Genomic DNA, 54,915 nt, shown 5'->3' with positions numbered 1-54,915 from the left:
GGAGACCGTCTACCGCAAGCAGCTCCGCCCGATGCTCCTAGAAGGGGCCGAAGCGATGGACAAGCTCTTTCCCGATCTCTAGCTCAGCACTCCGACGTAGACCCATGCCCGGCGAGAGCGTCCGCCTCGCCGGGTTGTCGCTTTCTGACGCTGCATCAGGCAACCTTCGTCTTGTTGCGAGATGCCATCCGGCCGCGTAGAGGGCAACGTCGTGGCGGATCGGCGGTCGACGAGCAAGCCCTCTAGGGCGCGTATCGAGTTGTGATCGATCTGCGGGATTCGCCCTTGTTGCGGGGCCCGATCCGGTAGGTCGTCTTGTGCGACGAGGGTCCAACTGACGGACGAGGAGTGGGAGTTCATTCGTGGAGTCCTCCTCGGCCGACGGCTCCCTTCGGGTAGTGGCGGCGCAGGTTGGCGGCGAGGACGCGGTCGAGCGTGCGGTCGGACAGCATCCGGGCCAGGCGGGTGATCAGGGCGGCATCCCGGCCGGCGGTGTAGCGGGTGCGCGGTCTGTGGGTCGTCACCGCCTTCGCGATGACCCGGGCGGCGGCGTCAGCGGTCAGGCCCGATGCAGTGCCCGAGGCCATCAACTTGTTATTCGCCTGGACCAGGCTGCCGTAGCGCTCGTCCTGGTCCGGCGTCATCTGGGCGGCCAGGTGGTTCGCCGTCGCGATCCCGCGGGCGGCCATCTCCGTGCGGACGCCGCCAGGCTCAACCACGACCACCTGTACGCCCAGCGGCGCGACCTCCCTGCGGAGCGAGTCACTGACCGCCTCCAGGGCGAACTTCGCGCCGGCGTACGCACCGTATGTGGCCATGGCGATCTTGCCGCCGACCGAGCTGATGTTGATCACGCGACCCTTGCTGCGCAGCAGCGCGGGTAGGAGCGCCTGAGTGACGGCGATGTGGCCGAACAGGTTGACTTCGAACACCCGCCGCCACTCCGCCATCGGCAGGGCTTCGACCGGGGCGTTCACCTGGACGCCGGCGTTGTTGACGAGCGCGTGCAGCGCGCGCGGGTCGCCGGCGACCCGCACGGCGAGTGCCTCCACCTGCTCGGACTTGGTGATGTCGAGGATGACCGGCTCGATGCCGGTCGATCGGATGGCGTCGGCGTCACGGTCGCGTCGCACGCCGGCCAGGACGTGGAATCCCTGGCGAGCCAGTTCGCGGGCGGCTGACGCGCCCATGCCTGTGGAGGCTCCGGTTACGACGATCAGCTTCTGAGTCTCAGATGACGTTGTCACCTTGGCTACGCTACCCGCACAGATGACACTGTCAACTGTAAGATCGAGGCCATGGTCACTCGTGCGGAATCCGCCGCCCTCACCCGCCGCGCTCTGCTCGACGCGGCCGCCGACCTCCTCGACCTCGGCGGCCCCGAAGCGGTCACCTTGCGCGAGGTGGGCGCGCGGGCAGGCGTGACGCGGGGAGCGCCGTACCGGCACTTCACGGGCAAGGACAGCCTGCTGACCGCCGTCGCGACCGAGAGCTGGGAACGGATCGCCGACCAGGTCCACGCCCTGCGGACCGATCCGGCCCTGTCGGTCTCCGACAAGCTGCGCGGCGCTCTCCGCACCCTCATCGGCGTCGGCCGGGACCAGCCGCACCTGTACCAGATGTTGTTCAGGCGTCGCGGACACCGTCCTGAAGAACTTGGTGAAGGACTCGATCGCGTCCGGCGTCAGCTGTGCACACCGGCGGGCGACCCGGCCGCAGACCGCGTCCGCACGGCCGGACGCTTCCAGGACGAGTTCCTGGCCATCGTCGCCGACCTCGTCGGGGAGCGGAACGCACGGCACTACGGCGCCCTGCTGCTCAGCAGCGCCCACGGCATCGCGGACATGGAGCTCAGCGGCCACCTCAGCACAGACAAATTGCGCACCACCTCCGACGAGCTCGTCGACACCCTCGTCCGCATGGTCACGGACGCCGGCACAAACTTCGACTGAAAGCTGCCCCTGCTCGGACGATCGAGGGGCGGGCAGACCAGCTAGGTCCACCTCGCCGCCGACCGCAAGTGCCGCCCACTGGCGTTCGTCCTGACCGCTGGGCAGGCCGCGGACAGTCCGCAGTTCATCTCCGTGCTCAAGAAGATACGGGTGCGGGGCCCCGTCGGCCGTCCCCGCGTCCGGCCCCGCGCGGTCGCCGGGACAAGGCCTACTCGTCCCGCAGCAACCGCGCCTACCTGCGGAAACGCCACATTCAGGCTGTCATCCCGGAGAAGAGGGACCAGGTCGCCAGCCGGAAGAAGAAGGGCAGCAAGGGCGGCTGGCCCGTCAGCCACGACGTCGACCTCTACAAGGAGCGGAACACCGTCGAGCGTCTGATCAACAAGCTGAAGGCCTGGCGAGGCATCGCCACCCGCTATGACAAGACCCCTGAGAGCTACCTCGCCAGCCTCTACCTTCGCGCCGCGATGATTTGGATCAAAGACCTCACCCGGACCGTCTCTTGATCACAACTGAATACGCGCTCTAGTCGCGCTTGGGCCAGATCGGGCCCTGGTCGGTCCAGATGACGCCCTTGTTGCGGCACAGGCAGAAGGGGTGGCCGATCGGGTCGGTGTAGATCCGCCAGCCGTAGCCGTCGTGGCCGATGAAGTCCTGCTGCAGCGTCGCGCCGAGATCGAGGACGCGGCGCTGCTCGGACTCGATCTCGTCCACTTCGAAGTCGAGGTGGAACTGCTTGGGGTGCTCGCTGTCGGGCCACTGCGGAGCGCGGTAGTCGTCCACCCGGATGAAGGCCAGCTCGACCTCGCCGAACTTGATGCCGGCCCAGTTCTCGTGGCTGCCTTCCTTGATCGCGCGGCCCGTCACCTCAGAGTAGAAGGCCGCCAGCTTCATCGTGTCCGGGCAGTCGATGATGAAATCGGTGAGTCGCAGCATTTCGCAATCTTGTCACAAGATATCCGATATAGGAGCCTTAGTCCGGGTTCCCATCGGTGTAGTGGAAGTGCTCCTGCTGCGCGGTCGTGAAGCGCCCGACGAACGAGGGGGTCTGCTGATGGGCGGCGCGGGGCTGGAAGTGGCCATGCTCGATCGCCCAGTCGTAGACACCCGTGTCGAGGGGGTACTCCGTGAGCATCCCCGTCAGCTTGCCGGTCTTGATCCACGACTCTGCGCGCTCTCGCGTCCGGAACACGCCTGACGGCCACTGAGCACCCTCACCCAGGAAGACCCACACGGTCACGGGACTGGAATCGCTCACCGCTGAGACACCTCGTCACTGAACTCTGCGAAACCCGGAGAGGCACGGCCTCGGTGGATGGACCGTAGTCACTCAGTTGGTCACTCAGCAACGCAGAAGGCCGCTCCCGATCTCTCGGAAGCGGCCTCTGACCTGGTGGAGATGAGGGGATTCGAACCCCTGACCCCTTCGATGCGAACGAAGTGCGCTACCGGACTGCGCTACATCCCCAAGACGTGGACTAGATTAGCAAACTTCCGGGGGCACTCGCGCCATCCAGAGCCACCGTCAGTCGCCGACCGCGCGGCGGGGTGTCTCGGCGTACTGGTCGAAGAGCTCGTCGCGGAGCGCGGTCAGGTCGATGACCTCGGCCACCGGGCGCTGGGCCTCCAGCAGGGCGGCGCGGCGGCGGGCGCGTCTGGCACGTTCCGCGCGGGCCTTGGCGGCCGCTCTCCGCTGCTCGGCGTCGATCTGCACGGTGACCCGGAGAATGGCCAGATAGGCCCCCAGAAGCACCACGGAGGGCGCCACGCCCCACCAGGGGATGACCTGGACGGCGGCCGTCACCACGGAGGCGAGCAGGAGCAGCACGCACCAGAAGGTCAGCCGCCTGCGCTTGGCCACCTGCCTCCCCCTGCGGCGGAGCTCGGCGCGACGGCGCTCGGCCGCGATCCTCCGCGGGTTGGGCCGGCGTGCGGGCGGGGTCTCGGACGCGGTCTGGGCACCCGTCGAGATCTCCCGATCGCCGGGCTGCGACGCGTCGTCGCCCGGCGGGAACTCCGACATGGTCCCGGTGGCGGAAAGGCCCCCCGAGGAGGACTCGGCCGGGGACTCCGGGGAGGACGCGTGCGGCGGCTCGACCAGGGTCTCGGTGGAATCCTCGTCGTAGGCGTACGACTCGGGGTCCTTGGTCGTCTCGACGAGGGTGTTGCGGTCGCGGCGCAGCCACATGGGCACGAGCACGCACAGCCACATAATGACAATGGCCAAATACAGGACAACGCTGCTCACGGCCACCTCCGGGCAGCATGAAGACGCGGGTGGTCTCCCGGCGCCTTCGATGTGCTCATGTCACGCACCGTAAGACCGCGTGTCACTATTTGACGAGCATTCGATGCGGTGTGTCGTGAGATCTTCAAACCTCTTCGTGCGGAGTGCCGCCATGGGCGGCCGCCTCACGGGCCCGCCGCCACCGCACAAGCAACCCTCTCGGCGCGTCTTCGACCGTGAGCGCGTAACAAATGTGGTCACGCCAGGCACCATCGATGTGCAAATGCCTACGTCTGATGCCCTCTTCCCTAAAACCAAGTTTTTCAACCACTCTGCGGCTTGCGTGATTTTCCGGCCGGATATTGGCCTCGACCCGGTGCAGCCCCGTGGTGAAGAAGCAGTGATCGACCGCCATGGCGACCGCGGTGGGGGTGATCCCGCGACCGGCCAGCGCGCCGTCCACCCAGTAACCGATCTGGGCCGACCTGGCGGAGCCCCAGACGATGGCGCCCACGGTGAGCTGCCCGGCGAAGGCGCCCTCGTAGGTGATCACCCACGGTAGTGCGAGGCCCTGCCGGGCCTCCCTGCGGAGGGTTCCGGCCATCGAGATGTAGGGGCCGAGGCCGGTCTTGAAGAGGGGGGTCTCAGGATTGCTCGGCTCCCAGGGACGGAGCCAGTTCGCGTTGCGCAGCCGCGACTCCCGCCAGACGCGTACGTCCCGCAGCCGCAGCGGTCGAAGTCCTACCGGACCTTCCGTCAGGGTCACCGGCCAGCCACGAAGTCGATCCACGCCCTCCATCATCCCCCCAACACCACCCACCGTGCTATGGGAGGCGACGGGCCCGCGCGAAGGTACGAGTCAGCGAGGGTGGTCTCCCCCGCGGATCTGGTCCACGGCATGCCGGAGCACCGGCGCCAGCACGGCCATGCCGTCGCGCACCCCTCCGGAGGAACCGGGCAGGTTGACGATCAGCGTGCCACCCGCCTGCCCGGCGAGCCCGCGCGACAGGATCGAGGTGGGCACCTTCTCCCGGTTGACCTGGCGGATCGCCTCGGCGATGCCGGGGACCTCCCTGTCGATCACCCGCCGGGTCATCTCCGGGGTGAGGTCGGCCGGGGTCAGCCCGGTGCCGCCGGTGGTGACGATCACGTCGTACCCCTCGGCCACCCCGGAGCGCAGCGCCGCCTCGACCGGCTCGCCGTCGGGAACCACCCTCGGCCCGTCCACCTCGCACCCGGCCTCGGCGAGCAGCCCGGCCAGCAGCTTCCCGGACGTGTCCTGGTACGTCCCGGCGGCGGCCCGGTTGGACGCGGTGATCACCAGGGCTCTCATGAGGTTCCCCTGGTCCAGACGCCCGTCTTGCCGCCGGTCTTCTCCTCGACCCGGACATCGGTGATCACGGCGGCCGGGTCGACCGCCTTGACCATGTCGATCAGAGCGAGCGCGGCGACCGAGACCGCGGTCAGCGCCTCCATCTCGACCCCGGTACGGTCGGCGGTCTTGACCCGTACCGTGATCTCCACGCCGTCGTCGACCACGGCCAGCTCGACCTTGACCCCGTGCAGCGCGATGGGGTGGCAGAGCGGGATCAGGTCGGGGGTCCGCTTGGCCCCCATGATCCCGGCGATCCGCGCGGTGCCGATCGCGTCGCCCTTGGGGACCTCCCCCGACCGCAGCAGCGCCACGGCCTCGGCCGAGAGCAGCACCCTGCCGGTGGCGGTCGCCGTACGGACGGAGACCTCCTTGGCCGAGACGTCCACCATGCGCGCCGCGCCGGTCTCGTCGATGTGCGTGAATCCAGTCACAGTGGGATGACCTCCACACTCGCGCCCTCGGGAAGCTCGACGACGTCCTCGGGGACCACGATCAGGGCGTTGGCCGAGGCCAGGGCGGCGAGCTGGTGCGAGCCCTGCCTGCGCACCGGGTCGACGGTGCCGCCGGGGCCGAGCACGCCGCGCAGGTAGGAGCGCTTGCCCTGGGGCGAGCGGAGCGGCCCGGTGGTGACCGCCCGCACGGTCGCCGTGGGCTCGGCGGCCAGACCGCCCATCTTCCGTAGCGCGGGCCGGACGAACACCATGAACGACACGAACGACGACACCGGGTTGCCCGGCAACGTGAAGATCGGGATGTGGTCCTCGCCGACCACGCCGAAGCCCTGGGGCATGCCCGGCTGCATGGCGACCCGCTCGAAGCGGACCGTGCCGAGCGGCCCGAGGGCCTCCTTGACCGGCTCGTACGCCCCCATCGAGATACCGCCGCTGGTGATCACCAGGTCGGCCCGCAGGAGCTGCGCGTCGAGCTGGTCGAGAAACCGCGCGGCGTCGTCGACGACGATCCCCGCCCGGTAGCCCTCGCCACCCGCCTCGCGGACCGCGGCGATCAGGGCGAAGCTGTTGGACTCCCAGATCTGGCCGTCGCCCAGGGGCAGGCCGGGCTCGACCAGCTCGGCCCCGGTGGATATCACCACCACCCTCGGACGGGGCCGCACCAGCACCCGGCGGCGGCCCACCCCGGCCAGCACTCCGAGCTGCGCGGGCCCGATCGGGGTACCCGCGGGCAGCACGACGTCACCGGCGCGCACGTCCTCTCCCGACCTGCGAATGGCGTTCCCCGGCGGCGCGGAGCGGTTGATCACCACCTGCGCGGTACCGCCGTCGGTCCACTCGACCGGGATCACCGCGTCGGCCCCGGCGGGCATCGGGGCCCCCGTCATGATCCGCATGACCATGCCGGGGCCGATGGCCTGCATCCGGCCGTCGCCGGCCGCGATGTCGTCGATCACCGGGAGCGTCACCGGGGCGCCGGCGACGTCCTCGGCCCGCACGGCGTAGCCGTCCATCGCGGAGTTGTCGAAGGGCGGCAGCGGAACCGGGGCCGTGACCTCCTCGGCCAGCGTGGTGCCCAGCGCCTGCTCCAGTTCCACCTCCAGCGGAGCGAGGACCCGGACGGTACGCAGGATGTCGGAAAGGTGGTCGTCGACCGATCTCATGGAGCTCATCGCGCGGCCAGGAACTCCTTGAGCCAGGGCAGGAACTCCGGTGCCAGGTCGGGGCGGTCGGCGGCGAACTGCACCACCGTACGGAGGTAGTCGAGCTTGTTGCCGGTGTCGTAGCGGCGGCCTCGGAACAGCACTCCGTGCACCGGGCCGCCCTGGTCGTTGCCGCGCCCGGCGAGGGTACGCAGGGCGTCGGTGAGCTGGATCTCGTTGCCGCGCCCCGGCGGGGTGTTCTCCAGGACCTCGAAGACGGCCGGGTCGATCACGTACCGGCCGATGACCGCCCAGTTGGACGGGGCCTCGTCCGCGGGGGGCTTCTCCACCAGGTCGGTCACCCTGACCACGTCGTCCTCGCCGGTGGGCACGATGGCGGCGCAACCGTACAGGGAGACCTGCTCCCTGGGGACCTCCATCAGCGCGATGACGCTGCCGCCGTACACGCCGCGTACCTCGATCATGCGCTTGAGGAGCTCGTCGCGGTAGTCGATGAGGTCGTCACCGAGCAGGCACGCGAAGGGGCTGTCGCCCACGTGCTGCTTGGCGCAGAGGACCGCGTGGCCGAGGCCGCGCGGCCTGCCCTGCCGTACGTAGTGGATGGTGGCCAGGTCCGCGGGCTCGCGTACCTGGGAGAGGCGCTCGTCGTCGCCCTTGGCCTCCAGGGCCTCCTCAAGCTCGATCGCCCGGTCGAAGTGGTCCTCGATAGAACGCTTGTTCTTCCCGGTGACCATGAGGACGTCGAGCAGTCCGGCGGAGACCGCCTCCTCGACGACATACTGGATCGCGGGCTTGTCGACGATCGGCAACATCTCCTTGGGGGTCGCCTTGGTCGCCGGAAGAAAACGGGTGCCCAGACCCGCCGCGGGGACAACGGCTTTCGTCACAGCATCGAAGTCGGCCATAACCGAAACCATAGTGGAGGGACCCGTGGACAAGCTGAGGCTGCGTGCCACTGTCGAGGCGGCGCGGGCCGCGATCCCCGATGAGCGGCGCCATGCGGCCTCCGTCCAGATCAGGGAATCCCTGCTGGACCGGCCCTGGGTCCAGATGGCCGGGCTCGTCGCGTGCTACTGGTCGATCGGGACGGAGCCCGCGACCCACGGGCTGGTCTTCGCCCTGTGGAAGCACGGCGCGACCGTGATCCTGCCCGTGCTCCGCGACGACGCCGATCTCGACTGGGCCGTGTACGACGGCCCAGACACCCTGGCCCCCGGCCGCTTCGGGATCATGGAACCGGTCGACACCCGCCGCGGCGTCGACGCGATCAGGACCGCGGCACTGGTGATCGTGCCCGCGCTGGCGGTGGACAGGTCCACCGGGGTACGGCTCGGGCGGGGCGGCGGCTCCTACGACCGGGCACTGGCCAGGGTCGGCCCGAACGTGCCGACCGTGGCGCTGCTGCACGAGGGCGAGTTGCTCGACGACGTGCCCGCCGAGCCGCACGACATGGCGGTCCGCTACGCGGCGACGCCCGAGGGGATCTTCAGGACGGGCGCCACGGGCACCTGAGCCGGCACGCGGGGCACCCGGCCGCCCGAGAAACCTCCGACGCCGGCGCCTCAGACACGCGACCGACCCGGAGACCTCCACAACCAGCGCCGAGAGCACCCGACCACTCCGGAGACCTCCCGACACCAACGCCCCAGGCACACGACCGGCCCGGAGATCTCCACAACCGGCGCCGGGAACATGTGCCCGACCACGGTGAGTCACCGGAGTCGGCATCGTGAACACACAATCACCGCCTGTCCCGGGCCCGGTGTGCACCCGGGCCGTGACCCGCTGTGCGCGTGGGGCGTGTGTGACGCCCTTTTCGAATGCGACACAATGGTCCCCACAGACAGAGAGGGGACCAGATGGGGCTGGACGTCTGGCTGCTTCTCGGGGCCGGAGTCGTCATCGCGGCCGTCGTCGCCGTACGTGTCGCCCACTGGAGCGGACTGCCCAGCCTTCTGATCTTCCTGGGCTTCGGAGTACTCCTCGGTGAGTCCGGGCTCGGGCTGCAGTTCGAGAACCCGGAGTTCGCCCAGCAGATAGGCCTGATCGCGCTGGCGATCATCCTGGCCGAGGGTGGCCTGACCACCACCTGGAGCCACGTCAAGGGAGCCATTCCCACCGCCCTGGTGCTCGCCACCGTCGGCGTGGGGGTGAGCATCGCGGCTGTCGCGGTCTCGGTGCACCTGATCCTCGACCTGGACTGGCGGACCGCGCTGCTGCTCGGCGCGATCCTCGCCTCCACCGACGCCGCCGCCGTCTTCTCCGTGCTACGCCGCCTGCCCCTGCCGCCGCGCCTCGCGGGCATCCTGGAGGCCGAGTCGGGTTTCAACGACGCGCCCACGGTGATCGCGGTGATGCTGCTGAGCACCGCCACCTCGCCCAGCCTCGGGGTCGCGCTGTTCGACGTGCTCTTCGAGCTGGTGGTGGGCGCGGCCATCGGCCTGGCGGTCGCCCCGCTCGGCATCTACGCGCTGCGCCGCATCGCGCTCCCCGTCTCCGGCCTGTATCCCATCGCGGTGCTGGCCCTCGCGTTCGTCGCCTACGCGGGAGCCGTGTTGCTGCACGGCAGCGGCTTCCTGGCGATCTATCTCGCGACGCTGGTCATGGGCAACTCCCGGATGCCGCACCGCGCGTCCTCGCGAGGTTTCGCCGAGGGCGTGGCCTGGCTGGCCCAGATCGGCCTGTTCGTCATGCTCGGGATACTGGTCAGCCCTTCGGAGATGCCGACCGCGGTCGTACCCGGCCTGGTCGCCGGGCTGATCCTGGTCGCGGTGGCCCGCCCTCTGTCGATCATGGTTTCCGCCTTCCTGACCCGTCTGACGGGCATCGCCAGGCTCAGCTGGCGGGAACAGGCGTTCCTGTCGTGGGCCGGGTTGCGCGGCGCGGTGCCCATCGTGCTCGCGACCATCCCCTGGGCCGCCACCTCCATCGAGAACGGCACGGCCAAGCTCGTGTTCAACGAGGTCTTCGTGATCGTCGTCGTCTACACGCTGCTGCAGGGGCCGACCCTGCCGTTCGTGGCGAAACTCCTCGGGCTGTCCACCCCCGACGAGGCCCGCGACCTGGAGGTCGAGTCGGCGCCGCTGGAGGAACTCAACGCCGACCTGCTCCAGGTCAAGGTGCCGCCGACGTCCAAGCTGCAGGGCGTGGAGATCTTCGAGCTGCGACTGCCCCGCGACGCCCAGGTGACGCTGATCGTCAGGGAGGGCCGGACGTTCGTCCCCACCGACTCCACCAGGATCAAGGTCGAGGACCAGCTCCTGGTCGTGACGACGGCCGCCTGCCGGGACAGCGTCGAGCGCCGGATGCGGGCGATCAGCCGCAAGGGCAAACTCGCGGGCTGGTACGGCGAGCGTGGCGTCTGATCGAGATCTCCCTTCGGAATGCGAAGACGCCAACTCGCGTTTAAGCTTGTCGGCTGCGTACCATTAGCAGTCGCGCCACTAGAGTGCCAATCGGCGCGGACCATACGAGGAGGAGCGCGTGCCCACCTACCAGTACGCCTGCAGTGCCTGTAACCACCAGTTCGAAATCGTCCAGAAGTTCTCCGACGACGCTCTCACCGAGTGCCCGAGCTGCGCGGGTGACCTGCGCAAGGTGTTCTCCGCGGTCGGCATCGTCTTCAAGGGTTCGGGCTTCTACCGGACCGACAGCCGGTCGTCCTCGTCCAGCACGGTGAGCTCGTCGACCTCCTCGGACTCGTCCGGCTCGTCGAAGTCGTCCGACTCGTCGAGCTCCTCGACCTCGTCGACCTCGTCGGACTCGAAGTCCGACGCCAAGCCGGCGAAGGTGGCGAGCAGTCCGGCCCCCGCGGCGTCCTAGGCTCCCGGCCGCCGAGAGGCCCAGGGACGCCAGGGCTGCCATCGGGGGCCCGGTCCAGAGCGCTCATCTCGGCGCCCGGTATCCACAGGCCGCCGTGTGGACTCCCGCAGGAGGTTATCCACAGGCAGTCCCCCGGGCTCCTCAAGTACCCTGCCGTGGCGCTAATCTCGGCGCCATGGGCACTCGCGCGGACATCGGAGTCATCGGCGGCTCGGGCTTCTACTCGTTGCTCGACGACGCCACAGAGGTCGAGATCACCACCCCGTACGGGCCACCGAGCGACGTCGTCACCGTCGGCCGCATCGGATCGCGCTCGGTCGCCTTCGTGCCCCGCCACGGCCGCGACCATCGCTTCCCGCCGCACCTCATCCCCTACCGGGCGAACCTGTGGGCACTGCGCTCCCTCGGCGTGCGCCAGGTCCTCGCCCCCAGCGCGGTCGGCTCGCTGCGCCCCGAGATCGGCCCCGGCGCCCTGGTCGTCCCCGACCAGCTCATCGACCGCACCGCCGGCCGCGTACAGACCTACTACGACGAGGGCGGCGTCGTCCATGTCGCCTTCGCCGACCCCTACTGCCCCTCGGGCCGCGAGGCGGCGGTCTCCAGCGCGCGTTCCTCCGACTGGGAGGTGTCCGACGGCGGCACCCTCGTGGTCATTCAGGGCCCGCGCTTCTCGACCCGCGCGGAGTCCCGCTGGTTCAGCGGCAACGGCTGGTCGATCGTCGGCATGACCGGCTTCCCCGAGGCCATCCTCGCCCGCGAGCTGGCCCTCTGCTACACCTCGATCTCCCTCGTCACCGACCACGACGCCGGGGTCGAGGCGGGTGAGGGGGTCACCCACGAGGAGGTCCTCGCCTTCTTCGCCACCAACGTCACCCGGATGCGCTCCCTGATCGGCGACGTCGTCACCGCCCTCCCCGAAGACCGCACCTGCCCCTGCCCCACCGCCCTCGACGGCCTGAAGCTCCCCTTCGACCTCCCCGACTGAGCCCACCTCCTGAGACATCGCCGGGCGATCACCGATTCCGTGGGATCGCCGGCAGTCGTCCCCGTCCCGCCATCCGGCGGGGCATCCCGTCACGGGCACCGCGCCGCCCGGCTCCCATCCATGGAGTCAGCCATGCGCGCCCTGCGCCGCCTCCTCGGCCGCCGTCACCGCCTGCTCGCCGCCCTCGTCGCCGCCCTGGCGATGGGATGCGCCCTGCTGGCCCTGCGCCCGGACACCGCCTCGGTGATCGTCCTGACCGCCGCCAGGGATCTCCCCGGCGGCGTGCTGCAGGGGACCGACCTGACACCCGCGGCCCTGAGGCCCGACACCGTCCCCGACGGCGCGCTGAGACCCGGCACGCCGTTCGCCGGAAAGATCCTGGCCGGTCCCGCGCGGCGCGGGGAGCCGCTGACCGACGTCCGCCTGCTCGGTCCCGGCCTGCTGGCCGCCCACGGCCCCGGAACGGTCGCCACCCCGGTCCGCGTCGCCGACCCCGAGACCGCGCGCCTGCTCTCGCCGGGTGACGTGGTGGACGTGCTCGCCGCCGCCACCTCGACCTGGGACGGCACCGCCCCCGCGGCGACCGTGGCCGAGGACGTCACGGTCCTGGCCACCCCGGACGAGAAGTCCGAGCGAGGCGCCCTCGTCGTACTGGCCACCACCTCGGCCCAGGCGACCGAACTGGCCTCCGCCCAGGCGGGCGGACGGCTCTCCATCACGATCGGCGCCCGCACGAGGTGATTCCCAGGAGCGTGCTCCCAGCGCCGTTGGTCATCAGGTGCTCCTGCCTGGCGGACGCGGGCGGGCTGGATGAGCCCCCCGCCCGCGTCACGCGCCGTACGGGCGCGTTGGATAACGGCACGGCGGCCTGGGCCGGGGAAGGGAGGGCCGCCGTGCCTGCTCAGAAGTGGCCGATAGTGGCCGAGGTGGAGGTGAGCGCCCAGCGGTGCAGGAGCGCGGTCATCTCGGCCTCGCGCATCTGCGCCTTGAGGCCGTCGACGGTGCGGTCGCAGAGGAGCAGCGGTTCTGGGGTGGGCCAGGTGGCGATGGCGTGGAAGAGGCGACTGCCGGTGCCGTAGAGCACGGCCCAGCCGGGCCAGGTGATCTCCAGCATCGCGGCTTCGGCGCGGGCTTCGTGGTCCCAGGTGTAGTGCGGCACGGGAGGGGCGGCCTGGCCGTCGCGGTGGCGTCCACGCGGGCGGGCGGGCCGTCGCCGGATCATGAGATCACCTGCCCGGTGGCCTGCTCCTGCGTTTCCCCGGCGGGGGTCTCCGTGACGGCAGCCACCTGGGCATTGGCCTCCTTGGCGATGGCCTCCTGCCGGTCGGTCTCGGCCCGGAGCGTGTCGAGGGTGTCGGCGTCGATGGTCCGTTCGGCTCCGGCATGGAACGCGGCCAGGGAGAAGGGCTCCTCCCTGCTGGCCCACAGCCGTCCGGCGTCACTGAGGATCAGCCGCCAACCGGGGATGGTCGACTCTGGGGTGCTGGAACTAACATCGTCCACTGATTGGACCTCCATCCGATCAAGGGCCCGTCCGGACGTTGGTAGCGGAGGACGGGCCCGCTTCATGGGGCGGTGCAGGACATGGAGGGGTACGCCGTACGGGCCGGGCGGCCGGTACGAAGACGGGGCGACCGCTACGCGACGCAGAGCGCAGGCGGCCGTTCGCCCGGGACGGGGTATGCAGCGATACCTGCCCCCGGGCTGGGGCGGTCTGGTGCGGGCGGACCTGGCCAGGGGCGCCTGGCGACGGCGGCAGGGCACCCGCCGGGGCGGCGATACCGGTACGGCGGGCTCGGCGGCCGGGGCCTGCTCGGCAGACCGCTGAGCGGGTACCAGCGGGATCACTTCGGCCGGGGCCGTGAGCGCGGACGACTCGAAGCAGGGCAAGGAGCGGTCCCCGGTACGCCGGGCCTCCAGCCGCGTGGCCATCAGAGCGCCGGAGGGCTGCGCGTACTCATGATCGGCGGACCGGTCTGGGCAGCCGTGCGCATAGGGGGCATGCCCGCAGGTGGCACACCCCATCGGCATTGGCGGCTCATTGACGAAGCAGTCGCAGCCGTTCGCCATGGTCCGGTCGAGAACCGGAGCACCAGGGTTGTTCACGGGTCGGAGCTCGCTTCCTGGTCGAGGGCTCGTCCGGTCGCGTGCAGCGCCGAGCGGGCTCGTTCACGGGAACCATGACTGGGTCGATGACGCCTTAGTGATCTGCACCACTCCAGTGAGACAGCTCAATGATGGATGGGAAATCCCAGAACAGCAAGGGAAATCCCAAGATGGCGTTGCGTGAAGTGGGAAAGAGGATCTGGCCTGGGGCAAACTGTCCCCATGCAGAACACCGTTCGCCAACGCCGACTGGCCCGGGAGATCCGCAACCTCCGAGACGCCGTCGGCTGGAAGACCACCGAGGCCGCCCAGCGCCTTTCCTGGTCAAAGAGCAGGCTCAACCGACTGGAGACAGGCGCAGCCAAGGCCACGGAACAGGACGTGACGGAGATCTGCGATGTCTACAACGTCGCCGAACCTGTCCGAGCCGCACTGCTTCAACTCGTACGGGACGGTGTTCGCCAAGGCTGGTGGACCGCCTACAGCGATGTGTTCGCTGGGTCGTACGTCGGGCTGGAGGATGAGGCATCGCTCATCAAGGAATGGGGCGTTCAACTCATTCCCGGCCTGCTGCAGACCGAGGATTATGCCCGCGAGATCATAGGCGCGGGGCTCGGAAACGACGATGCCGATCAGGTGCATCGTCGAGTGATGGCCAGGATGGCGCGAAAGACGCTACTCGGGCGGCCGAACCCGCCTACGCTGCATGCCGTGCTGGATGAGGCGGTGCTTCACCGACCGATCGGCGGCCCGGAAGTGATGCACGAGCAGTTGCGGGCTCTGGTCGTCGCCGCCCGGCGCCCCAATGTGGTCATCCAAGTGCTGCCCTTCGGGATTGGTGTCCACGCGGGCATGGACGGCGCGTTCATCCTCCTGGAATACGCCGACCCGGCCGACGATGTCGCCTACGTGGCAGGTACGGCTGGAGACGTATATGTCGAGAACCCTGAGCATGTAACGCGCTATAAAGTGTCTTTTGAGCGCATTTGTAGCACAGCACTTGCCCCTGACGAATCACAAGCGATGATCGCTGCGGTCATGAAGGAGTAGCCATGTCCTCCGATCTGCCAGGTGCCGAGTTCCGTAAGTCCAGCTACAGCAACAGCGGGGATGCGTGCGTGGAAGTGGCCACGAACCTGCCGGGCCTCGTCGCCGTCCGCGACAGCAAGGACCCGTCGGGCCCCGTGCTCACCTTCTCCCCGGCAACCTGGAACGACTTCCTCGCGGGCATCCGTACGGGAGAAATCTGAGACCACCGCAGGACCTCCTCGTCCGGCGGTGCCGGATGAGGACGGTTAACAGGCTATGGAGGTAGGCGCCTGCGGCTCAATGCGGCCGGAGAAGCTTGAGTGCCTACGACGGCCGGCTGTCCAGCACCGACCGTCGTTGAGCGGGAAGGCGTACTGCCGATCTACCGGGGGCGCTGGACCATGCCCGTTGGATGGTCCGGTAGTCGATCACGGCGATGCCCTCCTGGTGGAGGAGTTCGTGAGCCTTCGGCGAGGTCAGGAACTCGTAGTCGGTTCGGCGTACGCGCCAGCCGCTGTCGATCGCCTGCGACTCCTCGCGGCCGACACTGGGATGCACCGCCCATTCGCTGAGCCCGGCCGGCAGTTCGCGTAGCAGATGGGCGTATCGGGCCGGTTTGCCCTCGATGCTGAGGGAAAAGCTGTCCAGGAACTCGTTGTCGGTGACCGGCAGGCCCCGCTGTCGCATCTTCTGACGTCCGGGTTCGAGCCAGACCCGCACCGCCAGACCGTACTCCGCGGCCAGCGCCACGGTCAGGTCGAGGATGTCGTCGCGTCCGCCGTCGGCCAGGCAGTGGAAGTCCAGATGCGTTGGTGTGAGCCCGGCGTCGGCCACGGCGTTGATCTGTGCGCGGAACTCAAGCTCTACCTCGTCGAGACGGGCCTGGGCGAGGAACTCGGAACGCCCCGCGGGTGTGGATATGAACAGTTCGCCCGAGTCGTCGAGCAGTGAGGGCACTTTCTCCTTCGCGGTCAGCGGCCCCCACCGGTAGTGGGCCGTGTCGCAGACCAGCGTGAGGTGGATCCCGAACGGGATCTCCGGCCGCCTGCGAAGCAGACGCATGGCGTGCGGCGCCGATGGACACGGCACCATCAGGCTGCACGAACTGGCGATCCCCTGCTCGATCGAGTCGATCACCGCGACGTTGATCGCGTCGTACATCCCGAAGTCGTCGCAGTTGACGATGAGCACCCGGGCGTCGGGAGGGAATCCCAGCAGTTCGCTCGACCGCACCAAGGGTGCGGCGGGCTCGACGGCATATCCATCCATGCCCGAAGTGTGAACCGCCGACAAGAGGTCGCGCACGGGAATTACCCGCCTCAGAAGGTCTCCGCGCCACCCCGCCGCCTACTGGCCATCAATCTTCGGTGACAGCGGTCAGACCTCGCTCGAACGGTTCGTCCGGCAGCGGCTTGAGCAGCTCCCGCTCGACGGCGAAGTGCTCCAGAGATCCGTGATGATATCCACGAAGCCCTGCTCAGCTTGGGCTGCGCCCCTGTCTGCTGGCGTCGATTGCTGCAGCATGGCCGCATCGACAGCTCTCACGGGGAGGCGCATCATCACCATCATCACGCACGACAACCCGATCGGCCGTGGACCCAGTAACTACATGATCCATGCAAATCTCTCCGACCGGCAGGACGGCTGGCGTGAACAGTTGTGGACCCGCCGGCTGGCACCGGACAGATTCGAGATCGCCTGCCTGCCGTTCTTCACCTACGGCATCTGCCACCGCGACATCGTGACCATCGACGAACAGCATCTGGTCTCCGCCGTGGTCGAGAAGTCGGGCCACCGTACCCTGCGCGCCGCCCTGGTCCAGCAGCACCCTCACCGTGATCACCTCCACGACCTGCTGCACGGCAAAGTCGTGGTATCCGGCCTGGCCCACGAGTGGCTGCACGGCACCTATCTCTCCGTCGACCTGCCTCCCAATACTGACCCGGGTCCACTGGTGGAGATCCTCACGGGCCCGCAAGAAGCAGGCGCGCTCTTCTGGGAGATCGACTTCTAGGGCCGCGGACCGTTCTGCCAGGAGCCCCTACAGCAGGGAACCGAGCTTGGGGTCGTACTCCCAGTGCCAGGGTTCGAAAGGACTGACGTAGGCCCACTGGGGGTGGATCCAGCCGAACCTCTTGCCGTTGGCCTCCACCCAGTTGAACTCGGCCGAGCGGAAGCGCTCGACGCCCCCGCACAGGTCGACCGCGAGCCCTAGGCCGTGGTTGCTCCGTCCGGGAACCGCGGCGAAGCCGGGGCGGCGGTAGTAGACCGACTGCTGCTCGGCCAGGCTCCGGTAGCTGTCGGTCACGCACATGGGCTTGCCGAACCGCCGCTTGTACGCCTCGTTGAGGCTGATGAACGCGAGCGCGGCGTCACCGCGCAGCTGGTTGCCCGGTTGCTGGAGCGGGCAGAGGTACGCCTGCGGGATGAGCCCGTTGGGAAAGTCGCCCATCGAGGTCGCCCTGGTCGGGTCACACCCGGCCGCCGGCTGCCCATTCTTGTTGATCTTGACGCCCAGCTTCACCAGCGCCTTGGTCAGGGACTGCACGATCTTCTGCGAGCGCGCCCTGAGCGTCTCGATCTCGGCGCCCATCTGCGCCTCCGCGAGGAGGTTGGTCGCCCGGAGCTCCTGCGCCTCGCCCGCCAGCCGCTCCCGCTCCAGCTGCAGGCGGCTGCTGTCCTTGAGGATCAGGTCCTGCTCGGCAACGAGCTGGGTGACACCGGCCATGGCCCGCAGGGTGTTCGTGTTGGACTCGCCGGACAGGAAACCAGCCACGTCCCCACCAAGGGGCTGCTGGTAGAGGAGCCCGACCAGGTCCGAGAGCGGCTGCCGTACCTGCTCGAAAGCCCTCTCGGCCGCCTGCAGCTCCCTCAGCTTGGCGGTGAGCTTCTTTTCCGAGTCACGGATCTGGGTCCGCCGCTGCTCCAGCGCCTTGGTCGCGGCCTCAAGGTCCTTTGTCGCCTTCTCCGCCTCGCGACGCAGCTCTGTGAGATTCACCGGATCGGCGACGACAACGGCCTGAACCTCCGCCGGCACCCGCTGCGCGACAGCGGCCCCCGGCAGGAGGGAAAGCATCGTCGCGACGACGGCGATCAGACCCGCTGATCGACGAGGTGGCACGTTCGACCCCTCCGTTTGCGAACTCGTGACCTGGGTCAGGCACGCACGCTACTACAGCTGGCCAACTACCCGGGCCAGACCTCCACAGCCGTTATGCGCCGAACACCCCTTTTTGCGACCAGACAAGTCAGACTTCTTGCCGCGCGTGCTCCTCACAGACCTCCCAGAGCCACGTCCCCCGCCACTCCACCGGGCAGCCGTCCCAGGGCTCCCGCTCCTCCCGGGGCTCAGGCTCCACAGGCGGCCGCAACGCGGCCCTCCGCGGCCCCCTGGGGCCTCTGGGGACCCTCACGGGCACGACCACATCCGCCTCGTCCATGCTGCCCGGCTGGCCTGTTTGACCTGACTGCCCCAGTTGGTTCAGTTGACCGAGTTGGCCCGATTGACTTGATCGACCCGGTTGGCCTGGTTGGTTCAGGTATCCAGGTTGGCCCGGTTGATTCAGGTAGCCGCGTTGGCCCGGTTGGTTCAACCCACCCAGTTCGCCCGTCCCACCGAGCCTGCCGCCCCCACTCGCCGAGCGGCCCACGTCCGATTTCGCGGCGACCGGCATCCACCCCCCGTACACCCGCTCCGGTCGCAAGGGCGGAGGCAGCAACCTCGGCCCGAACACCCCGCTCCGCACCGCCCCAACCGCGACCGGCACCACCGCCACCACGTCCCCCGCCGCCCCCTCACCCAACAGCCCCACTCCCTCACCCAGCAACCCCGCCTCCTCCCTCGCGACTCTTTTGCTCAGCAACCCCACGCCTTCCCTCGCCACCCCCCCGTCCAGCAACCCCGCCTCCTCCTTCGCCACTTCCTTGCTCAACAACCCCACGCCTTCCCTCGGCACTTCCTTGCTCAGCAACCCCACGCCTTCTCTCGGCACTTCCCCATCCAGCAGTCCAGCGTCCTCTCCCGGCACTCCCCCACTCAGCAGCCCCGCGCCCTTCTCCGGGACTCCCCCGTTCAGCCCCACGCCCTCCCCCGCCCGGAGCCCCAGGCCATCCCCAGCCCTCATCCAAGACTCCGCACCGCTCCCAGCTCCCACCCGAGACGCCTCACCACCACTCCCTGGTCGGGACATCGCACCATTCCAGGCGCCTTCCCGAGATCCCTGCCGCCCCCCGCGCCCCTCGCCCCCCGCCTCCCCGGACACCTCAGGCCCCGTACCGGCATCAGCCATCCGGATGGCCGCCTCGTAGCCCGTGAGCTCGGCCACCAGCAACCCCCCGGCCAGAAGCGCGGGCGCCAGCATCGCGCCACACAGCACCGCCGGCCGCAGCGCCCGGCGCCCACGGATACGCTTCCGTCTCCTGTCAATCACGGGGCGTGACGCTAACCCCGCCCAACCTCGCACACCCGCCCACTTGCCGCCCTTTTACTCCAGCTCAGCGAACCGATAACCCGAAGTCCGCCCCGAACACCCCCTCCAAGCGCGCAACCACTCGCCACTTTCGCTACTCTTACTAGGAGCCCCTGCCTCCGTAGCTCAGGGGATAGAGCACCGCTCTCCTAAAGCGGGTGTCGCATGTTCGAATCATGCCGGGGGCACCTAGTTGACCTTGCGGTTTGCCGTGTGACCTGGGAGTTCTTCCCTGGCATAGCATGCGCCGTGTGCAGCCGTAGGCCATCGAGAGCAGCCCCGACTCACTGGTCACGGTCTATTCACGGGATGATCTTTAGACTGTTCGGCCAGGTCACGCGGGGCGAGAATGCCTCAGACCGTCAGAGCGGGAGGCTGGCTGAGCCCCTCATCTCAGTCGTCGGCGGCAACCAGGAGCGACAAGGTCCCTGCGGCGCGATCGATGAGAACCAGCTCATGAAAGTCGATGTGGACCCCGCCCCAATCGTGAAATGCCTCACGGCCGAGATCCTTCAGTCGGTACCTCTCCGTGGCTTCTGCGACTAGCGAGTGAATCTCGTTCTCCAGCCGGGCAGACAGCTCCGCAGGTAGGGGATCGAACTGTTCCGCCCAACCGCGCAAAATAGCGTTCGCGCTCACCTCGTCAATGTGCACGTATGCGGCCGGGCTCAGGTTCCGCAGCCAGTAGGGACCATGGCGGAGCCCGTCGGTCTCGACTCCCCCTCCGGCGTAGTCGTCCCGGTACTGCTCATGGCCGATCAGCTCCGCAAGCAAGTGGGCATCGTCGGTATCCGGCCGGTAAAGGACGAAACGCTTGATGTCGACCCAGCGGAACGCATGCCCCTCGAAGTCGAACTCACGAAAATTGATGAATGTCTGGTCTTGATACGTGAGTGTCTCTTGCACGTCTCAACAGTAAGGGCAGCCGAACCCACCGATTCGGCTGCTCCCTTCCGTTCCGGCGAAGGCGAATTTATACCTCCAGGGCTTTGGTGATCTGCCCGTTGGCACGCGCTCGCTGCCCCTCGATGCACTTGGCGTAGACGCGAAGGAGCACGTCCACACCGTGCCCGGCACGCTGGGCGACCTCGGTCGGCGGAACGCCCGCGTTAAGCCACAGAGAGACCGCCGCGTGCCGCAGGTCATACGGCCGCGCCGCCAGCGGTGAGGTGACCTGTTCGGCGGTGAAGGCCAGTCTGCGAGCCTCCTGCCAGACGCTGGAGTAGGCCGAGGAGGAGAACGGGCGCCCCTTGCTCGTGCGGAAAAGCCTGCCGTCCTTCTCCGCACCGTACGCCTGGATGTGTTCACGGAGGGTCTCGACGAGGACGGGAGGGATTGGGATCTCCCTGGTATCGTCCTTGGCCCAGTGCTTGAGACCACGTTCGTCGTGGGTCTCCCCCGTGTTCGTCCACCGCTTGTTCGCCTGCGGACGCGCCTTCTCCAGGGTGATCAGGCCCCAGCCTTGAGCGGGAAGATCACAGTTCTGTCGGCACAGCCCCGAGGCCTCTTCAGGGCGGAGCGCCGCGTAGTACATGCAGGCGAACATGGCCACCATCCGGGGACCACGCGTCCAGCCCACTTGTTTCACTGCGTCGAGCAGTGCCCGCACCTGTTCTGGGTTGACCACCGTTCGAGGATCGACGGTCCCAGTGGCTTTCGGGGGCTTCCACTTCACTGCGTGCAGCGGGTTGGCGGACAGTTGCTTGAGTTCCACCGCGGATTCCATCATGTGATGGAGCACGGCCCGCTTACGCCGTACCGTGTTGGCCGCCGCCGGTTCGCCATCGAAGCGGAGGGCGATCGCGTCGAGAGCCGAGCGGATCACGGCCGGTTCCAGTAGGTCGGCGAGGGGCAGGGACGCCGCTTCCAGCCAGGCGAACGCCGCCTTGTACTCCGGCCGCAGTTCTCCACGCCGCTTATTGGGCAGGAAGGCGTAATCTCGCAGTACCGCCCGGAGTTCATAGTCATCCGGCCTGCCCCGCAGGTCCTTGGCGAGCACCGGAACGAGAGACAGCAGGGCATACGTCATCGTCTCGCGCGTCCGGGCCGCTGAGTGCACCCATCGGGCTGCCATGTACGACCGGGCGAAGTCGAAGAAGGTAAGGCCCGAATCGACGGGCTTGGCCATCGACATGGGAAGGCCCGAGGCGAGATCGAAGGGCTCCCCCTTCTTCGTCGCTTGCCTCAGGTCGGAGAGGAAGCTCTCGGCAAGTGCCTTGGTCTTGAACGTCTTGGACTTCTCCTTGGCGCCCACCTTCCAGCGGACAACGTAGGACGGAGTCTTGCCCGAGAGTTTTCGGTGGAGGTCCCAGATCTTGACCTCATAGGAGGTGCTCACGCCACCTCCCGCAGGGTATCCAGCCAGGCCGCGAAGTCGCTCCGCCAGACGCGGATCTCTCCGTTGGGCAGCTTGATGCATTTGGGCGCGTGACCGAGTTCGCGCCAGCGATAGAACGTCCGGCGCGAGAGCCCGCCCAGTTCGTCGAGCACCTGGGGAACGGTCAGCAGCTCGTCACGCCGACTCATCGGACGTCACCTCCACCGCTCGTCGGCGAGGCGGATAAGGCCGTGCCGGTCAGTGCGGCGGCGAGGAGGGCGTCACCGAGTGAGTAGCCCTTTCCGGCGTACTCCCATTCGGCGATGACGAGGGGCAGTCGGCCGGTGGTGATCGCCTCGTCGCGGGCGTAGGCGGTGCGGTCGGCCCGGATGTCGCCAAGGGTGGTGGAGTAGTGGCGGGAGCGGGTTGAGAAGTGGCCGCGGAACCCGAGCATGTGTGCCCACTGGATCAGCCGGAGATCGGCCAGTTCATCGAGGGCGCCGAGGCGCAGGCACTCGGCGATGAGGCGCCGGGAGTGTTCGCGGAGGTTAAAGGCGATCCGCCTGCGGCGTCTCGCCGCGTGGGCGGTCGCTGGTCGCGCTGCGGCTCTTCGGCCGGTCGCGACCAGCACCGCCCACGCGCTTTGACCCCCAGGCCGTGATCGCCAACACCGTGACGATGTCACTCCACGAGATGTGACCGAAAAACGCCTTGGAGATGTCGGGTGGCGTCGTAGTCTGACGCCATGAAGCCGAGCGACTTTCTGCTCTCTGCGCAGCAAGGCTTCCTGGGGACGCCGTTGGTGCGGCAGGTGTTGGACGTCGAACGGGTGACCGCGCGGCGGAGTGGCCCGCTGGAGGACGTACCGGACCTGGAGGCTGCTCAGGCGATCATCTGCCTCGCACCCAGCGAACTGGAAGCTTTCGGTACCGGCGGCGCTGCGAACATATCCGAAATTACCGCGTCGAAGGCTGGCATCAACGCCGCACCGACGGCCGAGAATGTAGGTGTCTAGTATGACTGGCAACCGCATCAACCGGGCCTACCGCCTACGACGCCGACCCGTTGGGCAACTCACCGACGGTGACCTCGAACTGGTTGAAGAGCAGGTACCGGAGCTGGCCGACGGTCAGGCCTTGGTCCGCACCAAGCTTCTCTCGCTCGACCCAACCTCCCGCGTCTGGATGAGCGATATGCGTAGCTACGAACCTCCGGTCCCGATCGGCGCAGTGATGCGTGGCTTCGGCGTCGGCGAAGTAGTTGCATCCAGGCGCGAAGACATGCCGGTCGGGGCCACTGTCAGCGGCTTCACCGGTTGGCAGGAACTGGTCCTTGCCGACGACTCACAGCTGGAGGCGCCGCTTACTGTCCTGCCGACCCCACTGCCGGCACCCGAGTCGGCCTTTCTCGGCGTCCTCGGCCACACCGGCATCTCGGCCTATCTCGGGATCGACTTGGCCGAGTTGAAAGAGGGAGAGACAATCGTCATCTCTGCCGCCTGCGGTGCGGTCGGCTCGATTGCCGGTCAGATCGCAAGGCAGAAAGGGGCGGGACGGGTGATTGGCATTGCTGGCAGTCCCATCAAGTGCCAACACGCCGTCAAGGTTCTCGGCTATGACGCCTGCATCGACCACCACGCCGCTGACTGGCGTGCACAGCTCGACGCCGCCACACCGGATGGGATCGATGTCGATTTCGAGAACGTTGGCGGGCCGGTCATGGATCACATTTTGATGCGGCTCAACATCGGTGCCCGGGTTTCCCTGTGCGGAATGATTTCCGAGTACAACAGCTATAACAAGGGCGGCGAACACACTGGAAGTCTCACCAACATAGTCCAGCTGATCATGCAGCGGGCGACGATCAAGGGCTTCCTTGTACTTGACTGGGCCCACCGCTTCGAAGAGGCGATCACATACCTCGCTGGGCTGCTCGGCGAAGGTAAGCTCCACTACGACGAGACAATCGTCGACGGCGGCATTGAAGCTGCCCCGCACGCTCTCCACCAGCTGTTCAGCGGCGCAAACTTGGGCAAGCTACTTGTGCGGGTAGCAGATTGAGACGTCGCTTGGGAGGCCTCTTTAAAGGGCTATGAAGTGCTCCGCTTCGGTGGGTAGGAGATAGTCGAGGCGTGGTCCGCTATCGAGAACATCAACCTCGGTAGCGGGTCGCACAGCTGTCCGCACCTTGGTGGGTCAAGGGCGCCTACGACGTCGCTACGCGATCCAATGCCGCGTAGTGAGGTGGAGGCCGGTCAGTAGCGTGGTGTCTATATGAGACACACTCATAAGGACTGACCCGGCGGCCGACTACGGGACAGGTACGGGATGATCTTGCAAGCGATGCTGCCTGTGCTAAGCATTCGTGCAGGTCAACCGGAATAAGCCGACCACACAGTTACCGCTCTCCTGATCCGAAAATCAAACATTCGCCAGGCACGCGGTAGCGAACCTCATGTGGTGGTGCGTAACGGGGTCGTGCGGGCCGTACTGGTCAGGCGGCGGGGTCGAGGGTGACGCGGTAGAGCCGAGGGCTTCGAGCTCGCGGACGTGGTTGCGCTTCTTATGGTCGGGGTTGGTGCGCCGGGCGTAGAAGTCGGCGCCGAGATCGATGAAGTGCGCATCGGGGTCGGATAGCAGGTGCCAGATGATGACCAGGATGGAACGGCCGACCGCAACGATGGCCCGCTTCTTGCCCTTGCGCCGGACGATCCGCCGGTAGCGCTCACCGAGGAAGGTGTCGGTCCGGCCGACCACGACCGCGGCTTCGCCCCGAGTGCGGGCCAGGTAGCGGTTGCCGTGCCCGGTGGCGTTCTTCCCCTTACGCTTGCCGGCCGACTCCTTGACTCCCGGCGCGAACTTCGCCCAGGAGGTCAGATGCGCGGCGGTGGGAAACCGGCTCATGTCCAGGCCGATCTCGGCGATGATCGCGTGCGCGGCGGTCAGTCCGATCCCGGGAATCTCATCCAGTCGCTCGACCGCCGCGGCGAAGGGTGCGATCTGCTGAGTGATCTGCTGGTCCAGGGCGGCGATGTCGGCGTTGATGCCGTCTACCCGGGCCAGCATAGTGGCCAGCAAAAACGCGTGGTGGTCGGAGAATCGGCCGGTGAAGGCCTCCTCCAACGCGGGAATCTTGCCGCGCAGGCTGGAGCGCGCCAGCTGTGCCAGCGCGGTAGGGCTGCGCTCTCCGCGGATCAGGGCGGCCATCATGGCGCGGCCGGAGACGCCGAAGATGTCGGAGGCCACCACGCTCAGTTTGATCTGCGCGTCCTAAAGCGGGTGTCGCATGTTCGAATCATGCCGGGGGCACTCTCTTGACCAGCGATCATGCCCTTGACCTGGGTATGTCTTTCCGATCGCCATCCAGCTCTGTGCAGCCGTGTGCCAGCGTAGGCAGCCGCATGTCAGCGGCTGTGGGATATACGTGGGATGGATCTTGACGCGTTTCCGCAGGTCGTACCTCGTCGGAGCGAACCAGCGCCGGGTGATCCCACAGATCCGGAAAGCGGCCGGGACGCGGATCGGCAGCGCGGAGCCGTCCCCGCCCAGGATCAAGCATCGTGCAGCGACTGGCGCTCTTCGACCTGGACAACACCCTTATAGACCTCGACGGCGCGTTCCGGATCTGGGCTGAGGAGTTCGCCGAGAAGCGGAGCTTGGGACGCGAGGCGGTTGATTGGCTGATCGCTCTGGATCATAAAGGTCTCCCCCACCGCGAGGCGTTCTTCGCCAGGGTTCGCGAACGCTTCGCCCTTCCTGATCCAGTCGAGGAGCTGTGGGCCGGCTACCGCGGGCGCATGCCGTACCTCGTCTACTGCCGCCCGGAGGTGCTGGCAGGACTGTCCGAGCTGCGTACTGCGGGATGGCTGGTCGGGATCGTTACCAACGGGACGGCGGACAACCAGCTCGGCAAAATCCAGCGGGCGGGACTGGCCGACGCTGTCGACGCCTACGCGCTCTCAGAACAACGTGCCGTCGGCCGCCATTAAGTTCCAAGACAACTCCAAATCCAGCGGACGGGACTGGCCGACGCTGTCGACGCCTACGCGCTCTCAGAACAACGTGCCGTCGGCCGCCATTAAGTTCCAAGACAACTCCAAGTCGCCGTACCTATACCTGAAGCCGGTCAGACATCGGGGGCGTTCCTGTCGATATCTGCGGTGGGGCGGCATATTCACGCTGATCTCCGTCCCCTGCTGATCGTCCGGCGGTTTCGCCAGGGGTTGACGCATGCGGGGGTACGGCATGAACGAGCGCAAGGTGCGTGAGAACGAGGTCGACATCGATCGACACGTGCTGGAGGACATCGCCAGAGCGGCCTTGGCGCGAGCGGACCTCGCGGCGGTGGACGGTGAGGACGGCGCCGCCACTTGGGAGTTCCATAGCCGCAGGCCGTGGATGTACGTGACACCGGTGGGCGTGGCGCGCCAGGCGCAGGGCTGGAAGCTGCACGTCTCGGCGACGCCGCTGTCGGCTCCCGTGGTGCTCGCCCGCGTGGTGGAGGTGCTGGCGCGGCGCCGCTGCCCCTTCAAGTTCGCGGCGACGCTGGCCGAACTGTCCGACCTGGTGTCCAGGGAGCAGGACCGCGGAGCGGTGGGCAAGTTCGTCACCGTCTATCCGTCCGACGACCGGGCGGCGACCGCGATCGCCGAGGAACTGCACGAGGCCACCATGGGCCTGCCCGGGCCGCGCATCCTGTCCGATCGCGTCTACAAGCCGGGCAGCCTGGTCCACTACCGCTATGGGGTGTTCTCCGCACCCCTCGTGCTGGACAACGATGGCTCCTACGCCTCCCGGCTGACAGCACCCGACGGCACGCTGGTGACCGACAAGCGCAACGCCTGGTACTCACCACCGCCGTGGGCGTCCTGCCCCTTCGAGTCGGGCGAAGCTCCAGTCCGGTCGGCCGCGCCGGAGGCCGTACTGCTCGCCGACCGGTTCGTGGTGCGTCAGGCCGTCCGGCACAGCGCCAAGGGCGGGGTCTTCCTGGCCGAGGACCGTGACACCGGCGGGACCGTGGTCGTCAAGCAGGCCCGGCCGCATATGGGCGCCAAAATGAGCGGACGTGACGAGCGTGACAACTTACGTCACGAGTGGCGGATGCTCGGCCTGTTCGGGCCGCTCGGCATCACTGCGCGCAGGGTGGCGCTTTTCGACAAGGACGACAGCCTGTTCCTGGTGCAGGAGCGTGTCGAGGGGACCGTGCTCACCGCCTGGGCGGGCGAGCGCAGCACCGAAGGCCCCGGCCCGCGCCGGCGCGAAACAGTGCTGCGCCTGGTGGGGCGGCTCGTCGACTTGGTCGCGACGGTCCACGAGCAGGGCTATGTCGTGCGCGATCTGACCCCGAACAACATCATCGTCACCGAGGACGGCGACGGTCGGCTGATCGACCTGGAAACCGCGGCGATGCCCGGCACACCGGTCGGGCGGGCCCGCACCCGTGGCTACGCGCCCCCGGAGCAGGAACGGGCCCCCGCCCATGGGCCCTGCCCCAGCGTCGAAGTGGACCTGTACGCGCTGGGCGCGACCGTGTTCTACCTGGTGACCGCATGCCAGCCGATGTTGCCGCCCGACGAGGGAGAGCAGGCCAGATCGTGGGACTCCCGGGTCCGGACGCTGGTCGAGGTAGCCGCCTCAGGCAATCCCCTGGCCGCTGAGCTGGCTCCCATGATCTTGGGTCTGATGGTGGAGGATCCCGCCCGGCGGTGGGATCTCGCCAGAGTCCGCGCATTCCTGTCCGGCCTGGACACCAGTCCGGAGTCGCCCACCGTGGCGAGAGGCGGCCGCCGACTCGGCACCGCCGAGCAGGACCGGTTGCTGCACGACGGCCTGGCCTACACCTGGCGGAGCATGTCCTCAGGGTCCCCGGACGGCGGGACGGGACCGGAAGCGCGGCTGTGGCCCGTCGGCGCCGGGTACGGCGTCAGCGCCGATCCGTGTGGCGTCCAGTATGGCGCGGCCGGCGTGCTCCACCTGATGGCCTCCGTGGTGGGGCCCGATGCCGCGCCCCTGCCGCAGGAGCTGCGCGCCCGGCTGACGACGGGTCTGCGCGACGGCGCCGACTGGATGATCGGCCGTCTCGCGGGTGAGCATCGCCCGTCACCGGGGCTGTATTTCGGCCGGGCCGGCATGGCCTGGGCCCTGCATGAGGTGGGCAGGGCGCTCGACGACCACGATGTGCGCTCGGCGGGTCTCGGCCTCGCCCTCGAACTGCCGGTCAGCTGGCCGAACCCCGACATCTGCCATGGCCTGGCCGGGACGGGGATGGCGCTGGTGCACCTGTGGAACGCCACCGGTGACAGGAGGCTCCGCGACCGGGCGAGCGGATGCGCTGACGAACTGCTCAAGGTCGCGCAGCGTACCCCCGACACGGTGCTGTGGCCCATCCCGCGGGATTTCGACTCCGCGCTGGCGGGAGTGGTGCACTACGGGTTCGCCCACGGCGTCGCCGGCATCGCCGCGTACCTGCTGGCGGCCGGCATCGCGCTCGGACGCGAGGACTGCCTGGAAATGGCCGCCGCCGCCGGTCGTACCCTGATGGACGCGGCCGACTACCAAGGCGCGGCGGCCTTGTGGGCGGAGGGCCCGCGCGGCGGGGCGAAGCTGCCCCACTGGTGCAACGGATCCTCGGGGATAGGGACGTTCCTGGTACGCCTGCACGCGGCCACCGGTGACCGGCGCGCGCTGGAGGTGGCGCGGGCCGCCGCCGTCGCCGTGCACGGCCACCGGCTGCGCTCCGGCACCGCGGCCTGTCACGGACTGGCCGGGGACGGGCAGTTCTTGCTGGACATGGCGGATCTGACCGGCGAGCCGGTCTACCGCGAGCAGGCCGAGGAACTCGCGGCCATGTTGTGGGCGCGCGCCACCATGCGCGACGGGCTGCTCGTGGTGCCCGATGAGAACGGCCTCGAGGTGACGTTCGGCTGGAACACCGGTCTGGCCGGCGTGCTCGCCTTCCTGTGGCGGCTGCGCCACGGTGGGCCCCGCCCGTGGATGGCCGACGCCGCGATCGGTACGGCCTCCGCTCACGAGGCATTCGCGGCCGCCGTCGGGAGGGCGTCATGAGCCCCCTGCCGACGCCCCCGGCGCCCCCGGCGCCCCCGGCGCCCCCGACGACCCAGATGACCACCGCCGGCCTGCCCGCGGAGCTCCGACGGATCAACTTCAGGTTCTCCGCCACCGGGGAGTATGCCGCCTGCCTGGCCGCCCATGGCCGCGCCCGGCTCATGCCGGAACTGTGGGACCTCACCGGTCCCGCGCCACGGCCGTCCCTGGTGCCCACCAGGGACGGCGAGGACTCCTGGACCTTCCCGCTTCCGTTCCCGCTTCCGGCCGACGACGTCGGTGTGCTGCTCTGCCGCCACGGCAAGGAGTACACGCGGCTGCTGCTCGCCGTCCCCGGAACGGACGGCGCGGCGGCCGAGGAGCACGAACTGCTCGCCACTCGCGGCACGGGGCTCGGGCTCATCGGCGGCATCGCGCCGGACACCGCCGCCCTGCTGTTCGAGAGGGGCGAGGGCCGACGCACCAAGGTGTGGCAGGTGTCTGGGCATGCCGAACCTCTTGAGCCGGTCGCCGAGCTGACCGGCGCGGTCGGCGGCGGAGTCTGGCTCGACACGAACGGCCGGCGTCTCGCGCTGGCCCGTCCCGAGCCGGGAACAGGTGGCACGTTCGTCCTCGACCTCGCCACCGGTCTCTCGGCGCCGCTCGAAGGAGTGGCGGACGGCGAGCACCTGCTCATGGCCGCGCCGCGCACCGGAGTGCTCCTCACCGCGGCACGGCGGGACGGCACGTTCCGTCTCGGCGTCCGGCACCGCGACGACCCGGCGCCGACGGTGTTCCCCGAGCGGCTGAACCACATCGAGGGCACCGTCACACCACTGGCCCTGGATCCCGGCGGACGGCACCTGGCCCTGTCGGTCACCCGTCGCAGCCGCTCCCACCTGCTGCTGCATGATCTCGTGGCGGACACCACCGTCGAGGCAGAACTGCCGGCCGGGACGTTGCAGCACACGGCCCGCTGGACCGCCGGCGGACTGCACCTGCTGCACACCACGCCGGACCGCCCACTCGGCGTGGTCACCCTGCCCGATCCGCTCCGGTCCCGGGTACGGGCCACCGCCGAGGAGCACCCGGGACGCTGGATATCCGCGCGAACGGTGGACTACCCAGGCCCGGCCGGGCCCGTGGAGGCCATCGTGTACGGCGATCCGGTGGCGAGCGAGCGGGTGGTCCTGGCGTTGCACGGTGGCCCGGAGGCCGCCTGGCACTTCGGTTTCGAGCCGTTGTTCCAGCGGATGGCCGCGGCGGGCATGGCGGTGGTCGCACCCAATCAACGAGGGAGCACCGGCTACGGCGCCGCGCACCGCGACGCCATCCGTGGCGCGTGGGGCGGCCCGGACCTTGCGGACACCCTTCATCTGGGGCGCGCGCTGGCCGACGCCCGTGGTCCGGGCCGGCAGCGGCCCATGCTGTACGGCATCAGCTACGGTGCCTACCTGGCTCTGCTGGCCGTCGCCGCGGAGCCGGACCTGTGGGCCCGAGCCGCCGTCATCGCCCCCTTCCTGTCCGGCCGAGAGCTGTACCGGGACGGGCCGCCCAGCGTACGCACGCTGCTCGATCGCCTTGGCGGTCGGATGGAGCTCGAAGATGCGCTCGGCCCGCGCGACCTGGCCCGGCTGGCGGATCGCATGCGGCAGCCGATCATGATCATGCACGGTGAGCAGGACCCGATCATCCCGGTCGCCCACTCCCGGCGGCTGCACAGCCGACTGCTGACGGCCGCCCACCCGGTGGCACCGGTCTACCTGGAAATCCCCGGATCCGACCACGACCCGCTGGTCTCCAGCGAGGGACACCTGGTCGCCGACCGTCTCATCGACTTCCTGAGCGAAAGGGCCGCACCGACCGCCGGCCCACTCGAACTCCTGCAAGAGGGGACGTCCGTGCCCGCCTAGCAGGAGCCCGGGGCGCCGCTCTCCGCGGCGCGCGGGCCCACAGGCTCCGGCCTCATCGTTGTCGATGGGGCCGGTGGACAGGCCGTTCGAAGCGAGCGGCACAACGGTTAACGAAAGGAAATCATCATGGAACTCAACATCGACGCCCTGGACATGCTGCCCGCCGCCCAGGAGTCGGAGCTCTACCCATGTGTCATCACCTGGGGCTGCGACTGGACCTGCTACGCCACCTTCACCTCCTGACGACGCGGCCGTCGTGACCAGCGTGCTCGGCCCTGACCGGGGCTGAGCGCTGGAGGTGGTCCCGTTCCGGGACGACGAGCGTCCCGGAACGGGACCACCGTTGATCGACCCTCGCGAAGAGAGAAACGCCGCGTCAGGCAACGAGGAAAGGACCGTGCCATGAGCACCCCACAGGGGCCCAGCGACGTCATCTGGGACATCACCTACGCCTGCCCGCTGCGCTGCGTGCACTGCTACTCCGAGTCCGGCAGACGCCCGGCCCGGCAGCTGAACCGTGACGAGATGCTCAGGGCCGCCGACGCGATCGTCTCTCTGCGCCCTCAGGCGGTGGAGTTCGCCGGTGGCGAGCCGCTGCTGGTCAGAGACCTCCTGGAGGTCGCCGAGCGGATCAGCGGAGCAGGGGTGGCGGCCAACCTCTACACCGGCGGATGGACATTCGACCGCCGGTGGGCCGAAGAGGCGTCCCAGGTCTTCGCCCGGATCACCGTGAGCGTCGACGGGGCGAGCGCCGGGGTGCACGACCGGATCCGCGGACGGGGCGGTTCGTTCGAGCGGGCGATGCGCACGCTGGCCATCCTGGACGACGTCTCCGGGGAGCGCGTGGCGCGCGGTGCCGACCCGGTCGAGTTCGGGGTCGACTACGCGGTTGTGCGGTCCAACCTCCATGAGCTGGAGGAGTTCTGCCGCGCGGTCGCGCCCCGTTTCCCGAACCTGCGCTTCCTCACCTTCGCCGCCGCGGTGCCGTCCGGTCTCGCGAGCAGGAAGGGATTCGCCGAACACGAGCTGCTGGACTTCGACCAACTGCGCACGCTGGTGAGCCGCGAGAACGTCGAACGGCTGCGTTCCCTCTCGCCCCGCTCGGTGCAGCTCATGACGTCGAACAACATGGTCTTGATGATGCATCCGGACGTCGTCAAGCGACACGGCTTCCCCATGCTGCAGGTGGAGCCGGACGGCGAGGTCCGCGCGATGCCGATTTACGAGGGCACCGTCGGCAACCTCATCACCGATGATGCCGGCACACTGTGGGAGCGCGTCAAGGAAAGATGGAGCGACCCGTTCGTCGTGGAGGCCCTGTCAGCGGTCCGCTCGATGGAGGACTGGGCCATGGCGACCCGACGCATCGACTACCACTTCGGCACTGACGAGGTTCGTCGCCGCATCGACCGCCGCCCGCCCTACACCCTGGACGAACGGACGAGTGGCCAAAGGCACATCGTGTCAATGGTCGGCCCTGCCTCTGGTCATTAGCTTTGAACGGCCAAGATGGACGCGATCTACCTGTGGGAGGTGAAGCGCACCACGGTCGCCGGCCCAAGGCAAGAACGAACTCGCGATCTACATCAAGGCGCTCAAGGCGCTGCCGAAGCAGACCGGCGGACGCAATGTCCTGCCCGGCTTCGACCTCCTGCTACCCCGTGCCCAACTACGTCAAGGAGACCAACGAGATCGTCATCGCTCACTCCAACGCCGCGAAATCGCCCTGTCCATCCTGAGCTTCGGCCTCTACCAGCCGCCGGGACTGGCTTACCGAGATGGCGCGGCCCGCCGGAACCCCGGCGGGCCGCTAGGCTGGTTGACTCCGGAGGGACAGTGACGCTCGGTTCCAACAGGTTGTCGGCCGAACTTGTCGTCCGCGCGAAGTCGGACGACCACCGTGCCGGCCTGGCATCTGACTGGCTGTCGGGCGCGCTGGCGAATTTCGCCCCGGACCTGGCGTCGCTGCTGGCCCGCAGCCCCCGGATGAACCCCGCCGCCCTCGACGACGAGACGGGCGCACCCCCTCCGGGGAGCCGGGCGGGTTGTGGGCGCAGTTCCGCGTCAAACCCGCGCTCTCACGCCCGTTCTCCAAGACCATGCCGTACTCCGAGGCGAGCCTGCGCGCGGTCGCCCGTGCGCTCCAACGACGCCCCCACATGGTCGAGTACATCGTCACTCCGCTCGACGAGCGAGGGTTCCCCGGCAACGGCACCGTGTGGATCAACGTGTCCGCTCCTGCCGGGGAAGCCGAGCCGTGGGTCAAACTCAGGGTGGAGCAGGTGCCGCGTTCCGGTGACCGGCACCCGCCTGACGCCCAGCAGCGCTGGGCGGAGGCGCTGAAGCGGCGGGCCGCCGTCACCGGGGCCTGCTATGGCCATGTCACCGACGACTGCCTCACTGACGAGACGCCCTTGGAGACCACGCTCGGCGCCTTGGACGCCGTTACCGTCCCCCGCTGCGAGCTCGAACTGCGCGGCTACTCCTGGGTCACCGTGTGCGCAGGCGCGCTGGCAGCGCGGCTGGGCGGACCGACGGCTCTGGCAGCGACGGGCGCCTTCGACGAAGTCGACGAGTTGCCTGACGGCTCACTGTGCCTCCGGGCCAACCCGACACTGGACGACTATGACGAGGCTGCGATCGAGCGGGTGTTCACCGTGCTCCAGCCCGTCCTCATCAAGGGAAAGATACGGCGTGTGTTCGGGGTGGACCATCTCAGGCTGCACTTCCCCGCCGGCTAGGAGTGCTATCGCCTCCGCTTCAGAAGTACCAGAATCGTTCCCTCGCTGGTGATTCGCTGACGCCGGTCGCGTTCATAGCATTTTCAGCGAATCGCTAACCTGGCGACCGAGGTCAACGCAGGTCACCAGGAGCACAACAGCCAGTCCTCAACCTGCACTCCCAGGTCCGACACCCGCAGCTGAAGAGCGGGAACGACTCTCAGATTCCGACCGCGAGTATCGCTTTGACCAGGTCAAACACCCGTCGAGCGATGGACGGTGAGAGGTCATTGTCGAGGTGCCAATGCACGTCGGACAGCACCTACATATCGCCCATCAGTAGACACAACGGACTCGGAATGGCTCGAGCTCTCCTGATCCGAAAATCAGACATTCGCTGGGCACGCGGTAGCGAACCTCATGTGGTGGTGCGTAACGGGGTCGTGCGGGCCGTACTGGTCAGGCGGCGGGGTCGAGGGTGACGCGGTAGCCGAGGGCTTCGAGCTCGCGGATGTGGTTGCGCTTCTTGCGGTCGGGGTTGGTGCGCCGGGTGTAGAAGTCGGCGCCCAGATCGATGAAGTGCGCCTCCGGATCGGATAGCAGGTGCCAGATGATGACCAGGATGGAGCGGCCGACCGCGACGAGGGCGCGCTTCCTGCCTTTGCGCCGGGTAATTCGCCGGTAGCGCTCGCCCAGGAAGGTGTCGGTGCGGCCGACGACGACCGCGGCTTCGCCGAGGGTGCGGGCCAGGTAGCGGTTGCCGTGCCCGGTGGCGTTCTTCCCCTTGCGTTTGCCGGCCGACTCCTTGACTCCCGGCGCGAACTTCGCCCAAGAGGTCAGATGCGCGGCGGTGGGAAAGCGGCTCATGTCCAGGCCGATCTCGGCGAGGATCGCGTGCGCGGCGGTCAGTCCGATCCCGGGAATCTCATCCAGTCGCTCGACCGCCGCGGCGAAGGGTGCGATCTGCTGAGTGATCTGCTGGTCCAGGGCGGCGATGTCGGCGTTGATGCCGTCTACCCGGGCCAGCATAGTGGCCAGCAAAAACGCGTGGTGGTCGGAGAATCGGCCGGTGAAGGCCTCCTCCAGCGCGGCTATCTTGCCGCGCAGGCTGGAGCGCGCCAGCTGTGCCAGCGCGGTAGGGCTGCGCTCCCCGCGGATCAGGGCAGCCATCATGGCGCGGCCGGAGACGCCGAAGATGTCGGAGGCCACCACGCTCAGTTTGATCTGCGCGTCCTCCAGCAGTTTCTCCACCCGCTGTTTCTCGGCGGTGCGGGCTTGGACCAGGTCCACCCGGTAGCGGGTCAGGTCACGCAACAGCCGGACCTCCGGGGGCGGCACGAAGCTGGGGCGCAGCATCTGCCGTTCGGCGACCTTGGCCAGCCAGACCGCGTCCAACTTGTCGGTCTTCGGGCGGCCGGGCAGGTGCTTGACGTCGCGGGCGTTGACCAGCCACACCTCAAACCCTTGCGCCTCCAGCAGGTAGAACACCGGTTTCCAGTAGTCGGAGGTGGCCTCCATCACCACCCGGGTGACGCCCAGTCAGCGCAGCCGATCGCTCATCGACAGCAGGGAGCGGGTCATCGTGGTGTAGGTCTGCACCTCCTGCAGCCGTCTGCCGGCTTTCTTGTCGTCGGGGACGCGGGCGCAGCACACCAGGGTGGCCTTGCCGACGTCCAGGGCGGCGACCCTTTCGATGATCTCTTCGACGTCGTGGGTGGGGGCGAGCATCGGGCCTCCTTACCGCCGGGGACAGCATGAGGGTGGTTGCTCGCGGGAGCCGCAAGGGGACGGTAACGAATCTGATCCGCGTGCTCGAAGCAACAGTGAAAGGCCCACAGGCACGGCTCCCGGCGTCCGACTAAAGCACGGCCTGAACGACCAAGGAGATACGACGTCAGCGAGCAACCACCCCGATTTTCAGGCCCGAACGGCCTCCTCCACCAGGGGGAGATTGGAGACTAAAGCGGGTGTCGCATGTTCGAATCATGCCGGGGGCACTCTTCCGACCAGCCGTTTGGCCCCTGACCTGGGGTTCAGCGTGCCCTCTCTTAGTGATCACACGCAGCCGGGTGCCGCCGTAGGCAGCCGCATGTCAGTGGTCACGGGACATACGCGGGATGACTCGGGACACCTTTGCCCAGGTCGAGGCGTGAACTTCTGTGTGGCAGAGCCGCACTCACCGCCGTCCACGGTCCCGGCGTTCCCGTCGCGCGGAAAGCTGGACACCATGACCTCGTATCAGGATCAGCTACGCGCTCGTTTCCGTGCTGCCCCTCTTCAGCCGCCGCCCGTGCCGTGGCAGTCGTTGACCCCAGTAGCGGTGGGCGGTCTGTCCTGTGTCGGGTTCGGTGTGGTCCCCGAAAGTCACGATGACCTGTTGCTCGTCGTATCAAGCAACGGCAGGGGTCTGTTCGAGTGCTCGACGGGCACCCGAATCGCCCGTGACTCGGACCCCGATGCCGGGTGGCCTGACACCAACGAGCTCGTTCATGAGGGGATCGGCCCACTTTCCGGCGTCACCGTGCCCATGGCCGGCCTCTGGGGAGGCGGTCTCCACACCACCACGCCCGACGGCTGGACGGTCGACGTCGTGGCCCCGGACTGGCCCGTTGAGAGTGTGACGCTGTCCTTGAACGGCAGTCCCTATCAAGGCGAAGCCGGCTCATCCTGGTGGCACGTCCACCGAGAGGATTCCTGCGAGCTGCGCGCTGTCGGCTTCTCCCCCAGCGGCAAGACTCTTGTGATCGCCTCAAGCTGCACACTCACGTTTTTTACCCGCCCGTTTGAAACGAGCTGAAAAGGATACGCATTCGAAGACTGCCGAAAGCATTCCACTTCCGGTTGGCATGAAGTTCTGATCACGGTCGAATCCAGCGGATTTTACAACATGGGGAGGGCTATGAGGAGATCAGGTTCACAGTTCGGTCTAACCGATGAGCAGTGGGATGCGGCCAAAGAAGAGGTTCGTCAGGCCATCCTGAACGCGGCCTACGATCGCCGTATGACGTGGTACGGAGAGGTCGCGAGCGAGGTGGCGACGGTGAAGCTCGACCCCCATTCAGCTCTGATGAGCCACCTACTCGGAGCCATCTTCGAGGATGAGCACAAAGCGGGAAGACCTGCTCTGACATCCATCGTCACTCACAAGTACGGCGACAAGGAGCCCGGGAAGGGCTTCTACGAAATGGCTCGTTCACTCGGCTACCGATTCGATGAGCCCTTTGTCTTCTGGGCTCAGCAGGTACAAGACATCTTCAAACTCCACGGAAGGCCCGATCGGCGCATATAGGGGCAATGTGGACGGCGGGTTTGGCGTAAAAACCATGACGCTGAGCCCGCCGATCGTTATAACCACAGGCTCAGCAACCATAGAAATCCATCAGGACAATTCTGTATCAACCGCTGAGGGCATCAGCGATCTTTCCATTGGCACGGTGCCGCTGTCCTTCCATGCACTTGGCGTAGACACGGAGCAGCATGTCCTTCCCCTTGCGCTGGCCGGCTGACTCTTTCACTCCTGGCGCGAACTTCGCCCAGGAGGTCAGGTGTGCGGCGGTGGGGAAGCGGCTCATGTCCAGGCCGATCTCGATGATGATCGCGTGCGCGGTGGTCAGGCCGATCCCCGGAACCTCATCCAGGCGCTCGACAGCAGCAGTGAACGGCGAGATCTGCTGGACGAGTAAGTCCGTCGCATGTGGTGCCTGAGGGGCCATAGCGTGCTGGTTTCTCAGCGATGCCGGCGGCTGCGTGCCACGACGGTGGCATGCTCCTCGCTATGCATGAAGATCCGCAGGACAAGGCAACACCGGGTTTGTGGGGGCGTATCGCGTGCACCTGGGCGGTCGCTTTCGCTGCGCTTCATTTCTACTGGGCGCTGGGCGGCGGGTGGGCCCTGAGCGTCTCGGCGGGACCTCTGGCCGCGGAACGCCCTGGGTGGTTCGTGGTGGTTGGCCTGTGGGGTGTGGGAATGCTGTGCCTTGTCGGCGGCGTGCTGGGATGGCTTCTCGCCCGGCCGCGGCCTGGTGGCCTGGGCGGACGGGTGATCAAGGCGCTGGGCTGGTGCGCTTGCGCTGTGCTGCTCGTGCGCGGCATCGCCGTGGAGGTGCTGTTGCTGACTGACACAGCGGGCCAGGGGATAGACGTAAGCCCGCAACAGCGGCTATGGACGCTGGTGCTGTGGAATCCCTGGTTCCTGGTCGGCGGTCTTGCCTTCGGCGTGGCCGCACGAGGGTTCAGAGGAGCGAAGGGCCCAAGTAGCGGTGCCGCCTGACGATGCGTCGGGGAACGCGAAGAGGGTGTCCAAGATCGTTGTGTGACGAGTGACCTGGACGCCCTGCTGACCGCGCTGTACATGAAGGTCGATGACGAGCTGGAGACCCGTCGATGGATGGGCCTGACCGACGCCGAACTGGTCACTCTCGCGGTCGCGCAGGCGCTGCTCGGCTTCCACTCCGAGACGCGCCGGCCGCGGTACGCAAACGCGCACCTGACGTCGATGTTCCCGTACCTGCCGCAGCAGTCCGGGTACAACAAATGCCTCAAGCTGGTGAAGAAGGCGATACGGATGCCGGCGGCGGACACGGACTTCTGCTTCGACACCCACTGGATCGCAGACTCCACGCCGGTGCCGTGTGGCATGGCCCGCCCAGGTCAGCTGTCCGCCGTGGCCGGCCGTACCGGTGCGAAGGTCGCCTGACCGGCGCGGCGGAAGCACCAGAGGCGACGGCCGATTGCGACCGCCCCGAGCACGCAGCAGATGAGGCAGAAGAGCGCCAGCAGCGGCAGCAGCCAGGCGGTGATGATCCAGTACTGGAAGCTGAACGCCCCCCAGATCAGCGTCGGCAGCACCACGCCCAGCACCATCACCAGGGCAAGGGGCACGAGCCGCAGAACCAGCCTCGGCCGGCGCGCCGCGCGGCGTCGCGAGGCCCAGCGGCGCGCTCGGACGACCGCGGTGACCAGCAGTGCGGTCATCCCCACCGTGAGCCCGAGCAGGACCGCGTTCACGACGGTGAGCGGGTTGCTCATCGGCGTTGCCGGTGCCCCGATCCGTTCGGCGAGAAGGTTGGTCGAGAGCAGGCTGGGATCGCCGCCGCTGTTGGTGAGGACGAGGGCGGCCACACCGGTCTTGGGCGAGAAGACCATGTCCCCGGTCCACGTCGCCAGTGTTCCGCCGTGGCCGATCACCGACGGCGGGGCGTCTGCCGCGACAGGGCGGGCCTGCCAGCCGAGGGCGTAGTCGCCGGCCTTCGGCTGGACGGTGTGCAACTCGGCCAGGGAGCCGGCACTCAGCAGGTCCGCCCCGAAGGTTCCCTGGTTGAACCGCAGCCACCGCACCATGTCGTCCAGGGTCGAGATCACCCCGCCGTTGCCGACGCAGATCCCCGGCATCTCCGGTGCCGCGACGGCAACCCCGAGAACGACCTCGTACCCGGACGGCAGGCCCTCGGCACGATCGGAACACCCCAGCGTCGAGCTGGTGCCGGTCATGCCCAGCGGCGTGAACAGCTCGGTGTGGAGGAAGGCGTCGAAGGACTTCCCCGACACCACCTCGACGATCCTCGCCGCGATCGAGTAGTTGGTGTTGTGGTACTCCGAGCGGGTGCCCGGATCGGCGGCCAGGGTCTTGTCGGCCAGCCTGGCCACGATTTCCTGCGCGCTGCGCGGAGGCGGGAACACATACTCGTTGTTCGTGCTGTTCGACAGCCCCGAGGTGTGGCTGAGGATCTGGCGCACGGTGATCCCGGTGAAGCGGGGATCGGCCATTCTGAAGTCGGGCAGGACCTTGACGACCGGGTCGTCCAGGGAGACGCGGTCACGGTCGACCAGCAGCATGATCGCCGCCGCCGTCATCGACTTGCTCATCGACGCGATCCGGAACCGAGTCCGCGCCGTCACCGCGTTGCCGTCCCCGTCCCGGCCGCGGACGATCGTCTCGACCGACGACCCGTCGATCACGGCCGCCGCGACACCCGGCGTGCCGTAGACGGAGCGGTAGTCGTCGACCAGTCGTTCGCCGGCGGCATGGGCCGGTGCCGTCCAGCCGAGCAGCAGGGCGACGAGCACACCGCCGAGGACGATGAGGGAGGTCACACGAGGAAAGCGGAGAGGTAGGAAATGCACGACGTCGAACCTAGGCCGGGCGTCACCGGCCGACATCACCCGAAGGTGTGAGACGGCACCACCCGGCAGGATGGAATCTCAGTCAGGCAGATCGTTGCGACCCACAAGCCCGTTCTCGTACGCGTGGATCACCGCGTGCACGCGGTCGCGCAGGTTCAGTTTCTGCAGGACGGCCCGGACGTGCGACTTCACCGTGTTCTCGCTCAGCACCAGTTCCGCGCAGATCTCGCTGTTGGACCTGCCGCGGGCGAGCAGGCCGAAGATCTCGACCTCGCGTGGGGTGAGGCCGTCCAGGGCTGCCGTCCTCCGCATCGGCACTTGCCGTACGAGATCGAGGATCGTCGCGGCCACCCCCGGGGCCAGCGCCGACGTCCCGGAGGCGACGTCACACACGGCCTGGGCCAGGGCTGCGGGCCGGACGTCCTTGGTCAGGTAGCCGCTCGCGCCGGCCCGGATGGCGGCCACGACCAGTTCGTCATCATCGAACGTCGTCAGCATGAGCACCCGGGTCGCCGGTGCGATCTTGACGATCTCCGCCGTGGCGGCGACCCCGTCCATGCGCGGCATGCGGATGTCCATCAGTACCACGTCGAGGCGGTGCCGCCGGACGACCTCGATCGCGTCGCTGCCGTTCGCGACGTCGTGGGTGACCTCGATGCGTTCGTCGGCCGACAGCACCGTACGGAGCGAGGCCCGCAGCAACTCCTGATCGTCGACGAGCATGACACGGATCCCGGTCACGAGACCTCCTTCGTCGGCCTCATGACCAAGGTGCTGTGCTTGCTGATTCCCTCACTTCGTTCGGTCATTCCCCTCCTTCGTGGGGAGCCGCGCCCGCAGCACCCACCCCTCGTCCCCATCGTCGATCGACAGGGTGCCGCCTGCGGTACGCACCCGTTCCTCGATCCCCATCAAGCCGGTCCCCTGGCTGCCGACGTCGCGAAGCGCCTTGCCGCCGTCGTCGCGCACCTCCACCACCACCTCGGCCGGGGTCCAGCGCAGGCGAACGGTCACCTCGACCGGTGGTTCGAGGTGGCGCAGCGCGTTGGTGATGCCCTCCTGCACGGTCCGGACCGCCGCGACCTCGGCACTCAGGCTCAGCGGTCGTCGCTCACCCACCTCCGCGAACGTCACCGCATGGAGCGGGCTCGCCGCCGAGGCCACGAGGTCAGGGAGGGCATCGAGCGAGATCGGGACCTGTCTGGGCCGGGGATCGGCGCGCGGCGCCACGGTGGCCGGGCCCAAGGTGGCCAGCATCGCTCGCAGACCTTGGTGGGCGTCCCGGCCGGCCTCGGCGATGTCGCCGAGTTCGCGGCGGGTCGCCGGATCCGCCGTCGTCACCGCCGCGGCCTCGATCCGCGCGACCATGACGGTGACCGTGTGGGCGATCACGTCGTGCAGGTCGCGGCGGATGCTGGCCCGTTCGTCCGCGACCGCCGCGGCCAGTCGTTCGCTCTCGGCTCGTCGGCCGGCCTCGTGCCTGCGGCGTACCAGCAGGGCCGCAAGCCACACGCCGCCGACCACGAGCATCAGCAGCCCGCCCTCGACCAGGCGGGTCCACCCAGGGTCAGGGGGCAGCCGGGCCCACGCCACCAGCTCGGTGAGGACGATCCCGAGCGCGGCGACGGCCAACGCGACCACCGAGGACCTGACCGAGACCAGGCTGGTCAGCCGCCACAACGTGAGGGGGAAGCACACAGCCGAGGGCAGCATGTTCGGTGACCAACCCAGGAAGGGCATCATCACCAGGACGAGCATTGCCAGCGCGCCGATCGCGTACCCCACCCACGGCCGTCGACGGGCCACCACCGCTCCCACATGGAGCAGGACGGCAGCACCCGCCGCGGCGAAGATCTGCCACAGGTCCGCGCCGAGGTGCCAGACGCCCGCCAGGATGAGCATCGTCAGGAGAACCAGGACCACGTGCGCCACCACCATCGTCGCCGGCCATGTGCTCCGGCGCTGGGAGGCTGTCACGGTCGTCGCCTTCCGGTGGGCTCGTGGTGGGGAGCCGTGCTTGGCTCGACGTGCCACAGGATAGCCAGCAGCGGGCAGGCCGATTCTGGCGTCCCGCCACGAACCCGCCGGCGAAGCCCGTCGATGAGCTGCCTCATCGAACGCCGAGCCGTCGAAGCGGCCGGCGTTCCAGAAGACTGCGCGCGGGCAGAACGTGAGGCGGGCGGGCAGGCGCTGTCCTGAGCTGTGGTCAAGCGGCGTGGTGGTATTCGCTGATCACGCTTGTGACGACGGGTCTTCGGCCATCACCAGGTTGCGGGCCTGCACCGTCCGGGGTGCGCAGTCACGCGGGCGCGGGATCGCCCACACCGTTGAGGCCGCGATGATGTCCAATTCGCCTTGGAGATTGCATGCCCGTCGGCCTCCTGAGGCCGATGCCGATGTGTCCGGTCGTATGGTCCAGGTCCCACCAGCGGACGTGGACGGCCGCGAACCGGCGGGGACCGCTGAGGCAGTCTCGGCTACATGCTGCCGTCACCGGGTCGGGGTCCGGGGGCGGTTCCACCAGAGGGAGAGGGACAGGGCTGCGGCGATGAGGATGGCGCCGCCGGCGGCGAAGGCGGCGGCTGTGTCGACCCGTTGACGGATGACGGTGAAGCTGCCGGGAAGGGTATCGAGGGCGCTTTGGAGCTGGTCGGCGTTCTCAGCGCGGTGGTAGGAGCCGCCGGTGGTCTGGGCTATCCGCTTGAGTGCGGGCTCGTCGATGGTGCGGGGGTTACGGCCGCTGTCGAATCCGCCGCGGCCGCCGAAGCCGCCGCCCCGGCCACCGAAGCCGCGGCCGTCGAACTGTGAGTTGTCGCAGACCATCGGGGCCGGGTTCGTGGTGCCAAAGCCGATGGTGAAGACGCGAACGCGGCGCAGGGCCGCCTCCTGGGCGGCGAGCTGCGGGTCGACGCCCTGGGTGTTGGCGCCGTCGGTGAGCACGACGATCGCGGCACCGGCGTAGCCTTCCCCGCCGCCGGGGGCCGCCCCGGTGGGGGCGACCGACGGGTCGACCTCCGCGATCGCGTCGATCGAGGTAAGCATGGCCTGCCCGATCGCGGTGCCGCGGGACACGGTGAGGCCGTCCAGCGCCTCGATCAGCGAGTCGGTGTCGTCGGTGGGAGGAACGAGCAGACCCGCGGTGCCCGCGAAGGTGACCAGGCCAATGCGCGGCCCGCCCCGCTGTGACTCGATGAAGTCCGCGGCGGCCTTCTTCGCGGCGACGATGCGGTTGGGGTCGACGTCCGTGGAACACATGGAGCCGGAGGTGTCGAACGCGAGCAGGATCGTCGCCGACGTCCGCGGCACCGGGACCGACGCCTGCGGGCGCGCGGCCCCGACCACGAGCAGCGCGAGCCCGGCTATGAACAGTGCCGCGGGGATCTTCCGCGTCCAGCGTGTACGGCCGGGCAGGGCGCTCCGTACGAGCGCGATCGAGGTGACGCGCACGGCGGCCCGCCGGCGGCGGCGCCGCGCCCACTCACGGATGGCGAAGATCAGCGGGATGATCAGGACTGCCGACAGTGCCCACGGCCATGAGAACGACATTCAGATCACCCGTCCGGACCGGAGCACGGTGAGCGCCGCTCCCGCGGTGAGCAGCGCAAGGGCGAGCCCGATCAGCCCGCCGGCGAGGGGCAGCGGCTCGTCGGAGACGGTGAGCCGCAGATCGATCGTGTCGGCGATTCCGTCGAGCCGCGCGGTGTCGGAGGCGGGGTGGTAGGCACCGCCGGTGGTCTGCGCGATCACGGCGAGGGTGTCCTCCTCTAGCGAGGTCTGCAGGTGGTAGCCGTCGACCCGCACCGTCGCCCCGGCCGTGGTGCCGACCCCGACGGTGTGGATGTGGATACCCGCCCGCTGGGCCACGGTGGCGGCGCGTTCGACGTCCGCGCCCTGGTTCTGGCCGTCGGAGAACATCACGATCGTCGCCGACGGCCAGTAGCCGATGTCGGGAGCGGCGCCGTCGCGGCCGACGGTCACCTGCTTGCCGGTGATCGCCGACAGCGAGGCCGTGATGGCCGTCCCCAGCGAGGTGCCGCCAGTGATCTTCAACCGGTCGATGGCCGCGAGCGCGACGGAGTGGTCGGCGTCGGGCCGTGCGGTGGTGAGCGCGCCCCGTTCGAACGCGACGACTCCGATGTCGACGCTGTCGGGCTGGGCCGCCACGAACGCGCGGGCCGCCCGCTGCGCGGCCGCCAGCCGGGTGGGGGCGACGTCGTCGGCGCCCATGCTGTTGGAGACGTCGATGGCGAGGATGACGGTGCCCGCGCTCCGCGGCACCGGCACCATGGCCGTCGGTCCGGCGGTGGCGATCGCGAGTACCCCGACGCCCGCGATCGTCAGGCCGACGCCGAGGTACGCCCGGCGGCCGCCCGGCACAGCGACGCCGGCCGCGGCGAGCGCTGCCGTCCGGCGGCGCGCCGAGACGACGGTCGCCCAGACGAGCGCCGCCGTGACGAGCAGTCCGACGGCCAGCAGGAGCGGGGAGGACAGGGTCATGAGGCCGGCCTCACATGTCCGTCGATGACCTCGACAAGCCCGGTCATGGCGACCGGTCCCCGGTTCTGGCGATGACCTCGACGAGCGCCTCGGCCAGATCGCGGTCGGTGTCGATGCGGTGGACGGGCACCCCGGCCCGGCGCATGCCCGCCGCGAGCCGGGCGTCGCGGGCGTCGACGGCGGCGCGGAAGCGGACCCGCAGCAGCGGGTCGGCGGAGTCGACGACGAGTTGCTCGCCGGTCTCGGCGTCCTCGACCACGATCAGTCCGGCTTCGGGCAGCACGTCGTCGGCGGTGTCCACGATCCGCAGGGCGACCACCTCGTGTCGCCGGGCCAGGCGCTGGAGCGAGCGCTCCCAGTCGCCGTCGCCGATGAAGTCCGACAGCACGACGATGAGTGCGCGGCGGCGCGCGAGCCGTCCGGCCGCATCGAGCATCTCCGCCAGGTCGGTGGTGGTGCCGGCGCGCGTCCCGGAGGTGCGTTCCAGCTCGGCGCCGATCCGCAGCGCGTGCCGCCGGGAGGTGCCGGGCGGCACGACGCGCGGCGTCCCGGTGTCGAACAGCAGGGCGCCGACGCGGTTGCCGCCCCGGCCGAACAGCCGAGCGAGGACGAGCGCGAGCTCGGCGAGTACGTCGTGTTTGCCGCGCCCCGGCCGGCCGGCCGCCATCGACGCCGACCGGTCAAGGACGAGCCACACCGTCAGCTCGCGGTCCTCGGTGAACACTCGCAGGTGCGGCTCGTCCAGCCGTGCGGTCACGTTCCAGTCGATGTGCCGGGCGTCGTCGCCGTCGCTGTAGGCGCGCAAGCCGGTGAAGTCGATCCCGGAGCCGCGGTGCGCGGTGCGGTGGGCGCCCTGGAGCCGGCCATCGAGCCTGCGGACGACCTTCCACTCCAGGCGGAGCAGGAGCCTCTCGGGGGCGGTGGCCATGGCTCAGCGGTTCTGCAGGACGACGTCGGGCGCCCGGACGGCCCCGAGCACCCTGGTGATGATCGTGTCGGCGTCGACGTCGTCCGCGAGGGCCTCGTAGGACAGCACGAGGCGGTGGCGCAGCACGTCGAGCGCGAGCTCGGACAGGTCGTGTGGCAGGGCGTAGTCGCGACCGCGCAGGAACGCCAGCGCCCGGGCGCCCGTAACGAGCGCGATGGACGCCCGTGGGCTCGCCCCGTAGGTGACATACCGTTCCAGCTCGCCGAGCCCGGCCGTCGCGGGGGAACGCGTCACGGAGACCAGCCGTACCGCGTAGTCGACGATCGCCGGATCGACGTACACCTGCCGAGCGCGGGCCCGCATCGCGACCAGGTCCTCGGCCGTCACCATCGGCTGCGGCGGCTCGGGCGGACGCAGCGCCCGGTCGACGATCGCCTGCTCTTCTGCCCGCGTCGGATAGTCGACGACCACCTTCATCATGAAACGGTCGACCTGCGCTTCCGGCAGCGGGTAGGTGCCCTCCGACTCGATCGGGTTCTCCGTCGCCATGACCAGGAACGGCTCGGGCACCCGGAACGTCTCGCGGCCGATCGTCACCTGATGTTCCTGCATCACCTCCAGCAGGGCGCTCTGCACCTTGGCGGGGGCACGGTTGATCTCGTCGGCCAGCAGCAGGTTCGCGAACACCGGGCCGAGCTCGGTTCGGAACTCCCCGGAGTGCTGGTGGTAGACCCGCGTGCCCACGAGGTCGGCGGGCACCAGGTCGAGGGTGAACTGGACGCGCTGGAAACTCCCGGCGATCGCGGCGGCCAGCGACCGCACCGCGAGCGTCTTGGCCAGGCCCGGCACGCCCTCGACGAGCAGGTGGCCGCCGGCGATCAGCGCGACGGCCATGCGCTCCAGCAGCACGTCCTGCCCGACGATCACGCGTTTGACCTCGAACAGCACATGTTCGAGCGGATGGGCCGGCTCGGGGGACTTGGTCGAGGTCATGGTCTTCCTTCTCGTGAGGCTTCGATCAGATCTCGGGCCCGCCCGGCGGGCCGTCGCCTTCGCCGCCGCCCAGGGCCACGCCGATCGGCACCGCGAACGCGATACCGGCGAACGCCTCGTCTCCTCCCGGGTCGGCGATCGAGACGACGATCCCGATGACCAGGCCGCGAGCGTCCAGGAGGGGACCGCCGGAGCTGCCCGGGTTGACGGAGGCGTCGAACTGAATGAGCCCGCTCAGGTCGCCGTCTTTGGCGGACCGGTTCAGGCCCGACACGACGCCGGTGGAGACGCTGTAGGTCAGGCCCAGCGGATTGCCGATCGCCACGACGGGCGCGCCCACGGCCACGGCGCCGCCGAGCGTCGCCGGGACGACGATCTCCGGCAGCCTCGCGGGCTTGAGGGTCGCGACGTCGCGCTTGGGATTCGACGACACCACAACGGCCTTCGCCCTGGTGCCGTCGGCGAACGTCAGGTTGACGTCCTTCGTGCCTTCGACGACGTGGTGCGCGGTCAGAATCGTCCCGTCCTCGGCCGCGATCACCCCGGTTCCGAGCGACTTCCCGGCCTGGATGACCACCACCGACGGCCCGACCCTTTTGAAGACGTCGGCCACCGTGAGCGTCACGCTGGGCGTCGGCGTCGCGCTCGGCACGGGCGCGGCCCCTTCGCCGTTCCCACCGATACCTCCCAGCCAGTACGCCAGCACCGCCACGACGACAAGTGCGCAGCCCCCGACGACGAACCGCCGAGCCCTCCCGGCCGCGGCTCCCTGAGCGTCGGCCGCATCGGCCTGCTGCGGCACACGCTCCATTGCCCCATACTCATAAATCTCAGTTGAAAGTTCTACAAGCTCCGCCTGAGAACTCCCTGAGAAACCGGTCCCCGCAGCCCTACGCGCGCAGCACGGAGACGAGGGTGGCGGCGCCAACCGCTCTGGCCAAGCCGGGGTGGAGCCTGCGGTGTACCTTGGGGCGGCACCGTCGTCGACGAGGGCCCCACCCGGCTGTGCAGCCACCTGGGCCTGGGCCAGGTCGCCCGTCTCGGTCTCGGCCGGCGCGCCGAGCTTCCTCATGCCGTTCCTGCCCTACCTCAGCAGCGCGTTCGTGCCGACGCGGACCATGCTGTCGTCCCTGCACGCGGTGAGCGAGAACCAGCCGATCATCCCGGTGATCGAGACCGTCCGGGGCCTGTTGACGGGACCCCGATGAACAACATCGGCCAGATCGCACTCGCCTGGTGTGTCGGCCTGCTCGTTCACCTTCGCCGCCTGGCTGTTCCGCCGTACCCACGGTTGAGAAAACGTCGCGCCCGACGAGCAGGAGCGACGAATCGGGCCGGGATGGTCAGGGGCCGTACAGGCCTGACGTCATCGGGATGCGGATGTGAGAACAGGTCGTGGTCCTGCGGTGGGACAGGAGTCGCCGGAGCTTGTGAACAAGCCGTTATCACCATCCCTGAAAGGGGTGATATCCGGCGACTCCTTGATCTAACAATCTATCGACAGGGCGCAAATGGATCGTTGTTCACTGGTTTTCAGGGAACCACGTAAGGGCTGTAGTAGTACCCACCGTTGGTAATATCCTGCATTCGCACCCGGCACGACCCCTGGTTGCCGACCGCGAAGACGAAGCTTCTTACCTGACCTGCCGAGATGGAGAAGGAGCCGTTATCGTCTTTCGAGAAACCATTTATGCACATCAGACGGAACCGTGCGGTGATTTTGGAGCCCACATTCTTGTAATAGGCTACGTCGTAACCGCCCGGACTGCCGGTAATGCCGCGCGCGCACAGTTCGTTGTCCCCGATGGGGACACACTTCACCGGGCCGAAAGCGGCTGCCGTGCCGCTGGTGCCGGCCTGGGCCGCGGATGCGGAAATTGTGGTCAGCGGCACAGCGGCGCACACTGCCGCGAGCGCGATGGCGCTGATTCGACGGGTGATCACTCGTTGGTCCTTTCCAAAGTGAACCGTTGTCGTGTGGAACCTAGGTAACGATCACTGTTTGGTTGCGATTTTGACAACCTGTAAGGTTTCAGGGTGCCGCTGAAGCGTCGCTGGGGTATTGAGGGAACGCGCGGTCGAGCAGTTGGGTCGGCTTGACAACCTCGCCGCCGCCGAGCGTCGGCGAACCATGGGCAAGCCCGCACCGGCCTTGGCCGTCGGCGGGCATCACCGGTGACGTCGGTACAAGGGGGCGGCGGACAGCCGCTTCGGCAGGATTCAGCGGACGGGGCCGGCCAAGGCCGTCGACGCCTACGCGTTATTAGGGGACACCGGGCCGGAAGCCAAGGATTCTCAAGACGGAGCGCGTTCCGGACTGGCGGCGGCCACCACCGCATCGGTCGTCGTCAGCGTGACGCCCGCCGAATCGGCCGACCCTGTTCACATGGTTGCCCGGAGTCACAAAGATGTATCCATTCATTGACCGTATACAGGCCAAGTGAAAGGATCTGCCGACTCGACCGGAAATACGCCCCGGAGTGGCCTGTGAACGGAACATTCATCAGCGAGTCTGGATTTACTCCTGATGGTAGTAAAACGCCCAAAATTCTCCCCGCCGGGATGGTCTTCACCTTCGCCGACATGCCTTTTAAGCTCGAAAACGGAAACGTCCGGATCACGATCGGCAGCGAGACCGGCTGGGTGGACGCCGCGGCGGTGGTCTCCGACGCCGACGCGGCCCAGGTCGAGGCACTCGTCACCACCGGATCCGCGCCGTCGATCCAGGACGTCACGAGCGTGCCGGAGTTCGCCGCCCACTGCGAGGCGGTGCAGTCCGCCATCACGGGCCTGACCGACGCCGTTCCCGGCCGGGCGATGCTGAAGGGGCGACTGGAGAAACACCTCGACCGGTTGTCGGGTCTCCTGCTGAAGGTCAGCGCCGTACGGAAGGTGGCCGAGCAGGCCACTCTGCACTTCGCCACCGAGGACAGCGCAGGACGGTGGCCGACCATGTTGCGGCTGTGGGCCGGCCGCACGGAAAAGGAGCGCAAGGCGGCGTTCAAATGCATTCCCCCCGAGCTCGCCGAGGCGTTCGCCGATCTGATCGAGGTGTACGCGGACGGGGCGGCGGACTTCGACAGCGCGGAGGCGGAACACAGTGAGCTGTCCATCACCCTTCGGGTGGCGCTGGACACGGCGACGCTGCGCCCGGGGACCTTTCTGACAGACGAGATGCAGGCGAAGGCGGCGTACGCGAAGCTGCACCTGCACGGACCGAACCTCTTCTCCACTCAGAACGGTTTCATGGTCGAGCTGCCCGAGCCCCGTGTCGCCAAAGGGCTCACCGTCCACTCCAACGACGTGGTCCTCGACAAGCCGACGGAAGTCCCCGACGAGAAGCTGCCGAAGGTGGTAAGCCTGACCCAGGAGAAGGAGAAGCTGTACCTCGGGGGCGGGCCGAGTGGCGACGACGTGTGCCAGGGAAGCCTTGGCGACTGCTACTTCCTGTCCCTGCTCGCGTCCATCGCCGACCACGACCCTGATCAGCTGAAGCGGATGATCAGGAAGAGCGAGTCGGCCTTCCTGGTCACGTTCACTCGGACGATCTCCTTCATGGATCGATCGTTCCGGCTGCCGCAGCTCGTCGAGGTCGAGCCGCTCTTCGCGCAGAGCACGACCTTGGGTGCGAAAAACATCCTGCTGGGGGCCCGAGCCAGGGCCATATGCGGGAACTCCGTGGTGCGGCGCCGCAGGACCCTGGGAGGCGACGTGTACCTGGAAGAGGCGTTCCCGGTGACGACGGCCATCTGGGTGCCGATCATGGAGAGGGCGTTCGCCGCCTTCGTCGCCGCCTACGGCCTCTACTTCACCGACGCTCCCACCGAGGACGCCCCGGAGGAGGACGGCTATCGCCTGATCCGCGAAGGCATGCAGTTCTCCGAGGTACTTTTCGCCTGCCTGTACGGTCACCGGCTCCGCTACAGCCGCGGCGTGAAGGTGGAACCGTTGGGCAAGGCGGTCGTCGAGCGCCCGGAGCGGCTCGACCTGGTGACCGGCGAGCTGTTCAACATGCTGCTCATGGTGGCCGATCAGGCGGCGAGTAACTCGCCGTGCATCGCGGTGCCGACCGCCTCGGTGAGCTGGCGAAAGGTCGGTGCGGAGCTGATCGCGCTGGGAGAGCGGTACGAGGGCCCGTTGTCACAGTACTTCGCCGAGATCGGGAAGAAGCTGCGGCCCGTGCTCGACGAGGAACGTGACACCGTCGCGACCCTGACAAACGATGCCGCCTTCCAGAACGCGTGCGCGCAGGTCACGAAGACTCTGCGGCCGCTCCGGCCGAAGGACCTCTGGGCGGACAGGGTCGTCAGGCTGCTCGCGTCACTGGCGGAGCCGATGGCCGAGCATGGCCCGTGCCCCTACATCTTCGCCCGCCACGAGTACGCGATCAGCGGGGTCCGCCTGGTGCTCGCGGGAGACTCGCCGGCCCCCGACTACGTGACCAACCCCGCGCTGGGCACCGCGCTGGCGAACGCGGCGTCACTCGCCAAGGCGGTCGCCGCTCTCGACCTCCAGAAGTCGACCGTCACCCTGCGCAACCCGCACCACCGAGGCTCCCCCGACCTGGACGGGAACCTCCCCTTCGAACAGAACACCGGGCTGTTCACCCTGTCTCTCCAGGAGTTCCTGAACTTCTTCCACGACGTCCAGTACGCCGTCGTCAACCGCCACGCCTGACCACACCCGCATGGCCCGTCAAAGGTCCAGGCCGTCGGCCATGCCCGTGGCCGTCGCGGCTGAGGGGCCACGGCGATTCCGGACAGCCGTCTTATGGGCGTAGCCCTCGCCGGTGCGTATGTCGAGGATGGTCAGGGCGGCGGCGCGCAGTTGGGCGAGATGCCGAGTTGGGCGTAGGCGTGGACGAGCGCGGCGCCAGTCGCCGATGCAATGTTCGGGTGTTCGGCGTGCTCGGGTCCGCTGATCGCGCAGCGGTCGGGGCCGCCGGACCCCTGGCATGGATGAACCCGATACGCCTGCGCCTACCGTCACGATGACGGATTCGCCGACTGGCCGATCTTTATAGCTTCGGTTCGGGGCACGGCGCCCCGAAGGAGGCGGAGATGAAGATTCTGGTCGGCGCGGTGTTGGCGTTGAGCGTGATGGCGAGCCCGGCGCAGGCAAAGGACGGTTGCGCGCAGGCGCGAGAGGAGGTGTCGAGCATCAAGGGTTGGGTGTCGCCCAACGCCTGCTCGTTCATCAACAGGCAGATCAGTTTCGGCAAGGTGACCACGGAGAACCGGGTGCAGGCCTACGTGGACATGTGGGACGCCAGAGCGACGCTCTGGGAGCCGCGGGAGGCGGGCCTGCCCCTGACGCAGGGTCTGGACACGATCAGGGCGTCGATCGCGGGGACGCTGGCCCTGGTGCCCGACTTCCGGTTCCGCGGCACGCGCATCGCTGTGAACGGCCCGGCGGTGATGTTCGAGGCGGTCAACGAGGCCACGGTGAAGGGTCACAAGATCACCTACCCGGCGGTGTACCGGGTCCTGCTGGCCGATGACGGCAAGGTGCTCCAGGGCCGCCGGTACTACGACCGTCACCAGATGTTCTCCCCGCTCGAGCCGAGCCTGCCCAACCTGTTCGGCGGCGTCACCGACAGCGGCCTGCCCGAGGGTGGCAGGCAGCGGGTCATGGGTCCCGACGAGCTGGCCGCCCGGGCCGCGGCGTGGAACAACGAGGACGTCGCGGCCCTGACGGCGCCCCTCAGCGGTGCTCCGCTGTCGGCCCCCGGGCTGGGCGAGCGCGAGCTGCGGACGGCCAAGGGCAAGCAGGACTATCTGACGACCTTCTTCGACCAGGTCAGCGATGTGAAGCTGCAGCCAGGCCAGGCCGTTCGGGTGCACGGCGCGACGTACGTGGAGTGGCACGGCACGGTCCTGCCGAAGGGGCAGAGCGAGCCGATGAGCTTCGGCATCGTGGAGCGGATCGCTGACAAGGGCGGCGTCTCGACGCAGTGGCGGCTCACCTTCGACCAGCTGCCGCTGATCGCCGACCAGGACAAGATCGACCGGCTGTACGGCCTGCTCAGGTGAGCGCGGCCGGCTCCGCCCGCGAGGTGATCCCCAGCTTGGGGAAAGCCTTGTACAGGTGGTAGCCGACGGTTCTGGGACTGAGGTACAGCTGGGCCGCGATGTCCCGATTCGAGGCACCGGTCACGGCCGACCGTAGGGGGAGCACGCTGAGCGGGTCATCCGCCTGGCACGGGGCGGCGGGCACGTCGCCGGTGAGCCGACGCCGAGCGACGAGTCCCGGGAGGTCCGCCGGGTGCCCCGCGACAATGCCGATTCGCTGCCCATGGACCGGTCCGGTGCGCCTGCGCATCCGGCACTACCTGGCCGGTTCGGCCGACGGTCCGTACATCGGATAGCCCGTCCAGGTCCGGCACGGCGCCCGCGAAGTGAGAGCCGTGCCGTCGAACGGGAAAACGGCGGCAACAGGACTCCGCCGCGACGGGCTACGCGACCTTGCCGGCCGGGGCGGTCCAGGTGTTGCACGACTTGGGGTTGCCGGTGGAGTGGCCCCGATTGAACCAGTAGGCCAGGTTGGCCCCCTTACCGAATATGTCGAACTTGCTCTTGTCCGCCTCGGCCTTCGCCAGGCCCGCCAGGCGTTTGGCATCCTTGGCGGGGTAGCCGAGAGCGGGCCACAGGCTCTTGGCGGTTACTCCGCTGATGCACTGCGCCTGCAGGCTGTAGCGGCGAAGCTGTTCGGACATCTCAGTGCCGTCGTCGGCGTGCAGGGCGTTGTAGGCCTCGGCGATGTCGACCATGTTCAGCACGTGCTCGCCGTACGCCGAGCTCAGCTGCGCGAAAATCTGAACGTCGTCGGACGCCTTGATCCAGTCAGAACGGATCTGCACGATGAAGTTGGCGCGTCCTCCGCAGTAGAAGACCGCTGATTTCTTCGGGCTCAGCGTCCGCCCTCGGCAGTCGGTCTTGTACTTGCCCTTCATCTCCACCAGGGTCGGGACGAACTGCAGGTTGGCTTCCTTGAGGTAGGAACCCCAGGTGTTGTTCAGGCAGGAGATGATCGCGTTGACGTGTTTCGTGACCGAGGCCAGGGTCTTTCCCTTGGCGGGTTTCTTCGCGCATGCCGCGCCGGGGAGCTTACCGGCGGCATAAAGAGAGTTGTTGGTCAAGTCCGGGGCATCGTTGACCGGATATGCGTAGGCACTGGTCGTACCGGAGAAGAGCAGGACGGACGCCCCGGCAGCCACCATGATCGCACGAGTCTTCATGGCGATGAACATTAGGGGTATATGTCTAGAAGTGGTAGGTGTTTAACATATGTCCACTCCTTCCCTTAGCTCGGAAATGGGCAACTTGGGCTGCGTCGTCCCCGGGTCGCTCACTGATTCCACGGCAAGACGTTGTGGCCTATGCGTGTCATACGTATCTCCTGAGCAGCACAGCATCATGAAGATGGGATTTCCAGCGCTGCTTTAACGCGGCCTGTACGGCGCGCACGGCCGCGGTTGGCCGGCCAGGTGCTCGGGGCCGTGCCGGGAATGGATCTCCAGCAGTCTGGCCTCCGCCTCGACCGGCAGGACGCGCGTCCCCGGGCGAGTGGCCTCACACCAGCGGATGCACCTCGGGGTGTGCCTCCCACCAGCGTCCGAAGAGAGGATTGTCGTGCACATGGTCGATGAACGCCGCGGCGAGGCCGCGATAGAGCGCCCCGGCGGTCGCATCGCCCAGGCGGTCCCTGTGCCACGCGACGAGCAGCCGTGCCACCTGCGGCTCTCCCATGAGCGGTCGTACGACGGTGCCCGACGCCGCGGTCCAGCAGGGATCGACCAGCCGCACGCCGTGCCCGTCCGCCACCAAGGGGCGGCCGGCGCCGCTCGGCGCCTCGAAGCGTAGCCTGGGTTCGAAACCGGCCGCCCGGCACGAGGCCCGCAGCGCGGCAAGGGAGCCGTCGTCGGCTCCCGGAGGGCTGATCCACGCCTCGTCCTTGAGGTCGGCCAGCCGGATCTCCTCGTTTCCCGCGAGCGGGTGCCCCGCCGACAGGGCGACGAATATCGGATACCGGTATACCAGCGCCCGGCTGGTGACCGGCGGCGCCAGCGTGACTTCGAAGCCCTCGATGACGCCGAGCAGCGCCGCGTCGAGCCGCCCGTGCGTGAGCGCCTCCGCCAGCAGCGCCGTGGAGGGCTCGATCCGTAGTGAGATCTCGCGTCCGGGCAGGACGTCGCCGACCCGGTTGACGATGCTGCCTACGCAACCGACGTGGACCGAGCCCAGCCGCAGGGATCGGGCCTCCGACGGCCCATGCAGGTCGCCGAAGAGCGCGTCGACCTCGGACAGGACGATCCGGGCGCGGGCGATGACCTGGCTGCCAAGCGGTGTCGGCTCCACCCCGGAGCGGCTGCGGACGAAGAGCTCGCCCCCGACGAAGGTCTCTATCCGGCGCAGCAGGTTCGTCATGGCCGGCTGGGAAAGCCCCACCTGGGCCGCCGCCCTGGTCAGGCTGCCCGACTCCGCTATCGCACAGATCATACGGAGATGACGGATATCGAGATCCATAACCGAGAATTATGCGGCAATTAATGACCAGCACCTGAATTTTCGAGCAAAATTCATTTTTCCCCCTTACGCATGACTGCTTCTTCCTCCTTCCCCACCAGCCTGGGGATGCCCCGGCGCTTCGTTCCGGCGCGCCGCGAGTCCGGCCACGGGTTCACGGCGGCACTGTCGGCGGCACTGTCGGCGGAAGGGCGGGGCGGCGGTCGCAGATGGGGCACGAGCGGCACGAAGACGATGGCATCGAAGCAGCCTGCTGAGCCGGACGAGCAGGTACGC

General features: G+C 68.3%; 57 protein-coding genes, 2 tRNA genes and 4 pseudogenes (1 of these 63 cut by a window edge). 28 read left to right on the top strand and 35 right to left on the bottom strand.

The genetic code is table 11. The annotated features are described in order from the left end of the window. Positions 1-82, top strand: partial view of a site-specific integrase gene (locus ABT130_RS07690; RefSeq protein ID WP_350953721.1) — the 3' end only. It extends 497 nt beyond the left edge of the window; the window shows 82 of its 579 coding nt (coding positions 498-579); the start codon falls outside the window, past its left edge; it ends in the stop codon at positions 80-82. 274 nt (positions 83-356) lie between these two features. Here the strand turns inward: ABT130_RS07690 and ABT130_RS07685 are convergent, their stop codons facing one another. Then, positions 357-1,247 carry an SDR family oxidoreductase gene (locus tag ABT130_RS07685; RefSeq protein ID WP_350953719.1) on the bottom strand — a complete coding sequence of 297 codons (891 nt, stop codon included), beginning with the start codon at positions 1,245-1,247 and terminating at the stop codon, positions 357-359. Positions 1,248-1,298: 51 nt separating this feature from the next. Between ABT130_RS07685 and ABT130_RS07680 the strand changes: the two are divergent. Both ABT130_RS07680 and ABT130_RS07675 read left to right on the top strand, forming a co-directional pair. Continuing rightward, positions 1,299-1,862 (top strand): annotated as a pseudogene (locus ABT130_RS07680) (TetR/AcrR family transcriptional regulator); the annotation flags it as partial. Then, positions 1,814-2,458 (top strand): annotated as a pseudogene (locus ABT130_RS07675) (IS5 family transposase); the annotation flags it as partial. The pseudogenes ABT130_RS07680 and ABT130_RS07675, both read left to right, overlap by 49 nt. 19 nt (positions 2,459-2,477) lie before the next feature. Here the strand turns inward: ABT130_RS07675 and ABT130_RS07670 are convergent. From ABT130_RS07670 to galU, 9 genes are all read right to left on the bottom strand, one after another. After that, positions 2,478-2,888, bottom strand: a complete 411-nt coding sequence (locus ABT130_RS07670; protein ID WP_350930290.1) for a VOC family protein — start codon at positions 2,886-2,888, stop codon at positions 2,478-2,480. A gap of 37 nt (positions 2,889-2,925) precedes the next feature. Beyond that, on the bottom strand, positions 2,926-3,210 hold the full coding sequence (locus ABT130_RS07665; protein WP_350953716.1) for a DUF7710 domain-containing protein: 285 nt from the start codon (positions 3,208-3,210) through the stop codon (positions 2,926-2,928). A 133-nt stretch (positions 3,211-3,343) separates the two neighbouring features. Further along, positions 3,344-3,420: transfer RNA gene (locus ABT130_RS07660), tRNA-Ala, on the bottom strand. A 57-nt stretch (positions 3,421-3,477) separates the two neighbouring features. After that, positions 3,478-4,200 carry a divisome protein SepX/GlpR gene (gene sepX / locus ABT130_RS07655; RefSeq protein ID WP_350953715.1) on the bottom strand — a complete coding sequence of 241 codons (723 nt, stop codon included), beginning with the start codon at positions 4,198-4,200 and terminating at the stop codon, positions 3,478-3,480. A 124-nt stretch (positions 4,201-4,324) separates the two neighbouring features. Further along, positions 4,325-4,978 carry a GNAT family N-acetyltransferase gene (locus ABT130_RS07650; RefSeq protein WP_350930299.1) on the bottom strand — a complete coding sequence of 218 codons (654 nt, stop codon included), beginning with the start codon at positions 4,976-4,978 and terminating at the stop codon, positions 4,325-4,327. Between the two features lie 60 nt (positions 4,979-5,038). Continuing rightward, complete coding sequence (locus tag ABT130_RS07645; RefSeq protein WP_350930284.1) at positions 5,039-5,512, bottom strand: MogA/MoaB family molybdenum cofactor biosynthesis protein; 474 nt, start codon at positions 5,510-5,512, stop codon at positions 5,039-5,041. Then, positions 5,509-5,985, bottom strand: a complete 477-nt coding sequence (gene moaC, locus ABT130_RS07640; RefSeq protein WP_350930283.1) for a cyclic pyranopterin monophosphate synthase MoaC — start codon at positions 5,983-5,985, stop codon at positions 5,509-5,511. Before moaC ends, ABT130_RS07645 begins: the two co-directional genes overlap by 4 nt. Continuing rightward, positions 5,982-7,169: a molybdotransferase-like divisome protein Glp gene (glp, locus tag ABT130_RS07635; protein WP_350953760.1), complete on the bottom strand. Its 1,188-nt coding sequence runs from the start codon at positions 7,167-7,169 to the stop codon at positions 5,982-5,984. The genes moaC and glp overlap by 4 nt, the downstream gene beginning before the upstream one ends. 5 nt (positions 7,170-7,174) lie before the next feature. Continuing rightward, positions 7,175-8,074, bottom strand: coding sequence for a UTP--glucose-1-phosphate uridylyltransferase GalU (gene galU, locus ABT130_RS07630; protein WP_350930282.1), 900 nt, complete (start codon positions 8,072-8,074; stop codon positions 7,175-7,177). Positions 8,075-8,099: 25 nt separating this feature from the next. Here galU and ABT130_RS07625 point away from each other — a divergent pair, with 25 nt between their 5' ends. The 3 genes and pseudogenes from ABT130_RS07625 to ABT130_RS07615 all read left to right on the top strand — a co-directional run. Then, positions 8,100-8,681: a 5-formyltetrahydrofolate cyclo-ligase gene (locus ABT130_RS07625; protein WP_350953714.1), complete on the top strand. Its 582-nt coding sequence runs from the start codon at positions 8,100-8,102 to the stop codon at positions 8,679-8,681. Positions 8,682-9,028: 347 nt separating this feature from the next. Then, positions 9,029-10,534, top strand: coding sequence for a potassium/proton antiporter (locus tag ABT130_RS07620; protein WP_350953713.1), 1,506 nt, complete (start codon positions 9,029-9,031; stop codon positions 10,532-10,534). Between the two features lie 118 nt (positions 10,535-10,652). Continuing rightward, positions 10,653-10,793, top strand: a pseudogene (locus tag ABT130_RS07615) (FmdB family zinc ribbon protein); the annotation flags it as partial. A gap of 14 nt (positions 10,794-10,807) precedes the next feature. Here ABT130_RS07615 and ABT130_RS07610 read toward each other — a convergent pair. Then, positions 10,808-10,948 (bottom strand): hypothetical protein, encoded by a 141-nt coding sequence (locus ABT130_RS07610; protein WP_350953762.1) that lies wholly within the window; start codon positions 10,946-10,948, stop codon positions 10,808-10,810. 218 nt (positions 10,949-11,166) lie between these two features. Here ABT130_RS07610 and ABT130_RS07605 point away from each other — a divergent pair, with 218 nt between their 5' ends. After that, entirely contained in the window at positions 11,167-11,976 is an 810-nt protein-coding gene (locus tag ABT130_RS07605; RefSeq protein ID WP_350930278.1) for an S-methyl-5'-thioadenosine phosphorylase, read from the top strand. Positions 11,977-12,108: 132 nt separating this feature from the next. Continuing rightward, the gene (locus ABT130_RS07600; protein ID WP_350953711.1) at positions 12,109-12,717 is read left to right on the top strand and encodes an RcpC/CpaB family pilus assembly protein; all 609 of its coding nucleotides are present in this window, start codon (positions 12,109-12,111) and stop codon (positions 12,715-12,717) included. A 160-nt stretch (positions 12,718-12,877) separates the two neighbouring features. Here ABT130_RS07600 and ABT130_RS07595 read toward each other — a convergent pair whose 3' ends face one another. Both ABT130_RS07595 and ABT130_RS07590 read right to left on the bottom strand, forming a co-directional pair. Continuing rightward, positions 12,878-13,198: a hypothetical protein gene (locus ABT130_RS07595; RefSeq protein WP_350953709.1), complete on the bottom strand. Its 321-nt coding sequence runs from the start codon at positions 13,196-13,198 to the stop codon at positions 12,878-12,880. Next, complete coding sequence (locus ABT130_RS07590) at positions 13,195-13,479, bottom strand: hypothetical protein (RefSeq protein WP_350953707.1); 285 nt, start codon at positions 13,477-13,479, stop codon at positions 13,195-13,197. The genes ABT130_RS07595 and ABT130_RS07590 overlap by 4 nt, the downstream gene beginning before the upstream one ends. A gap of 178 nt (positions 13,480-13,657) precedes the next feature. On the opposite strand from ABT130_RS07590, the gene ABT130_RS07585 reads away from it, so the two are divergent. The 3 genes from ABT130_RS07585 to ABT130_RS07575 all read left to right on the top strand — a co-directional run bounded on the left by ABT130_RS07585 (position 13,658) and on the right by ABT130_RS07575 (position 15,332). Beyond that, a complete protein-coding gene (locus tag ABT130_RS07585) occupies positions 13,658-13,804 on the top strand; it encodes a hypothetical protein (RefSeq protein WP_350953705.1) in 147 nt (48 codons plus the stop codon). 500 nt (positions 13,805-14,304) lie between these two features. Next, positions 14,305-15,132 (top strand): helix-turn-helix domain-containing protein, encoded by an 828-nt coding sequence (locus ABT130_RS07580; protein WP_350953703.1) that lies wholly within the window; start codon positions 14,305-14,307, stop codon positions 15,130-15,132. A 2-nt stretch (positions 15,133-15,134) separates the two neighbouring features. Then, on the top strand, positions 15,135-15,332 hold the full coding sequence (locus ABT130_RS07575) for a DUF397 domain-containing protein (RefSeq protein WP_350953701.1): 198 nt from the start codon (positions 15,135-15,137) through the stop codon (positions 15,330-15,332). Positions 15,333-15,435: 103 nt separating this feature from the next. Here the strand turns inward: ABT130_RS07575 and ABT130_RS07570 are convergent, their stop codons facing one another. Next, a complete protein-coding gene (locus tag ABT130_RS07570; protein ID WP_350953699.1) occupies positions 15,436-16,380 on the bottom strand; it encodes a polysaccharide deacetylase family protein in 945 nt (314 codons plus the stop codon). Positions 16,381-16,720: 340 nt separating this feature from the next. Here ABT130_RS07570 and ABT130_RS07565 point away from each other — a divergent pair, with 340 nt between their 5' ends. Beyond that, a complete protein-coding gene (locus ABT130_RS07565; RefSeq protein ID WP_350953697.1) occupies positions 16,721-17,125 on the top strand; it encodes a DUF4265 domain-containing protein in 405 nt (134 codons plus the stop codon). Between the two features lie 27 nt (positions 17,126-17,152). Here ABT130_RS07565 and ABT130_RS07560 read toward each other — a convergent pair whose 3' ends face one another. After that, positions 17,153-18,232, bottom strand: a complete 1,080-nt coding sequence (locus tag ABT130_RS07560; protein ID WP_350953695.1) for a D-alanyl-D-alanine carboxypeptidase family protein — start codon at positions 18,230-18,232, stop codon at positions 17,153-17,155. A gap of 1,463 nt (positions 18,233-19,695) precedes the next feature. Here ABT130_RS07560 and ABT130_RS07555 point away from each other — a divergent pair. Then, a tRNA-Arg gene (locus ABT130_RS07555) sits at positions 19,696-19,768 on the top strand. A gap of 205 nt (positions 19,769-19,973) precedes the next feature. Here the strand turns inward: ABT130_RS07555 and ABT130_RS07550 are convergent. From ABT130_RS07550 to ABT130_RS07535, 4 genes are all read right to left on the bottom strand, one after another. Further along, on the bottom strand, positions 19,974-20,486 hold the full coding sequence (locus ABT130_RS07550) for a hypothetical protein (protein WP_350953693.1): 513 nt from the start codon (positions 20,484-20,486) through the stop codon (positions 19,974-19,976). A gap of 67 nt (positions 20,487-20,553) precedes the next feature. Next, positions 20,554-21,918: a tyrosine-type recombinase/integrase gene (locus tag ABT130_RS07545; RefSeq protein ID WP_350953691.1), complete on the bottom strand. Its 1,365-nt coding sequence runs from the start codon at positions 21,916-21,918 to the stop codon at positions 20,554-20,556. Further along, on the bottom strand, positions 21,915-22,106 hold the full coding sequence (locus ABT130_RS07540) for a helix-turn-helix transcriptional regulator (RefSeq protein WP_350953689.1): 192 nt from the start codon (positions 22,104-22,106) through the stop codon (positions 21,915-21,917). The genes ABT130_RS07545 and ABT130_RS07540 overlap by 4 nt, the downstream gene beginning before the upstream one ends. Further along, positions 22,103-22,528 (bottom strand): replication initiator, encoded by a 426-nt coding sequence (locus ABT130_RS07535; RefSeq protein ID WP_350953687.1) that lies wholly within the window; start codon positions 22,526-22,528, stop codon positions 22,103-22,105. Before ABT130_RS07535 ends, ABT130_RS07540 begins: the two co-directional genes overlap by 4 nt. A 114-nt stretch (positions 22,529-22,642) precedes the next feature. Between ABT130_RS07535 and ABT130_RS07530 the strand changes: the two genes are divergently transcribed. Then, complete coding sequence (locus ABT130_RS07530; RefSeq protein ID WP_350923369.1) at positions 22,643-22,912, top strand: hypothetical protein; 270 nt, start codon at positions 22,643-22,645, stop codon at positions 22,910-22,912. Position 22,913: 1 nt separating this feature from the next. Then, complete coding sequence (locus ABT130_RS07525) at positions 22,914-23,957, top strand: NADP-dependent oxidoreductase (protein WP_350953684.1); 1,044 nt, start codon at positions 22,914-22,916, stop codon at positions 23,955-23,957. Between the two features lie 360 nt (positions 23,958-24,317). On the opposite strand, the gene ABT130_RS07520 is transcribed toward ABT130_RS07525, so the two are convergent. Next, complete coding sequence (locus tag ABT130_RS07520) at positions 24,318-25,142, bottom strand: transposase (RefSeq protein WP_350953682.1); 825 nt, start codon at positions 25,140-25,142, stop codon at positions 24,318-24,320. Between the two features lie 314 nt (positions 25,143-25,456). Here ABT130_RS07520 and ABT130_RS07515 point away from each other — a divergent pair, with 314 nt between their 5' ends. From ABT130_RS07515 to ABT130_RS07490, 6 genes are all read left to right on the top strand, one after another. Beyond that, positions 25,457-25,885 carry an HAD family hydrolase gene (locus ABT130_RS07515; RefSeq protein ID WP_350953680.1) on the top strand — a complete coding sequence of 143 codons (429 nt, stop codon included), beginning with the start codon at positions 25,457-25,459 and terminating at the stop codon, positions 25,883-25,885. 256 nt (positions 25,886-26,141) lie between these two features. Then, on the top strand, positions 26,142-28,961 hold the full coding sequence (gene lanL, locus ABT130_RS07510; RefSeq protein WP_350953678.1) for a class IV lanthionine synthetase LanL: 2,820 nt from the start codon (positions 26,142-26,144) through the stop codon (positions 28,959-28,961). Next, entirely contained in the window at positions 28,958-30,853 is a 1,896-nt protein-coding gene (locus ABT130_RS07505; RefSeq protein ID WP_350953676.1) for a S9 family peptidase, read from the top strand. The genes lanL and ABT130_RS07505 overlap by 4 nt, the downstream gene beginning before the upstream one ends. Positions 30,854-30,979: 126 nt before the next feature. Continuing rightward, positions 30,980-31,096, top strand: coding sequence for an ALQxL family class IV lanthipeptide (locus ABT130_RS07500; RefSeq protein WP_350953674.1), 117 nt, complete (start codon positions 30,980-30,982; stop codon positions 31,094-31,096). A gap of 159 nt (positions 31,097-31,255) precedes the next feature. Beyond that, a complete protein-coding gene (locus tag ABT130_RS07495; protein WP_350953672.1) occupies positions 31,256-32,347 on the top strand; it encodes a radical SAM protein in 1,092 nt (363 codons plus the stop codon). A gap of 551 nt (positions 32,348-32,898) precedes the next feature. Next, positions 32,899-33,594 carry a hypothetical protein gene (locus tag ABT130_RS07490; protein WP_350953670.1) on the top strand — a complete coding sequence of 232 codons (696 nt, stop codon included), beginning with the start codon at positions 32,899-32,901 and terminating at the stop codon, positions 33,592-33,594. Between the two features lie 438 nt (positions 33,595-34,032). On the opposite strand, the gene ABT130_RS07485 is transcribed toward ABT130_RS07490, so the two are convergent. Then, positions 34,033-35,094: an IS110 family RNA-guided transposase gene (locus ABT130_RS07485; RefSeq protein WP_350953668.1), complete on the bottom strand. Its 1,062-nt coding sequence runs from the start codon at positions 35,092-35,094 to the stop codon at positions 34,033-34,035. An 18-nt stretch (positions 35,095-35,112) separates the two neighbouring features. After that, positions 35,113-35,301: a hypothetical protein gene (locus ABT130_RS07480; RefSeq protein ID WP_350953666.1), complete on the bottom strand. Its 189-nt coding sequence runs from the start codon at positions 35,299-35,301 to the stop codon at positions 35,113-35,115. Between the two features lie 499 nt (positions 35,302-35,800). Here ABT130_RS07480 and ABT130_RS07475 point away from each other — a divergent pair, with 499 nt between their 5' ends. Together ABT130_RS07475 and ABT130_RS07470 are read left to right on the top strand one after the other, a co-directional pair. Beyond that, a complete protein-coding gene (locus ABT130_RS07475) occupies positions 35,801-36,370 on the top strand; it encodes a hypothetical protein (protein WP_350953665.1) in 570 nt (189 codons plus the stop codon). A 102-nt stretch (positions 36,371-36,472) separates the two neighbouring features. Next, positions 36,473-36,862, top strand: coding sequence for a hypothetical protein (locus ABT130_RS07470; protein WP_350953663.1), 390 nt, complete (start codon positions 36,473-36,475; stop codon positions 36,860-36,862). Between the two features lie 106 nt (positions 36,863-36,968). On the opposite strand, the gene ABT130_RS07465 is transcribed toward ABT130_RS07470, so the two are convergent. After that, entirely contained in the window at positions 36,969-37,286 is a 318-nt protein-coding gene (locus ABT130_RS07465) for a transposase (RefSeq protein WP_350953661.1), read from the bottom strand. A gap of 62 nt (positions 37,287-37,348) precedes the next feature. On the opposite strand from ABT130_RS07465, the gene ABT130_RS07460 reads away from it, so the two are divergent. Next, positions 37,349-37,843, top strand: coding sequence for a DUF3995 domain-containing protein (locus ABT130_RS07460; protein ID WP_350953659.1), 495 nt, complete (start codon positions 37,349-37,351; stop codon positions 37,841-37,843). 42 nt (positions 37,844-37,885) lie between these two features. Continuing rightward, positions 37,886-38,254 (top strand): annotated as a pseudogene (locus ABT130_RS07455) (IS982 family transposase); the annotation flags it as partial. Here ABT130_RS07455 and ABT130_RS07450 read toward each other — a convergent pair. The 8 genes from ABT130_RS07450 to ABT130_RS07415 form a co-directional block, all read right to left on the bottom strand. After that, entirely contained in the window at positions 38,224-39,666 is a 1,443-nt protein-coding gene (locus ABT130_RS07450; RefSeq protein WP_350953655.1) for a serine hydrolase domain-containing protein, read from the bottom strand. The pseudogene ABT130_RS07455 and the gene ABT130_RS07450 sit on opposite strands and share 31 nt — an antisense overlap. Before the next feature lie 108 nt (positions 39,667-39,774). After that, on the bottom strand, positions 39,775-40,437 hold the full coding sequence (locus tag ABT130_RS07445; RefSeq protein WP_350926503.1) for a response regulator: 663 nt from the start codon (positions 40,435-40,437) through the stop codon (positions 39,775-39,777). A 51-nt stretch (positions 40,438-40,488) separates the two neighbouring features. Next, positions 40,489-41,673 carry a sensor histidine kinase gene (locus ABT130_RS07440; protein ID WP_350953652.1) on the bottom strand — a complete coding sequence of 395 codons (1,185 nt, stop codon included), beginning with the start codon at positions 41,671-41,673 and terminating at the stop codon, positions 40,489-40,491. A 513-nt stretch (positions 41,674-42,186) separates the two neighbouring features. Next, positions 42,187-43,242 (bottom strand): VWA domain-containing protein, encoded by a 1,056-nt coding sequence (locus ABT130_RS07435; protein WP_350953651.1) that lies wholly within the window; start codon positions 43,240-43,242, stop codon positions 42,187-42,189. After that, positions 43,243-44,193, bottom strand: a complete 951-nt coding sequence (locus ABT130_RS07430; protein ID WP_350953649.1) for a VWA domain-containing protein — start codon at positions 44,191-44,193, stop codon at positions 43,243-43,245. 43 nt (positions 44,194-44,236) lie between these two features. Further along, the gene (locus ABT130_RS07425) at positions 44,237-45,121 is read right to left on the bottom strand and encodes a DUF58 domain-containing protein (protein WP_350953647.1); all 885 of its coding nucleotides are present in this window, start codon (positions 45,119-45,121) and stop codon (positions 44,237-44,239) included. Between the two features lie 3 nt (positions 45,122-45,124). Further along, positions 45,125-46,114, bottom strand: coding sequence for an AAA family ATPase (locus ABT130_RS07420; protein ID WP_350953645.1), 990 nt, complete (start codon positions 46,112-46,114; stop codon positions 45,125-45,127). A gap of 25 nt (positions 46,115-46,139) precedes the next feature. Then, positions 46,140-46,925 (bottom strand): S1C family serine protease, encoded by a 786-nt coding sequence (locus ABT130_RS07415; protein ID WP_350953643.1) that lies wholly within the window; start codon positions 46,923-46,925, stop codon positions 46,140-46,142. Positions 46,926-47,073: 148 nt separating this feature from the next. On the opposite strand from ABT130_RS07415, the gene ABT130_RS07410 reads away from it, so the two are divergent. Beyond that, complete coding sequence (locus tag ABT130_RS07410) at positions 47,074-47,322, top strand: hypothetical protein (RefSeq protein ID WP_350953641.1); 249 nt, start codon at positions 47,074-47,076, stop codon at positions 47,320-47,322. Positions 47,323-47,647: 325 nt separating this feature from the next. On the opposite strand, the gene ABT130_RS07405 is transcribed toward ABT130_RS07410, so the two are convergent. Beyond that, the gene (locus ABT130_RS07405; protein WP_350953639.1) at positions 47,648-48,058 is read right to left on the bottom strand and encodes a hypothetical protein; all 411 of its coding nucleotides are present in this window, start codon (positions 48,056-48,058) and stop codon (positions 47,648-47,650) included. Between the two features lie 639 nt (positions 48,059-48,697). Between ABT130_RS07405 and ABT130_RS07400 the strand changes: the two genes are divergently transcribed. Both ABT130_RS07400 and ABT130_RS07395 read left to right on the top strand, forming a co-directional pair. Next, positions 48,698-50,791 carry a C2 family cysteine protease gene (locus ABT130_RS07400; protein WP_350953637.1) on the top strand — a complete coding sequence of 698 codons (2,094 nt, stop codon included), beginning with the start codon at positions 48,698-48,700 and terminating at the stop codon, positions 50,789-50,791. A 383-nt stretch (positions 50,792-51,174) separates the two neighbouring features. After that, a complete protein-coding gene (locus ABT130_RS07395; RefSeq protein WP_350926521.1) occupies positions 51,175-52,146 on the top strand; it encodes a nuclear transport factor 2 family protein in 972 nt (323 codons plus the stop codon). Here ABT130_RS07395 and ABT130_RS47740 read toward each other — a convergent pair. The 3 genes from ABT130_RS47740 to ABT130_RS07380 form a co-directional block, all read right to left on the bottom strand. Further along, the gene (locus ABT130_RS47740) at positions 52,139-52,435 is read right to left on the bottom strand and encodes a helix-turn-helix domain-containing protein (RefSeq protein WP_451936134.1); all 297 of its coding nucleotides are present in this window, start codon (positions 52,433-52,435) and stop codon (positions 52,139-52,141) included. The genes ABT130_RS07395 and ABT130_RS47740 overlap by 8 nt on opposite strands. A gap of 133 nt (positions 52,436-52,568) precedes the next feature. After that, complete coding sequence (locus tag ABT130_RS07385; protein WP_350953636.1) at positions 52,569-53,351, bottom strand: neutral zinc metallopeptidase; 783 nt, start codon at positions 53,349-53,351, stop codon at positions 52,569-52,571. Positions 53,352-53,685: 334 nt separating this feature from the next. After that, complete coding sequence (locus tag ABT130_RS07380; protein ID WP_350953634.1) at positions 53,686-54,639, bottom strand: LysR family transcriptional regulator; 954 nt, start codon at positions 54,637-54,639, stop codon at positions 53,686-53,688. Between the last annotated feature and the right edge of the window lie 276 nt (positions 54,640-54,915).

Origin of the sequence: Streptosporangium sp. NPDC001681, from assembly GCF_040298085.1 — a bacterium.
Taxonomy (GTDB): Bacteria; Actinomycetota; Actinomycetes; order Streptosporangiales; family Streptosporangiaceae; genus Streptosporangium.
This window is presented reverse-complemented; position numbering and strand designations above follow the sequence as displayed.

Coding starts and splice junctions, on each gene's coding strand:
- ABT130_RS07670 (WP_350930290.1), bottom strand. CDS start 2,888: ATGCTGCGACTCACCGATTTCATCATCGACTGCCCGGACACGATGAAG.
- ABT130_RS07650 (WP_350930299.1), bottom strand. CDS start 4,978: ATGGAGGGCGTGGATCGACTTCGTGGCTGGCCGGTGACCCTGACGGAA.
- ABT130_RS07645 (WP_350930284.1), bottom strand. CDS start 5,512: ATGAGAGCCCTGGTGATCACCGCGTCCAACCGGGCCGCCGCCGGGACG.
- glp (WP_350953760.1), bottom strand. CDS start 7,169: ATGAGATCGGTCGACGACCACCTTTCCGACATCCTGCGTACCGTCCGG.
- galU (WP_350930282.1), bottom strand. CDS start 8,074: ATGGCCGACTTCGATGCTGTGACGAAAGCCGTTGTCCCCGCGGCGGGT.
- ABT130_RS07620 (WP_350953713.1), top strand. CDS start 9,029: ATGGGGCTGGACGTCTGGCTGCTTCTCGGGGCCGGAGTCGTCATCGCG.
- ABT130_RS07605 (WP_350930278.1), top strand. CDS start 11,167: ATGGGCACTCGCGCGGACATCGGAGTCATCGGCGGCTCGGGCTTCTAC.
- ABT130_RS07600 (WP_350953711.1), top strand. CDS start 12,109: ATGCGCGCCCTGCGCCGCCTCCTCGGCCGCCGTCACCGCCTGCTCGCC.
- ABT130_RS07595 (WP_350953709.1), bottom strand. CDS start 13,198: ATGATCCGGCGACGGCCCGCCCGCCCGCGTGGACGCCACCGCGACGGC.
- ABT130_RS07585 (WP_350953705.1), top strand. CDS start 13,658: ATGCAGCGATACCTGCCCCCGGGCTGGGGCGGTCTGGTGCGGGCGGAC.
- ABT130_RS07580 (WP_350953703.1), top strand. CDS start 14,305: ATGCAGAACACCGTTCGCCAACGCCGACTGGCCCGGGAGATCCGCAAC.
- ABT130_RS07575 (WP_350953701.1), top strand. CDS start 15,135: ATGTCCTCCGATCTGCCAGGTGCCGAGTTCCGTAAGTCCAGCTACAGC.
- ABT130_RS07570 (WP_350953699.1), bottom strand. CDS start 16,380: ATGGATGGATATGCCGTCGAGCCCGCCGCACCCTTGGTGCGGTCGAGC.
- ABT130_RS07565 (WP_350953697.1), top strand. CDS start 16,721: ATGATCCATGCAAATCTCTCCGACCGGCAGGACGGCTGGCGTGAACAG.
- ABT130_RS07540 (WP_350953689.1), bottom strand. CDS start 22,106: ATGAGTCGGCGTGACGAGCTGCTGACCGTTCCCCAGGTGCTCGACGAA.
- ABT130_RS07530 (WP_350923369.1), top strand. CDS start 22,643: ATGAAGCCGAGCGACTTTCTGCTCTCTGCGCAGCAAGGCTTCCTGGGG.
- ABT130_RS07525 (WP_350953684.1), top strand. CDS start 22,914: ATGACTGGCAACCGCATCAACCGGGCCTACCGCCTACGACGCCGACCC.
- lanL (WP_350953678.1), top strand. CDS start 26,142: ATGAACGAGCGCAAGGTGCGTGAGAACGAGGTCGACATCGATCGACAC.
- ABT130_RS07505 (WP_350953676.1), top strand. CDS start 28,958: ATGAGCCCCCTGCCGACGCCCCCGGCGCCCCCGGCGCCCCCGGCGCCC.
- ABT130_RS07500 (WP_350953674.1), top strand. CDS start 30,980: ATGGAACTCAACATCGACGCCCTGGACATGCTGCCCGCCGCCCAGGAG.
- ABT130_RS07495 (WP_350953672.1), top strand. CDS start 31,256: ATGAGCACCCCACAGGGGCCCAGCGACGTCATCTGGGACATCACCTAC.
- ABT130_RS07480 (WP_350953666.1), bottom strand. CDS start 35,301: ATGCTCGCCCCCACCCACGACGTCGAAGAGATCATCGAAAGGGTCGCC.
- ABT130_RS07475 (WP_350953665.1), top strand. CDS start 35,801: ATGACCTCGTATCAGGATCAGCTACGCGCTCGTTTCCGTGCTGCCCCT.
- ABT130_RS07470 (WP_350953663.1), top strand. CDS start 36,473: ATGAGGAGATCAGGTTCACAGTTCGGTCTAACCGATGAGCAGTGGGAT.
- ABT130_RS07465 (WP_350953661.1), bottom strand. CDS start 37,286: ATGGCCCCTCAGGCACCACATGCGACGGACTTACTCGTCCAGCAGATC.
- ABT130_RS07460 (WP_350953659.1), top strand. CDS start 37,349: ATGCATGAAGATCCGCAGGACAAGGCAACACCGGGTTTGTGGGGGCGT.
- ABT130_RS07435 (WP_350953651.1), bottom strand. CDS start 43,242: ATGTCGTTCTCATGGCCGTGGGCACTGTCGGCAGTCCTGATCATCCCG.
- ABT130_RS07430 (WP_350953649.1), bottom strand. CDS start 44,193: ATGACCCTGTCCTCCCCGCTCCTGCTGGCCGTCGGACTGCTCGTCACG.
- ABT130_RS07425 (WP_350953647.1), bottom strand. CDS start 45,121: ATGGCCACCGCCCCCGAGAGGCTCCTGCTCCGCCTGGAGTGGAAGGTC.
- ABT130_RS07420 (WP_350953645.1), bottom strand. CDS start 46,114: ATGACCTCGACCAAGTCCCCCGAGCCGGCCCATCCGCTCGAACATGTG.
- ABT130_RS07415 (WP_350953643.1), bottom strand. CDS start 46,925: ATGGAGCGTGTGCCGCAGCAGGCCGATGCGGCCGACGCTCAGGGAGCC.
- ABT130_RS07400 (WP_350953637.1), top strand. CDS start 48,698: ATGCCTTTTAAGCTCGAAAACGGAAACGTCCGGATCACGATCGGCAGC.
- ABT130_RS07395 (WP_350926521.1), top strand. CDS start 51,175: ATGAAGATTCTGGTCGGCGCGGTGTTGGCGTTGAGCGTGATGGCGAGC.
- ABT130_RS47740 (WP_451936134.1), bottom strand. CDS start 52,435: ATGCGCAGGCGCACCGGACCGGTCCATGGGCAGCGAATCGGCATTGTC.
- ABT130_RS07385 (WP_350953636.1), bottom strand. CDS start 53,351: ATGAAGACTCGTGCGATCATGGTGGCTGCCGGGGCGTCCGTCCTGCTC.
- ABT130_RS07380 (WP_350953634.1), bottom strand. CDS start 54,639: ATGGATCTCGATATCCGTCATCTCCGTATGATCTGTGCGATAGCGGAG.